Source organism: Rhodanobacter sp. FDAARGOS 1247 (assembly GCF_016889805.1).
In the GTDB taxonomy this organism is placed as follows: Bacteria; Pseudomonadota; Gammaproteobacteria; order Xanthomonadales; family Rhodanobacteraceae; genus Rhodanobacter.
Window position 1 is genome coordinate 2,262,200 of the sequence record NZ_CP069535.1, and the last position, 55,521, is coordinate 2,317,720.

58 protein-coding genes (2 of these 58 only partly in view) are annotated in these 55,521 nt (G+C 67.3%); 22 read left to right on the top strand and 36 right to left on the bottom strand.

All coding sequences use genetic code 11. The features are described from left to right. Positions 1-220: the 5' portion of a PA4780 family RIO1-like protein kinase gene (locus tag I6J77_RS10315; RefSeq protein ID WP_056718193.1), read on the bottom strand. It extends 638 nt beyond the left edge of the window; the window shows 220 of its 858 coding nt (coding positions 1-220); its start codon is at positions 218-220; its stop codon lies off the left edge, out of view. A 61-nt stretch (positions 221-281) separates the two neighbouring features. Further along, positions 282-1,277 carry an LLM class flavin-dependent oxidoreductase gene (locus I6J77_RS10320; protein WP_204108903.1) on the bottom strand — a complete coding sequence of 332 codons (996 nt, stop codon included), beginning with the start codon at positions 1,275-1,277 and terminating at the stop codon, positions 282-284. Between the two features lie 122 nt (positions 1,278-1,399). Here I6J77_RS10320 and I6J77_RS10325 point away from each other — a divergent pair, with 122 nt between their 5' ends. After that, complete coding sequence (locus I6J77_RS10325; RefSeq protein WP_204108904.1) at positions 1,400-2,122, top strand: rRNA pseudouridine synthase; 723 nt, start codon at positions 1,400-1,402, stop codon at positions 2,120-2,122. A gap of 253 nt (positions 2,123-2,375) precedes the next feature. Here I6J77_RS10325 and I6J77_RS10330 read toward each other — a convergent pair whose 3' ends face one another. The 6 genes from I6J77_RS10330 to I6J77_RS10355 all read right to left on the bottom strand — a co-directional run bounded on the left by I6J77_RS10330 (position 2,376) and on the right by I6J77_RS10355 (position 8,379). Next, positions 2,376-3,089, bottom strand: coding sequence for an ion channel (locus tag I6J77_RS10330; RefSeq protein WP_204108905.1), 714 nt, complete (start codon positions 3,087-3,089; stop codon positions 2,376-2,378). Between the two features lie 89 nt (positions 3,090-3,178). Then, entirely contained in the window at positions 3,179-5,899 is a 2,721-nt protein-coding gene (locus I6J77_RS10335) for an Ig-like domain-containing protein (RefSeq protein ID WP_204108906.1), read from the bottom strand. 142 nt (positions 5,900-6,041) lie between these two features. Continuing rightward, positions 6,042-6,512 carry a GNAT family N-acetyltransferase gene (locus I6J77_RS10340; RefSeq protein WP_204108907.1) on the bottom strand — a complete coding sequence of 157 codons (471 nt, stop codon included), beginning with the start codon at positions 6,510-6,512 and terminating at the stop codon, positions 6,042-6,044. 3 nt (positions 6,513-6,515) lie between these two features. Beyond that, entirely contained in the window at positions 6,516-7,274 is a 759-nt protein-coding gene (locus tag I6J77_RS10345) for a dimethylarginine dimethylaminohydrolase family protein (RefSeq protein ID WP_239308916.1), read from the bottom strand. Beyond that, positions 7,271-7,492, bottom strand: a complete 222-nt coding sequence (locus I6J77_RS10350) for an oxidoreductase-like domain-containing protein (protein ID WP_082542748.1) — start codon at positions 7,490-7,492, stop codon at positions 7,271-7,273. Before I6J77_RS10350 ends, I6J77_RS10345 begins: the two co-directional genes overlap by 4 nt. Positions 7,493-7,581: 89 nt before the next feature. Beyond that, positions 7,582-8,379 carry a class I SAM-dependent methyltransferase gene (locus I6J77_RS10355; protein WP_204108909.1) on the bottom strand — a complete coding sequence of 266 codons (798 nt, stop codon included), beginning with the start codon at positions 8,377-8,379 and terminating at the stop codon, positions 7,582-7,584. A gap of 178 nt (positions 8,380-8,557) precedes the next feature. On the opposite strand from I6J77_RS10355, the gene I6J77_RS10360 reads away from it, so the two are divergent. Next, positions 8,558-11,320, top strand: coding sequence for a M14 family zinc carboxypeptidase (locus tag I6J77_RS10360; RefSeq protein WP_204108910.1), 2,763 nt, complete (start codon positions 8,558-8,560; stop codon positions 11,318-11,320). Positions 11,321-11,454: 134 nt separating this feature from the next. Here I6J77_RS10360 and I6J77_RS10365 read toward each other — a convergent pair whose 3' ends face one another. The 5 genes from I6J77_RS10365 to I6J77_RS10385 form a co-directional block, all read right to left on the bottom strand. Next, positions 11,455-12,915, bottom strand: a complete 1,461-nt coding sequence (locus I6J77_RS10365; RefSeq protein WP_239308918.1) for a GGDEF domain-containing protein — start codon at positions 12,913-12,915, stop codon at positions 11,455-11,457. Positions 12,916-13,281: 366 nt separating this feature from the next. Next, positions 13,282-13,632: a hypothetical protein gene (locus I6J77_RS10370; RefSeq protein WP_204108911.1), complete on the bottom strand. Its 351-nt coding sequence runs from the start codon at positions 13,630-13,632 to the stop codon at positions 13,282-13,284. Positions 13,633-13,782: 150 nt separating this feature from the next. Further along, positions 13,783-14,592 carry an SAM-dependent methyltransferase gene (locus I6J77_RS10375; protein ID WP_204108912.1) on the bottom strand — a complete coding sequence of 270 codons (810 nt, stop codon included), beginning with the start codon at positions 14,590-14,592 and terminating at the stop codon, positions 13,783-13,785. Positions 14,593-14,836: 244 nt separating this feature from the next. Then, positions 14,837-15,433 carry an RNA 2',3'-cyclic phosphodiesterase gene (thpR, locus tag I6J77_RS10380; protein WP_204108913.1) on the bottom strand — a complete coding sequence of 199 codons (597 nt, stop codon included), beginning with the start codon at positions 15,431-15,433 and terminating at the stop codon, positions 14,837-14,839. 18 nt (positions 15,434-15,451) lie between these two features. Beyond that, positions 15,452-16,309: a DUF3014 domain-containing protein gene (locus I6J77_RS10385; protein WP_204108914.1), complete on the bottom strand. Its 858-nt coding sequence runs from the start codon at positions 16,307-16,309 to the stop codon at positions 15,452-15,454. Between the two features lie 285 nt (positions 16,310-16,594). Between I6J77_RS10385 and I6J77_RS10390 the strand changes: the two genes are divergently transcribed. Further along, positions 16,595-17,092, top strand: coding sequence for a hypothetical protein (locus I6J77_RS10390; protein ID WP_056718205.1), 498 nt, complete (start codon positions 16,595-16,597; stop codon positions 17,090-17,092). A 4-nt stretch (positions 17,093-17,096) separates the two neighbouring features. On the opposite strand, the gene I6J77_RS10395 is transcribed toward I6J77_RS10390, so the two are convergent. Both I6J77_RS10395 and I6J77_RS10400 read right to left on the bottom strand, forming a co-directional pair. Beyond that, the gene (locus tag I6J77_RS10395) at positions 17,097-17,858 is read right to left on the bottom strand and encodes an ABC transporter permease (RefSeq protein ID WP_204108915.1); all 762 of its coding nucleotides are present in this window, start codon (positions 17,856-17,858) and stop codon (positions 17,097-17,099) included. Beyond that, positions 17,855-18,781 (bottom strand): ABC transporter ATP-binding protein, encoded by a 927-nt coding sequence (locus I6J77_RS10400; protein ID WP_204108916.1) that lies wholly within the window; start codon positions 18,779-18,781, stop codon positions 17,855-17,857. Before I6J77_RS10400 ends, I6J77_RS10395 begins: the two co-directional genes overlap by 4 nt. A 151-nt stretch (positions 18,782-18,932) precedes the next feature. Between I6J77_RS10400 and I6J77_RS10405 the strand changes: the two genes are divergently transcribed. Both I6J77_RS10405 and I6J77_RS10410 read left to right on the top strand, forming a co-directional pair. Beyond that, positions 18,933-20,153: an FAD-binding oxidoreductase gene (locus I6J77_RS10405; RefSeq protein WP_204108917.1), complete on the top strand. Its 1,221-nt coding sequence runs from the start codon at positions 18,933-18,935 to the stop codon at positions 20,151-20,153. Positions 20,154-20,260: 107 nt separating this feature from the next. Continuing rightward, positions 20,261-20,794 (top strand): lipocalin family protein, encoded by a 534-nt coding sequence (locus tag I6J77_RS10410; RefSeq protein ID WP_204108918.1) that lies wholly within the window; start codon positions 20,261-20,263, stop codon positions 20,792-20,794. Between the two features lie 12 nt (positions 20,795-20,806). On the opposite strand, the gene I6J77_RS10415 is transcribed toward I6J77_RS10410, so the two are convergent. Next, the gene (locus I6J77_RS10415; protein WP_204108919.1) at positions 20,807-21,307 is read right to left on the bottom strand and encodes a nuclear transport factor 2 family protein; all 501 of its coding nucleotides are present in this window, start codon (positions 21,305-21,307) and stop codon (positions 20,807-20,809) included. A gap of 147 nt (positions 21,308-21,454) precedes the next feature. Here I6J77_RS10415 and I6J77_RS10420 point away from each other — a divergent pair, with 147 nt between their 5' ends. After that, complete coding sequence (locus I6J77_RS10420) at positions 21,455-21,922, top strand: MarR family winged helix-turn-helix transcriptional regulator (protein WP_056718210.1); 468 nt, start codon at positions 21,455-21,457, stop codon at positions 21,920-21,922. Between the two features lie 82 nt (positions 21,923-22,004). Further along, positions 22,005-22,430 carry an organic hydroperoxide resistance protein gene (locus I6J77_RS10425; protein ID WP_204108920.1) on the top strand — a complete coding sequence of 142 codons (426 nt, stop codon included), beginning with the start codon at positions 22,005-22,007 and terminating at the stop codon, positions 22,428-22,430. A gap of 46 nt (positions 22,431-22,476) precedes the next feature. Here the strand turns inward: I6J77_RS10425 and I6J77_RS10430 are convergent, their stop codons facing one another. Then, complete coding sequence (locus tag I6J77_RS10430; protein WP_204108921.1) at positions 22,477-22,953, bottom strand: PepSY domain-containing protein; 477 nt, start codon at positions 22,951-22,953, stop codon at positions 22,477-22,479. 242 nt (positions 22,954-23,195) lie between these two features. On the opposite strand from I6J77_RS10430, the gene I6J77_RS10435 reads away from it, so the two are divergent. Both I6J77_RS10435 and I6J77_RS10440 read left to right on the top strand, forming a co-directional pair. Continuing rightward, the gene (locus I6J77_RS10435; protein ID WP_239308920.1) at positions 23,196-24,410 is read left to right on the top strand and encodes an HD-GYP domain-containing protein; all 1,215 of its coding nucleotides are present in this window, start codon (positions 23,196-23,198) and stop codon (positions 24,408-24,410) included. 78 nt (positions 24,411-24,488) lie between these two features. Continuing rightward, a complete protein-coding gene (locus tag I6J77_RS10440) occupies positions 24,489-25,733 on the top strand; it encodes a bifunctional diguanylate cyclase/phosphodiesterase (protein ID WP_204108922.1) in 1,245 nt (414 codons plus the stop codon). Between the two features lie 15 nt (positions 25,734-25,748). On the opposite strand, the gene I6J77_RS10445 is transcribed toward I6J77_RS10440, so the two are convergent. Next, positions 25,749-26,093, bottom strand: a complete 345-nt coding sequence (locus tag I6J77_RS10445) for a zinc ribbon domain-containing protein YjdM (RefSeq protein WP_056766253.1) — start codon at positions 26,091-26,093, stop codon at positions 25,749-25,751. A gap of 115 nt (positions 26,094-26,208) precedes the next feature. On the opposite strand from I6J77_RS10445, the gene I6J77_RS10450 reads away from it, so the two are divergent. After that, positions 26,209-26,574, top strand: coding sequence for a VOC family protein (locus tag I6J77_RS10450; protein ID WP_204108923.1), 366 nt, complete (start codon positions 26,209-26,211; stop codon positions 26,572-26,574). 43 nt (positions 26,575-26,617) lie between these two features. Here I6J77_RS10450 and I6J77_RS10455 read toward each other — a convergent pair whose 3' ends face one another. Next, a complete protein-coding gene (locus tag I6J77_RS10455; protein WP_204108924.1) occupies positions 26,618-28,099 on the bottom strand; it encodes a carbohydrate-binding protein in 1,482 nt (493 codons plus the stop codon). A gap of 657 nt (positions 28,100-28,756) precedes the next feature. Between I6J77_RS10455 and I6J77_RS10460 the strand changes: the two genes are divergently transcribed. Next, the gene (locus tag I6J77_RS10460) at positions 28,757-29,635 is read left to right on the top strand and encodes a DMT family transporter (RefSeq protein WP_204111462.1); all 879 of its coding nucleotides are present in this window, start codon (positions 28,757-28,759) and stop codon (positions 29,633-29,635) included. 14 nt (positions 29,636-29,649) lie between these two features. Here the strand turns inward: I6J77_RS10460 and I6J77_RS10465 are convergent, their stop codons facing one another. The 3 genes from I6J77_RS10465 to I6J77_RS10475 form a co-directional block, all read right to left on the bottom strand. Then, complete coding sequence (locus I6J77_RS10465; protein ID WP_239308922.1) at positions 29,650-30,219, bottom strand: 2'-5' RNA ligase family protein; 570 nt, start codon at positions 30,217-30,219, stop codon at positions 29,650-29,652. 269 nt (positions 30,220-30,488) lie between these two features. Continuing rightward, the gene (locus tag I6J77_RS10470; protein WP_204108925.1) at positions 30,489-30,755 is read right to left on the bottom strand and encodes a DksA/TraR family C4-type zinc finger protein; all 267 of its coding nucleotides are present in this window, start codon (positions 30,753-30,755) and stop codon (positions 30,489-30,491) included. Positions 30,756-30,794: 39 nt separating this feature from the next. Further along, positions 30,795-31,559, bottom strand: coding sequence for a hypothetical protein (locus I6J77_RS10475; protein WP_204108926.1), 765 nt, complete (start codon positions 31,557-31,559; stop codon positions 30,795-30,797). Positions 31,560-31,690: 131 nt separating this feature from the next. Between I6J77_RS10475 and I6J77_RS10480 the strand changes: the two genes are divergently transcribed. Both I6J77_RS10480 and I6J77_RS10485 read left to right on the top strand, forming a co-directional pair. Next, entirely contained in the window at positions 31,691-33,451 is a 1,761-nt protein-coding gene (locus tag I6J77_RS10480; RefSeq protein ID WP_204108927.1) for an acyl-CoA dehydrogenase family protein, read from the top strand. A gap of 44 nt (positions 33,452-33,495) precedes the next feature. Beyond that, positions 33,496-33,912 (top strand): OsmC family protein, encoded by a 417-nt coding sequence (locus I6J77_RS10485; protein WP_056718222.1) that lies wholly within the window; start codon positions 33,496-33,498, stop codon positions 33,910-33,912. A gap of 85 nt (positions 33,913-33,997) precedes the next feature. Here I6J77_RS10485 and ubiM read toward each other — a convergent pair whose 3' ends face one another. Beyond that, positions 33,998-35,209: a 5-demethoxyubiquinol-8 5-hydroxylase UbiM gene (gene ubiM / locus I6J77_RS10490; protein ID WP_204108928.1), complete on the bottom strand. Its 1,212-nt coding sequence runs from the start codon at positions 35,207-35,209 to the stop codon at positions 33,998-34,000. Positions 35,210-35,294: 85 nt separating this feature from the next. After that, on the bottom strand, positions 35,295-35,534 hold the full coding sequence (locus tag I6J77_RS10495; RefSeq protein ID WP_204108929.1) for a hypothetical protein: 240 nt from the start codon (positions 35,532-35,534) through the stop codon (positions 35,295-35,297). A gap of 293 nt (positions 35,535-35,827) precedes the next feature. On the opposite strand from I6J77_RS10495, the gene I6J77_RS10500 reads away from it, so the two are divergent. Next, positions 35,828-36,487 (top strand): glutathione S-transferase family protein, encoded by a 660-nt coding sequence (locus I6J77_RS10500; RefSeq protein WP_204108930.1) that lies wholly within the window; start codon positions 35,828-35,830, stop codon positions 36,485-36,487. Positions 36,488-36,558: 71 nt separating this feature from the next. On the opposite strand, the gene I6J77_RS10505 is transcribed toward I6J77_RS10500, so the two are convergent. The 4 genes from I6J77_RS10505 to I6J77_RS10520 all read right to left on the bottom strand — a co-directional run bounded on the left by I6J77_RS10505 (position 36,559) and on the right by I6J77_RS10520 (position 40,889). Then, on the bottom strand, positions 36,559-37,383 hold the full coding sequence (locus I6J77_RS10505; protein WP_239308924.1) for an alpha/beta hydrolase: 825 nt from the start codon (positions 37,381-37,383) through the stop codon (positions 36,559-36,561). 13 nt (positions 37,384-37,396) lie between these two features. Then, positions 37,397-38,776 carry a D-serine/D-alanine/glycine transporter gene (gene cycA / locus I6J77_RS10510; protein ID WP_056718227.1) on the bottom strand — a complete coding sequence of 460 codons (1,380 nt, stop codon included), beginning with the start codon at positions 38,774-38,776 and terminating at the stop codon, positions 37,397-37,399. A gap of 240 nt (positions 38,777-39,016) precedes the next feature. After that, a complete protein-coding gene (locus I6J77_RS10515; protein WP_204108931.1) occupies positions 39,017-39,808 on the bottom strand; it encodes a hypothetical protein in 792 nt (263 codons plus the stop codon). A 265-nt stretch (positions 39,809-40,073) separates the two neighbouring features. Further along, positions 40,074-40,889, bottom strand: coding sequence for a helix-turn-helix domain-containing protein (locus I6J77_RS10520; protein ID WP_204108932.1), 816 nt, complete (start codon positions 40,887-40,889; stop codon positions 40,074-40,076). A gap of 190 nt (positions 40,890-41,079) precedes the next feature. On the opposite strand from I6J77_RS10520, the gene I6J77_RS10525 reads away from it, so the two are divergent. Next, entirely contained in the window at positions 41,080-41,478 is a 399-nt protein-coding gene (locus I6J77_RS10525; protein WP_204108933.1) for a DUF3224 domain-containing protein, read from the top strand. A gap of 21 nt (positions 41,479-41,499) precedes the next feature. Here I6J77_RS10525 and I6J77_RS10530 read toward each other — a convergent pair whose 3' ends face one another. Further along, positions 41,500-41,706 carry a hypothetical protein gene (locus I6J77_RS10530; RefSeq protein WP_204108934.1) on the bottom strand — a complete coding sequence of 69 codons (207 nt, stop codon included), beginning with the start codon at positions 41,704-41,706 and terminating at the stop codon, positions 41,500-41,502. A gap of 46 nt (positions 41,707-41,752) precedes the next feature. Between I6J77_RS10530 and I6J77_RS10535 the strand changes: the two genes are divergently transcribed. Together I6J77_RS10535 and I6J77_RS10540 are read left to right on the top strand one after the other, a co-directional pair. Continuing rightward, entirely contained in the window at positions 41,753-43,210 is a 1,458-nt protein-coding gene (locus I6J77_RS10535) for an FUSC family protein (protein WP_204108935.1), read from the top strand. A 77-nt stretch (positions 43,211-43,287) separates the two neighbouring features. Continuing rightward, positions 43,288-44,142, top strand: a complete 855-nt coding sequence (locus I6J77_RS10540) for an OmpA family protein (protein WP_204108936.1) — start codon at positions 43,288-43,290, stop codon at positions 44,140-44,142. A 51-nt stretch (positions 44,143-44,193) separates the two neighbouring features. Here I6J77_RS10540 and I6J77_RS10545 read toward each other — a convergent pair whose 3' ends face one another. From I6J77_RS10545 to I6J77_RS10565, 5 genes are all read right to left on the bottom strand, one after another. After that, the gene (locus I6J77_RS10545) at positions 44,194-45,270 is read right to left on the bottom strand and encodes a site-2 protease family protein (RefSeq protein WP_204108937.1); all 1,077 of its coding nucleotides are present in this window, start codon (positions 45,268-45,270) and stop codon (positions 44,194-44,196) included. A gap of 213 nt (positions 45,271-45,483) precedes the next feature. Continuing rightward, a complete protein-coding gene (locus I6J77_RS10550) occupies positions 45,484-45,651 on the bottom strand; it encodes a hypothetical protein (protein ID WP_204108938.1) in 168 nt (55 codons plus the stop codon). 9 nt (positions 45,652-45,660) lie between these two features. Beyond that, on the bottom strand, positions 45,661-46,023 hold the full coding sequence (locus tag I6J77_RS10555; RefSeq protein WP_204108939.1) for a YciI family protein: 363 nt from the start codon (positions 46,021-46,023) through the stop codon (positions 45,661-45,663). Between the two features lie 104 nt (positions 46,024-46,127). Then, a complete protein-coding gene (locus tag I6J77_RS10560; RefSeq protein ID WP_204108940.1) occupies positions 46,128-47,126 on the bottom strand; it encodes a VOC family protein in 999 nt (332 codons plus the stop codon). Positions 47,127-47,182: 56 nt separating this feature from the next. After that, complete coding sequence (locus I6J77_RS10565) at positions 47,183-48,160, bottom strand: alpha/beta fold hydrolase (RefSeq protein WP_204108941.1); 978 nt, start codon at positions 48,158-48,160, stop codon at positions 47,183-47,185. A gap of 145 nt (positions 48,161-48,305) precedes the next feature. Between I6J77_RS10565 and I6J77_RS10570 the strand changes: the two genes are divergently transcribed. Both I6J77_RS10570 and I6J77_RS10575 read left to right on the top strand, forming a co-directional pair. Then, complete coding sequence (locus tag I6J77_RS10570; protein ID WP_204108942.1) at positions 48,306-49,172, top strand: helix-turn-helix domain-containing protein; 867 nt, start codon at positions 48,306-48,308, stop codon at positions 49,170-49,172. Positions 49,173-49,328: 156 nt separating this feature from the next. Beyond that, positions 49,329-50,171 carry an MnmC family methyltransferase gene (locus tag I6J77_RS10575; RefSeq protein WP_204108943.1) on the top strand — a complete coding sequence of 281 codons (843 nt, stop codon included), beginning with the start codon at positions 49,329-49,331 and terminating at the stop codon, positions 50,169-50,171. Positions 50,172-50,175: 4 nt separating this feature from the next. Here I6J77_RS10575 and I6J77_RS10580 read toward each other — a convergent pair whose 3' ends face one another. Then, entirely contained in the window at positions 50,176-51,366 is a 1,191-nt protein-coding gene (locus tag I6J77_RS10580) for a serine hydrolase (RefSeq protein ID WP_204108944.1), read from the bottom strand. 228 nt (positions 51,367-51,594) lie between these two features. On the opposite strand from I6J77_RS10580, the gene I6J77_RS10585 reads away from it, so the two are divergent. From I6J77_RS10585 to I6J77_RS10595, 3 genes are all read left to right on the top strand, one after another. After that, positions 51,595-52,323: a class I SAM-dependent methyltransferase gene (locus tag I6J77_RS10585; RefSeq protein ID WP_204108945.1), complete on the top strand. Its 729-nt coding sequence runs from the start codon at positions 51,595-51,597 to the stop codon at positions 52,321-52,323. A 210-nt stretch (positions 52,324-52,533) separates the two neighbouring features. Beyond that, entirely contained in the window at positions 52,534-54,318 is a 1,785-nt protein-coding gene (locus tag I6J77_RS10590) for a GGDEF domain-containing protein (RefSeq protein ID WP_204108946.1), read from the top strand. A gap of 79 nt (positions 54,319-54,397) precedes the next feature. After that, entirely contained in the window at positions 54,398-54,961 is a 564-nt protein-coding gene (locus tag I6J77_RS10595; protein WP_204108947.1) for a peroxiredoxin, read from the top strand. Between the two features lie 62 nt (positions 54,962-55,023). Here I6J77_RS10595 and I6J77_RS10600 read toward each other — a convergent pair whose 3' ends face one another. Beyond that, positions 55,024-55,521, bottom strand: partial view of a M61 family metallopeptidase gene (locus tag I6J77_RS10600; RefSeq protein ID WP_204108948.1) — the end only. It continues 1,449 nt past the right edge of the window; the window shows 498 of its 1,947 coding nt (coding positions 1,450-1,947); the start codon falls outside the window, past its right edge; it ends in the stop codon at positions 55,024-55,026.

Genomic DNA, 55,521 nt, shown 5'->3' on the forward strand with positions numbered 1-55,521 from the left:
CGCGCATCTGCCGGCTGCCGCGCACCTTGCGGCCTTCCTGGTATTGCACGCGCGCCTGGAAACTGCGCTGCGCCATGTCCTTGTAGACCTTGGCGCAACGGATGTCCTCGCCCGAGCGGACGACGTAGACGGAGGCTTCCTTGCCGCTCTTCAGCGGTCGCAGCACCTGATCGATCACGCCTTCGTCGATCAGGTCCTGCAGGCCCTTGGGGGTTTTCATGCGTGGAAGAGCTTCGCGATGGGAGAACAACGCCCATTATGGCCGATTGGCGCCCCGGGACTCATGCGGCCTGCAGCCGATCGCGCGCCGCGGCCGCCAGCTCGAACGAACGCCGCCGCGCCCCATGCTCGAACACGTTGGCGGTGAGCAGCAGTTCGTCCGGCCGGTGCCGCCCGATGAAGGCGGCGATGCCCCGCTCCACCGTGGCCGCGTCGCCGACCACGGCACAGGCCAGCGCGCGCTCCACCATCAGCTTTTCCGGCGGCGTCCAGTACGCCTCGATGTCGTCGATCGGCGGCGGGATCAGCCCCGGCCGGCCACGACGCAGGTTGATGAAGCTCTGCTGCTGGGTGGTGAACAGCCGGCGCGCCTCGGCATCGCTGTCGGCGGCGACCACGTTGAGGCCCAGCATCGCGTACGGCTGCTGCAGGCGGGCGGAGGGCTGGAAATCGCGCCGGTACAGCGCCAGCGCCTCGTCCATCGCGTCCGGCGCGAAGTGCGAGGCAAACGCGAACGGCAGGCCGAGCTGCGCCGACAGCTTCGCGCTGAACAGGCTGGAGCCGAGCAGCCACACCGGCACCTCGACGCCGGCGCCGGGGACGGCGCGCACCTGCTGTCCGGCCACGGCGGGCTCGAAATAGGCGAGCAGTTCCAGCACATCCTGCGGAAAGTTGTCCGCGCCATCGAAGTAGCGGCGCAAGGCACGCGCGGTGGCCTGGTCCGTGCCCGGCGCACGGCCCAGCCCCAGGTCGATCCGGCCCGGGTGCAGCGAAGCCAGCGTGCCGAACGCCTCGGCCACCTGCAGCGGCGAATGGTTGGGCAGCATGATGCCGCCGGCGCCGACGCGGATGGTCGAGGTGCCCGCCGCCACGTGGCCGATCAGCACCGCCGTCGCGGCGCTGGCGATGCCGGGCATGTTGTGGTGCTCGGCCAGCCAGTAACGGCGATAGCCCAGCTGTTCGCCCAGGCGGGCCAGGTCCAGCGTGTTGCGGAACGCCTGGCTGGCATCGCTGCCTTCGGTCACCGGGGCCAGGTCGAGAATGGAAAACGGGATCATGTCGTGACTCGTGCCAAAACGGATGACTTCGATGTGGGGACATCCGGCGCCGATTGCCAGCCGCCGATTTCCCGCGCCGAAGCCGGCCTACAATGGCCCACCCTCACCCGCTGGCATGCCCGATGACCGAATCCCTCCGCCTGGCCAAGCGCGTCGTCGCGCTGGCGCAATGTTCGCGCCGCGAGGCCGAGCAGTACATCGAGGGCGGCTGGGTGCGGGTCGACGGCATCGTGGTGGAAGAGCCGCAGTTCATGGTCGACACGCAGACCGTCGAGATCGACCCGGCCGCCAAACTGGCGCCGCTGGAGGCAGTCACCCTGGTGCTGCACAAGCCGGCCGGCTACGACGCGGGCGACGGCCCGAACCCGGCCCGCGCGCTGGTCACGCCGGCCACGCGATGGGCCGACGACGCTTCCGGCGTGCGGCCGCTGCAGCGGCACATGCACGGCCTCGGCGCGCCGCTGGCCTTGCCCACCGCTGCCAGCGGCCTGCTGGTGTTCACCCAGGACTGGCGGGTCAGCCGCAAGCTCACCGAGGACATCGACCGGATCGAGCAGGAGTTCGTGGTCGAGGTCAGCGGCACGCTGAAGGAGAACGGCCTGGCCCTGCTCAACCACGGCCTGAGCTTCAACAACTACGCGATGCCGCCGATCAAGGTCAGCTGGCAGAGCGAGCAGCGCCTGCGCTTCGCCTTCAAGCGGATGTCGGCGAGCCGGATCGAGCCGATGTGCCACGCGGTCGGCCTCAAGGTGCTGGCGATGAAGTGCCTGCGGGTGGGGCGCATTCCGCTGTCGAAACTGCCGCCGGGGCAATGGCGCTACCTGGCCCCCGACGATCGCATCTGAGCACCCTGCCCGGAACCGGCAGAACGGCTTAGACTTGCCCATGCGTCACTGCCAACCATCCACATCGCGGAGAGCCACATGAGCAAGGGCATGGATTCAAAGAAGGACGAGAAGAAGAAACCGGCCAAGACCATGAAGGAAAAGAAGGCGGCCAAGCAGGAAAAGAAGAAGAACAGCAAGTAAGCGCCCGCTGCCCCGGCGAACCGCGAGTCACTGCGGTTGCGCCGGGACACCTCGCCCGGCGCACCTGTCGCTACTCGCCCTTGCGCAACAGGGTCAGTCCGATCAGTCGCGACACCACCAGCGCCATGTACATCACCCCCACGAACATCTCCAGGCTGGCCACCGCACGGGCGTGCACGGTGACCGGAATGACGTCGCCGATGCCGGTGCTGGACATCAGGGCAAAGCTCAGGAACAGCAGCTCGGTCCAGCTGCGCGGCGCATCCGGATTCACCGCCGCCGCGAAACAGCCCGGCTGCAGGGTCTGGCACAGCACGAACAGATAGGTGAACGCCCAGACCAGCAGGGTGAACGTGGCGCCGGCCGCGAACAGCTCGTCGCTGGTGGCGCGCCGGTCCGCCAGCATGTAGCGGATCAGGCAGATCGCCGCGTAGAAATAGAACAGCGACTCCAGCGCCGCCCACCAGGGTTTCAGCCCCGGCAGGCCGAGTGTCAGGTCGAGCACGTTGAACAGCACCGCCGGCACCGCGATGGCGGCACTGACCCATGCCCGCCCCGGCGTACGCTGCACCATCGCGATCGCCAGGCACAGCACCAGCACGCCGAACGCGCCGAACAGCGCGCGGGCCGGACGGGTGTGTTCGATGAACGGGTACAGCAGCAGCCCGATCAGCTGCACCAGCAACAGCACCGCCGAAGGGTGCCGCAGGATGCGCACCAGCCAGCGCAGGTGCGCGTAGCGGATCAGCTTGCCGGTGGTCCCGGTTGCGTCGATGTCACTCATCCCTCGTTCCCTGCACGGCGTCGACCCGACGCAGTGTAGCCGCAGCCGCGAGCATGGCGGGAAGCTTGTGCTTCCCGCCATGTGCACACTCACTGTGCCTCGACGCCCACGTCATCCAGCACGAACGAAGTTGCCAGGCTGGCGTCTTCCTTGCCGTAGAAATTGATCTGCACGGTCTGCCCCTTGTACGCATCCAGGCTGATCGTGTGTTGCTGGTAGCCGCTGGCGGCGTTGGTGTTGGAGAAGCTGGCCAGGTTGATGTACTTGCCGGTCGAGGTGATCAGCTGCACCTGCAGCGTGTCGTACGCGGTGCTGCCCGACTCGGCGGTGTCCACGTGCAGGAAGAACTTCAGCGTGGCATGGGCAACGGTGACGGGAATGCTGACCTGCTGGCGCACGTAGTCGGTGTGGCTGCTGCCGTAGCCGTCCAGCCACGCCTTCCAGCTGCCGGCATGCGCGGGCTCGCTGCTGTCACTGGTGATCACGCCGCTGGTTTGCGTCCATCCCGTCGTGCCGCTTTCAAAGCCGCCGTTGGCGATCAGTTGCGCGGGCGTGCTGGTGGCATTGGACACGCTGAAGGCCACGGCCGTGCTGCTGCCGATGTTGCCGGCGGCGTCGTACGCTCTGGCGATCAGCGCATGCGCGCCGTCGCCCAGCGTGGTCGAGTCCAGCGTCGCGCTGTACGGCGAGCTGGCGTCGGTGGCCTTGAGCGTGCCATCTACGTAGAACTCGACCCGTGCCACGCCGATGTTGTCACTGGCGGTGGCATTGAACGTGATGCTGCCACTGCTGCCGCTTTCGGAGGCGTTCACCGTGGGGGCCGTGCTGTCGCCACTGCTGCCGTTGGACACGCTGAAGCTGACCGGACTGCTGCTGCCGACGTTGCCGGCCGCGTCATACGCCCTGGCGATCAGCGCGTGCGTGCCGTCGCCCAGCGTGGTCGAGTCCAGCGTGGCGCTGTACGGCGAGCTGGCGTCGGTGGCCTTGAGCGCGCCGTCCACGTAGAACTCCACCCGCGTCACGCCGACGTTGTCGCTGGCGCTGGCAGTGAAGCTGATGCTGCCGCTGCTGCCGTTCTCGCTGGCGGTCGCGGTCGGCGCCGTGGTGTCGCCGCCACCACCGGAACCCTCGATCACCCATACCGGCGCCGACCACAGCCGCAGGCCGTTGGCCTGGGTGATCCTGGCGTAATAGAAATGCTCGCCCGCCGCCGGCGTGAACGTGGTCGTGGCCGTCTCGGACAGGCTGGTGACGCTGCCATTGCTGCCGGGCACGCCCTCGAACAGCTCCACGTGCTGCGCCGTCTGGCCGGAAGTGCTGGCGTAGTTCACGTCGAGCGTCAGCGGACCGCTGTTGGCGAAGCGCTCGCCCATCACGTGGCCGTTCGCGGTCAGCACGATCTGCGCGGTCTTGTCCTCGGTGGCGAACACGCGCCTGGCGCGCAGCGCGTCGAGGAAGCTGTCCAGGCTCAACGCGGTGCCGGTCGGGATCAGCACGCCGGTGCGGTTGCTGAAGCTGGCGCCCCAGTTGGCGCAGTGGTTGTCCTGGTCCGAACTCGGCGCCACGTGGTAACCGCGTTCGAGGATCGTGTTGAAGGCGATCTCGTAATTGGGCCGCACGGTTTCCGATTCGGTGGTGTTCACCGAGAACGCCGAGCTGTTCAGCACCTCGGCCAGCACCATCACCTGGTCACCGTCGGCGGTATAGCCGAAGTCGGTGCCGCCGACCTTGAACTGACCGCTCTGCGCGGGATGGTTGAACTGGCCGATCCAGCCCTTGCCGCGCATCAGCGTGTACAGCGAGCCGTAGTCGCCCTTGGCGATCTCGTAGTCGCCGATCAGCTGGCCGGCGCTGTTCTTCTCCCACTCGATCAGGCCGTCGGCGTTGAAGATGTTCATGTGGCCGCCGTTGCTGATCACGCCCCATTCCTGGCCGTAGATCGCCAGGAAGTTCGGGTGCGCGGCACGGAACGCGGCGGCGGCCTGCAGGCCCGAGGCGAACAGGTTGTGCGCGGTGGCCGGGTTGGCCGACGTGTTGGTGCCGGTGGAGCCGTCGTACATGTGGTTGTGCTCGGACGTCATCAGCATGTCCAGGCCGCGACCCATCGCGTACTGGTAGGCATCGGTCGGGCCGTAGGCACTGCTCTGCGGATTCTGCTCGCCGTGGCAGGTGGCCAGCGCGCCGCCACCGTCGCTGTGGTTGGTCTGGCTGTGCAAATCGCCGTACCAGACCGTGTAGGGCAGCCCGCCGGTGCTGGCCGCGAAGCTCTGCGGAGCAGCATGCTGCGCCAGCGCGGTGAAGTGCGGCATGACCGCCGCTGGCACATGGCCGATCTGGATTTCCTGGCGTTGCTCGGTGATCGCCTCGGGCGCGAGGCGTTCTGCCAGCGTCAGCGCACGACTGGCCAGGCCGCTGCCGATGCGGCGCGCGTTGTCATCGTCCAGCGCGATCGCGCGCAGACGCAGGCTGTAGTAGCCGGCGGGCAGCGGCTGGTGGCGCGCATCGAGGCCGTCCCAGTGGATGCTGGCCTGCGCCTGGCGCGTGTGCAGCACGGAGCCGCCATTCCATTCGCGCAGCGACTGGCCATCGTGATCGAGCAGCGCGACCTGCCACGCCACCGGCGTGCCCGGGTTGGCCCCGGGGTATTCGAAGTGCATCACGATGTCCCGCCCTGCCGTCGCCTGGAACGGCACCTGCAGTGCGGCGTCGAATTCCTGGTGATCCGGCAGCAGCGGAGCGGCCAGCGTCGGCCAACAGGCCACGCATCCCGCGAGCACCAGGCTGCGGACGATTTTGTTGTTCCACGACATTGATAAATCCCTACGCGTTGGCAAGGATTCCCCCGGCGCGTTTTATATGCGACCGGCGCTTGCCGCGGTATGACCAAAATTCGTAGTTGCGGTGACGTTCAACGCAAGAACTCGCGGATCGCCGCGGGTCAGGGTGCCGGCTTCACGGCCGATCCAGATGCATCGGCTGGGTCACCAGGCCGTTGTCGCTGATCTTCAGCGGCCCGCTGCAGACGAAACCCAGATGCCGGTAGACCGGCACCGCCATCGCCGAGGAATTCAGCGTGAAGTGGCGCGTGCCGGCACGGCGGAACGCATCGTCCATCGCGCGTTGCCACAGTCGGCGGGCGATGCCGTGGCCGTGCAGGCGCGTGCTGACGAAGAACTGGAACAGGTGCGATTCGTCGCGCATCGCCGCCACGCCGGCCAGGCGTCCGTCGTCCTGCCACGCCAGCTGGAAGCGCTGGCCGGCCAGGATCTTGCGCCGGATCACCCGGGCGCCCATGCCGTAGAGCAGCGACGCTGCCGCGCTGGCCGGTTGCTCCGGCAGGATCCAGCGCCGGGTCACCCGCCGCGCCAGTACGCCGATCGCGCGGGCGTCCTGCGGGCGGGCCAGGCGGTAACGGATGAGCACGGTTCAGTCCGTGGCGCGAAAGATCAGGCTGCAGCAGGTCACCGCGCCTTCGGCCTTCTGCAATTCGGAGACGTCAACGGCAGTCACGGCGAAACCTGCATCAAGCAGGCGTTGCCGCGTGCGCGGAAAGCTGGCCGGCATCAGCAAGGCATCGCCGATGCGCACCACGTTCGCCGCATGCGGCTCGGCCGGGTCGACTTCGATCACCCGGAAACCGGCGAAGCGTGCGCGGTCCACCCAGGCCGGCTGCAACAGCACGGTGTGGTCGTCGAGCTGGGTCACCGCCGATTTCAGATGCAGGCAGCCGTGCGTGGGCACGGCTTCGACGGCGTAGCCGTGTCCGGCCAGCAGTTCGCGCAGCTGCGCGATGCCTGCGGCATTGCTGCGCGCCGACTCGCCGACGTGCAGCGTGCGGCCCAGTCGCAGCACGTCGCCGCCGTCGATGGTGCCCGGCGCCTCGATCGCCAGCAGCGGTCGCCACTCGGCCAGCGCCGCGGCGATGCTGGCCACCTCGTCGCGTCTGGACGCGGCGCCGGGGCGGGTCAGCACGGCCACCTCGTCCAGCACGATCGCGGTGTCCTCGACGAACACCGAGTCGGGCAAATCGACTTCGGCCGGCAGCGCGATCACCCGGCAGCCCAGCGTTTCCAGCGCGCGCTGGTAGGCGTGATGCTGCGCGCTGGCCTGAGCCACGTCGATCGCGGCGCGTTCGACGAACGACAGCTCGCAATCGCCGAGTGCCGGGCTGACCTCACGCGTCATGGCGATCCACATGGTTCGATGCCCCTTGCTTGTCCCGGATGGCGCGCATGCCATGCCGCCAGCGCGCGCTCGTAACGCTCCAGCGCCTCGTCGTACACGTCGTACACGCAGCGCACGCAACCCTCGCCGCAACAATCGGCGGCATCGGGCTCGGGCGGACGCACCGGTGGCGGATCGTGCGGATCGGCCACCGGTGCGACGGGTTCATCGGAATTCACGGCGCTCCTGCGGGCATCGGCGAATGGGCGTGTCGCCCTGATGGTGCCGCCAGACACCGCCGCAACTCAAGCAGGTCGCGTTGCGCCAATCACTTCGCGGGTTTGCGGAAGCGGAAGATGAACTGGTCGGTGTGGCCGCGTATCGACTTGTCGAACACCTTGATGTCGTGCGGATCGGCGGCGTTGTGCAGCGCCTTGCTTTCGCCGTCGAAGACGAAGCCGGCTGCCTCCACTTCCTGCTTCACCGAGGCCGGGTCGATCCGGTGCAAGGTGTTCGTATCGGCGAGTCCCGAACCGGCCGGAGCGACGTGGTCGATGATCACGAACAGGCCGCCGGGCTTGAGCGCATCGAACACCTGACGATTGAAGGCCGCGATGTCCATCGGCCCCATGAACGGATCATGGAAGTCGTGGTAGTTCTGCGCGGTGAACACCAGGTCCACCGGCGCCGGCGCCTGCAACTTCGCCGCCGGCTGCTGCAGGATGCCCACGTTGGCGTAGTGCGGCGTGGCCGTCAGCTTCTGCCAGTTGGCCAGGCTTTCGGTGTCGAACTTGCCCATCTCGTTCGGCCACACCGTGTAGACGTGACCCTGCGGCCCCACCACGGCGCTGAACACGCGGGTCCAGTAGCCGCTGCCGGGGACCAGTTCCAGCACGCTCTGGCCCGGCCTGACCTGGGCGAACAGCATCACCTGTTCGATCTTGCGGCGGGTGTCGTCGCCCTTGTCGGCGGCGCGGGCGGGGTCGTTCAAGGCCTTCTCTACAGCGGCCTTCTCGACACCGGTCTTCCCGGCCTTTTGCGAGGCCGTGTGCGGGTTTGGCGCGTGGGCCGAAACGGCAAGGGGAACTGCGAGGCAAAACAGGGCTGCAAGCACGGTCGGTCGCATGGCGCTGCTCCATGGCAAGAGGTCTGCCGATTGTGCACCCGAATCGCGCCGCGAACCCGTGCCGACCGGCACGGTGCATGCGGGCCGAATCCCTACCTGACTGATGGCCTATCCGCAGTCCGGCGCGCTCTGGCAAAGTGGGGAAATCGGCCGGCCACGGCCACGGGGGAAGCTGATCATGCGTACGACCATCCGGTTCTCATGCGGCGTGCTGTTCTCGATCGGTGTGTTCGCCGCCCAGGCCGCCAGCACCGTCGTGGCCAACGACTACGCCCGCGCGCCGGGTCAGCCGGTCGACCAGGCCTATACCGATCAGATCCTGAAATTCACCACCGACCCGTCGTTCAACACGCCGCTGACCAGCTACCTGCCCGCCTCCGCCAGCGTCCCCACGCCGGAGAAGGTGCTGGGCCATGTCGCCGGCGCGCCGAACTACCTGCCGTACAGCGCCGACGTCCATCGCTACTTCCGGGCGCTGGCCGCCGCCAGTCCGCGGGTCAAGGTGTTCACCATCGGCAAGAGCGAGGAAGGCCGCGAGATGATCGCGGTGGCGATCGCCGACGAGAGCCTGCTGGCCGGGCTGGACGCGAACCGGGCGCGGCTGGCCCAGCTGGCCGACCCGCGCACGATAGCCATGGACGATGCGAAGGCCGACCAGCTGGTCGCCCAGTCCACCCCGGTCTACTACATCACCGGCGCCATCCACTCCACCGAGACAGGCTCGCCCACCGCGTTGATGGAACTGGCCTACCGCCTGGCGGTGGACGAGGCGCCGTACATCCGCCACATCCGCTCGCACGTGATCACCCTGATCACGCCGGTGGTCGAGGTGGATGGCCGCGACCGCATGGTCGACCTGTACAACTGGCACCTGGCCCACCCCGGCCAGAACTACCCGCGACTGATGTACTGGGGCCACTACGTGGCGCACGACAACAACCGCGATGCGATGGGCATGTCGCTGGCGCTCACCCGCAACGTGGCCGACACCTTCGTGGGCTGGCATGCCCAGGTGCTGCACGACCTGCATGAATCCGTGCCGTTCCTGTACGACAACACGGTGGGCGACGGCCCGTACAACGCGTGGATCGACCCGATCCTCACCGGTGAATGGCAGCAGCTGGGCTGGGACAACGTGCAGCAGATGACCCGGCTGGGCATGCCCGGCGTGTTCACCCACGGCGACTTCGACACCTGGAGCCCGGGCTACCTGATGTTCATCGCGGCCATGCACAACGGCATCAGCCGGCTCTACGAAACCTTCGGCAACGGCGGCGCCGACACCGTGCAGCGTATCCTTGAACCGTCCGAGTACGAGCGCACCTGGTACCGGCCCAACCCGCCGCTGCCCACCGTGCTGTGGTCGCAGCGCAACAACAACAATTACCAGCAGACCGGCCTGCTCACCGCGCTGAACTATTTCGCCGGCAACGGCCAGCAGTTCCTGAAGAACTTCTACCTGAAGGCCAAACGCTCGATCGAGAAGCCGCAGCAGGCCGGGCCCGCCGCCTACGTGTTCAGCGCCAGCGATCCGCGCGCCGGCTCGCGCGCCCAGTTGCTGCGCGTGCTGCAGCGCCAGCATGTGGAGATCAGCCGCACCAGCGCGCCGGTCACCGTGAGCCTGCCCGCCCCGGCCGACAAGCCAAAGAAGCCGGCCACGCAGACATTCCCCGCCGGCAGCTACGTGGTGCGCATGGACCAGCCCTACTCGCGCATCGCCGACACCTTGCTGGATCGCCAGTACTGGTCGCCGAAAGACCCCCAGCAGCATCCCTACGACGACACCGGCTGGTCGATGGGCGATTTGTTCGACGTGCAGGTGGCGCGGATCACCGACCCGGCGATCCTGCAGGCGCCGATGAGCCTGGTCGGCCAGCCGGTCGACGTGCCGACGGGCCTGGCCGCGATCGACCTGCCCAACGGAAAGCTGCCCCGCATCGCGCTGATGCACACCTGGCTGGGCACCCAGACCGAAGGCTGGTGGCGCATCGCGCTGGATAACCTCCAGGTGCCGTACGACTACATCAGCACCCAGGATGTGGCGAGGATCGGCGACCTGCACGCGAAGTACGACGTGATCCTGTTCGCCCCGATCGGCGACGCCAGCGCGCGGGAAATCGTCGACGGCATGCCGATGTGGGGCAACCCGCTGCCGTGGAAGACCACGGCGCTGACGCCGAACCTGGGTCGCATCGATGCCACCGACGACACCCGTCCCGGTCTGGGCAACACGGGTCTGGCCAGCCTCAAGCGCTTCGTGCGCGACGGCGGGCTGCTGGTCGCCGCCGAGGACACTGCGAAGTTCGCCATCGACACCGGCATGGCGCCGGGCGTGTCGATCGTTCCCACCAGCCGGCTGAAGGTCGTCGGCAGCGTGCTGCAGGCGAAGTTCGTCGACCAGCACAGTCCGATCGCCGCCAGCTACACGCGCGACGACCTGGCCCTGTACAGTGCGGCCGGGCAGTCGTTCAGCGTATCCAGCCTGCTTACCGGCGACCGCGGCCTGCCCAGCGCGAAGAACTTCCAGCGCCCGACCGGACGGGGCGGCCCGCACGACACCGACACGCCGGAAGGCCGCGCCGCGACCGCCGCGCCGGCGCTGCCCGACGTCAAACCATGGCAGCCGATGCCGTTGAACGCCGAGCAGATGCGCAACAACCCGTGGGTGATCCCGCCCGACCAGCGACCGCAGGTGATCCTGCGCTACGCCGCGGCGAAGGACCTCTTGATCGCCGGCCTGCTCGATGGTGGCGACGAGATCGCCGAACGCGCCGCCGTGGTCGACGCCCGCTACGGCAAGGGCCACGTGCTGCTGTTCGCCAGCAACCCGATCTGGCGCGGCGAAACCATCGGCAGCTACCCGCTGGTGTTCAACGCCATCCTCCATTTCAACCGGCTGGATGCGCCGAAGGCGAAGGCGCAAGACACGGCGTCACCATGAGCGACCCCGACCAACCCCAGGCGTAGGGCGGGCACTGCCCGCGCTTCTGCACAATGTGACGGAAAGCCGACGGACGGTGTCCGCCCTACGAGGGCGTGCCGAAGCGCATCGCGCACCGGGTGCGCCAGATCGGCTTACGCGTTTTCGACCGCCACGCCGGCGACACGCTCGCGTGGCTGCGCGTCATCGCAGACGCGAACGCGGTTGCGGCCCTCGCGCTTGGCGCGGTACAGGCCGTCGTCCGCATCGATCAGCAGCTTCCTGAGGTCGTAACCCGAACGCTCGATGGTGGCCACGCCGAAGCTGGCCGACACCGCCACCGCCAGCGAATCGTCGCTGCCGGCCGCGTCGGCGATCGCCGCACGGATCTGTTCGGCGCGGCCCAGGGCCTGTTCCAGCGTGCATTCGGGCAACACGATGCCGAACTCCTCGCCACCGAGCCGACCGAAGATGTCGGTGGAGCGCAGGTGTTTCTGGCACGCCGCCACGGCGCGTTTCAGCACGCGATCGCCCACCGCATGCCCGTGCGTGTCGTTGACCACCTTGAAGTGGTCAAGATCGATCAGCACCAGGCAGGCCTGCCGCGACGACTTGCGGCAATACTGCAACTGCAGTTCGGCCGAACTGACGAAATGCTGCCGGTTGAAGATCCCGGTAAGCCCGTCGCGCCGCGCCAGCTTCATGAAGCGCAGTTGCGAGCGCTTGATGCGGTAGGTCCAGAACGCGATGAAGCCGAGCACGGTCAGCAGCAGGATGATGTACAGCCGGTTGGTTTCCGACGCGCTGCGATCGAGCGACTGCTGCAACTGGAGGATCCGGTTCTGCTTGTTCAGCGTGTCGATCTGCAGCTTCTTCGCCGCCACCTGCTGCTGCACGGTCTGGAACGCCAGCGCCTTCGCGCTGAGCTCGTCCAGATAGCCCTTGTCCGCGATCATGTATTTTTCGTGATACGCCAGCGCAGAGGCCACGTCACCTTGCTGCTTGGCGCCCAGATACAGGATCCGATACGCCGTGCTGATGGATTCGGCGTAATGGTTGTGCGTGCCGTGCGTGATCGCCGCCAGCGCCGACTCCCGCGCCAGCTGCAGTTGCCCGGTTTCGTAGTAAGCGGCAGCCAGCAAGGCGTTGAACTGGGCCAGCTGGGGAGCGTAGCCGTCGCGTTCCGCCGCCGGGTAGTTCTTCCGCAGCAGGGCGATCGCCTGCTCCGGATGCCCGCGACTGACATCCAGCTTGGCCGCGAAATAGCGAATGCCATTGGCGTAGAGGCTGTTGCCCTCCTTGATGCAGACCTCGATGCCCTGCGCCATCAACGATTCGATGCCCTCCCACTGGCCACTGCCGAACAGAGCCGCGATGCGGGCATGGTCGTCCACGCACGTATAGCCGTCGCTCGCCAGTCCCCGCTTGAAAATTTCTCCAGCATAATAGGACGCCAGCTCATACTGGCCAGCGTCCGCGTACAGGGATGAGGCCACCACGAAGCCATGTTCCCGCATGCGTGGAGTGATACCCACGCCATCCTGCAGGGAAATGACCAACTGGCTCAGCTGGTAGAAGGCTTCTTCGAAACGGGACTGTTCCGACAGCGAGTTCACCCGGAATATCGAAGCCTTGAGACGAAGATTTTCATCCCGCGACTCGTCCATGATGCCGTCAATCAGTGCATCCGCCTTTTGGTAATCGCCACCAAAAGCAGACTGCCACGCCTGCAGGTAACGCAGATGCTGCCGCTGTTCCGGCGCCAACTGATCAGCTACTTGGCCGAGTCGATACAACAGGGCCACGCACTCCTCGGAAAGCGAGGTCGCACAAACCTGTGTTTCAGCCCGTTCCAACATTGCGGTGCCGTCGCCACTGTTGCCAGCAGATGCGGGTGCACCAGCCACGCTGACAAACGACACAACGCTGCCGATCATGCTGACCAGCACTCCCCGACACCAAGCGCTGCGGCAAGACATCTGCTAGACCCGTTGCGATCCACGCCGATGCACAGGCTTGTCGGCACTGTCGCCAGACTCGAAGACATCCTTGACCTCTTCAGTCTCCTCAGTCTCTTCCGGAGGTGGTGGAGGTGTCGCCGGTTGCATGGGGCTGGGACCAGTACCTGGTGGGCCCGGCGGTGCAAGCAAAAGGCATTCCGGCGCCGCACCCAACAACGTCCCTAGTCGTTGTGCATCCCTGGCAAGCATTGCCAACTGCAGCTCAGGCGCCATATCGCTGGCGGACAAGGACGCAGCAAACTCCTCCGCCGAGGCCTGCGACAACTGCGCATCGCTGCCCACCCTTTCCATGAAATCGATAACGTCCAACATGATCTGCTTCCCCCTGATAATCCAGTAATCTGTGCACGCATGCATCGTTGCCATTGGCAGCAATGCGACGCCTCAAATTATTCTTGAATCCCCAATGTGACATCTTAGCGCGGTAATTGCCCGCGATGCGAGCAGATGGCATCGGCCCTGTCAGGACGGTGTGGCAACCACACGATCCAGTGCATCCAGCCGCGCCAGGATCTCGGGATCGGCCTGCATCGGACGTGCCGGCGGAATCACCACCGTTTCGGCCATGCCGATGGCGGCCCGGGGCAAGGCGCCCAGCGTGGTCCGCTCCATCCGCGGCCGGTCGATCGGCAGGGTCGCCGCGCGGTAGATGATCACTTCATGGGTCAGCGGGTAATCACGCACCAGCACGTCCACCAATACCTGGCGATAGGCGGCGTTGGTCGAGAAGCGCGCCATCGACTGGTCGCCCACCACGCCTACCTGCCACAGGATCAGGTAGGCGGTGGGGTCGATGCGGCGCTGGTAGAACAGCAGCTGGCTGGCTTCGTAGTGCTGGCAGCCATACGCACCCGGGTCGATGCCCAGATCGGCGTACAGGCAGTCCTCGGCGGACACGCCCGGCTCCATGTGCGCGCGGTAACCTTCGTCGCGGGCCAGTTCGATTGCCTTGTGCGGCACCCAGGCGAACACGCCGGGATGGCCGTAGAACACCCCGCAGACCCGCTTGCCCGCGCGCACTTCGACCAGCATGGCCTCGACCATCTGCCAGTAGGTGTTCATGCGCGAGCTGCCTTCCTGGTAGAACGTCTGCAGGCTGCGCACGTCGGCATGCATGCGCCGCAGCCACAACTCCACGATGCCATCGGACAGCGCGAAGAACACCACGTCGGCCTGTTCGATATGGCTGCGCGCCAGCGGCCCCAGGTGCGAACCCAGGGTCATGCCCAGACCGACGCAGACCAGGCTTCCGGTCGAAGGCGTTGCTTGCATCTTGTTGCTCGCTTGAGATGGATCGGTCCGTTGTACCCGAATCCCGCGTCGACGGAAACGCCTCCCCCCCGGCGACCTGATCAGGTCCGACGGCAACGGCGGCCCTGTGGTCGAGAACCCGCCGCGATCGCCGCGCGCGAAGCTGGCCTGCTCACGCCCGCAACAACGACGAGGACAAAACGGCCGTCCATCCGGATACCGCACCCGCTGCGACGACGCCACTACAGCGATATCACCGGGCGCGCTAACGCAGCGACCAGTCCGCCAGCACCTGATAGTCCTGCTGGCCCATGACGCTGTGGATCAGCCCGACCCGGGTGACCGGCCAGACCAACGACTCGACCAGTGCCGTTTCCGGCAGCATGCCCTGGCCATAGGCGAGCGTGACGTGCGGCGTGAAGCTGCGCTCGACGTGCCGCCCCTGCCCGGCCAGGACGAGGGCGTGGCGCAAGTCCTGCCACAACTGCTGCAACGGCTCGGGCACGTGGATGCTGCGCAGGACGCAGGGCGGCTGCCGGCCGCGGAAGCTGGTGGCGTGATCGAGCGCCCATTCGAACGCGGGCACGCCGACGAGCCGGCCTGCCGCCGCCATGGCGGCATCGACCAGGTCCTGCCGCAGCATCGGGTGGTCGCCCAGGAAATGCAGCGTGGCGTGGTAGCGCGCCGGATTCACCCAGCGTGCGCGCAGGCCGGGATGGTCGGCCTTGAGGGATGCCGCGACCTGCGCCAGGCGCGTGCGGGTCGCGGCGTCCGGCAGCAGCGCCAGGAACAGCCGGTGGACTTCGGCAGGACGCGCATCGACAGCACCAAGCAGGTCGAGCTGCGGATGATCAGCGGGCACGGGAGCGACCGGGCATGGTCATGGTTGCCTTCCGCCGACCGCCGCCGGCGTGGCCGGCAAATGCTGCCCGATCAGCCCGGCGCGGATCGCACGCAGTTTCGCCTTGATCCTGGCCTCGTTGGCGGAGCCGACGCGCAGCAGCAGCTTCTGTCCGGTCGAGAGCGACTCCAGTGCGGGATCGGCATGGACGTAGAACGTCTTCGAGCGCACCACCGCGGGCGGTTGGGCCGGTTCCGGCGCCGCCAGCAGGTCGTCGATCACCACGATCAGGCGATCGTTGAAATAGCCCTTCGGATAGCCCAGCTGCCGGTAGGCCTGCTGGAACAGCGGATAGGCATGCACGTACCAGGCCACCAGCGCCTGCGGGTCGGTCGCGTCCACGACCTGCATGTAGGGCGCGTAGCGGGCGCTGTTGCCGGCGCCGATCACCGTCGCGCCGTCGACCTCGTCGACCGCAAACGCGCCTTTGGGCACATGCACCGGCAGCGTGAACGTACCCAGCCCGTCGTGCCGGGGCAGCGCGTCGATGGTGGTCACGATGCGGGTGATCAGTTGCTGGCTCACCAGCAGCGACGACAGGTCGCTGCCGCCGGCCAGTGCAGCCAGTGCCGAAGCCACGCCGGCATCGCTGTCATCCAGTGCGGGCAGCGCGGCGGTCGAGGCGGCTGCCGGACCGGCCTGTGCCTGTTCGATCGGATGCTGGATCGGCGTGCTGGCCGGAGCAGTTCCGGCCGACGCCGAAGCGGCCGGCGTGGTCGGTTCCGGTGCGCCCGGGTGCATGGCCTTGCGCGCCATATAGATGCCTCCCGCCACGATGGCCAGGACCACGACCACCGCCCCGATCCAGCTGCCTGTCGATGCTTGTTGCTTGCCCACGATCTCTCCCGTCGTACCGTCGTATATCCCGGTTGGACTTGCATGCGCGCCATTCGTTCATCGCGCTCGTCCGAACCTGCGAGGGCACACCGTACAGGCATGCGGATGGGGCGACCGTGCTCCCGTTCCCCTTCGGCGCATGAAAGACGCGCCGACGCAGCCCATCGTTTCTGATAACAAGGGGGTCACGCAACGATGACGTTGCGACGACAAAGATGGGCGCGGCAAACCCGCCTTGCCCGTGCCGTCCGCAGGGGCGCCATGCCGGAAGTGGAGGGACACTCCATGAAAACCCGATGCGTATTCAGCACCCCCGACCTGCTGGCAGCGCGTGCCGCGATGGCCGCGGCGCGACAAGCCGGCGTGGACGACCACGACATCTCGCTGGTCGCCCGCGAAGACATCGAGCTGGAAAAGATCCCCGATCACCTGATGCAGGGGCGCAACGACTTCTACCCCGCCGCCGTGCGCGGCGGCGTCTGCGGCGGCGGCACCGGCCTGCTGCTCGGACTCGTCGCGGTCGCCGTGCCGCCGCTGGGCGTGACGCTCGCCGGCGCCGCGGCGATGACGATTGCCGGCGCCGCGTTCGGCACCTGCATCGGCGAGATGGTCGGCTTCGAGGTGCCCGATGCGGTCAGTCGCAAGTTCAAGGACGAGATCGCGGCCGGGCGCATCCTGGTGGTGATCGACGCCAGCAAGGAGCAACTGGGCGCCGCCGAACCGGCCGTGGCCCGTACCGGCGCCACGCTGCTGCCGTTCCATGCGCATACCGCGCTGAGCTGAACCGTCAGGCCTTCAGCCGGTAGCCGCTGCGGAAGATCCACCACACCGCGGCCAGACAGATCGCGAGAAACACCAGGGTCATGCCCACGCTGACACCCACGCTCACGTCGGACACGCCGTAGAAGCTCCAGCGGAAACCGCTGATCAGGTAGACCACCGGATTGAACAGGGTGACCTTCTGCCAGAACGGCGGCAGCATGTGGATCGAGTAGAAGCTGCCGCCGAGGAAGGTCAGCGGCGTCACGATCAGCAGCGGCACCAGTTGCAGCTTCTCGAAATTGTCCGCCCAGATGCCGATGATGAAGCCGAACAGGCTGAAGGTGAGCGCGGTGAGCAGCAGGAACGCCAGCATCCACAGCGGATGTTCGATCTGGAACGGCACGAACAGCCGCGCGGTGACCAGGATGATCAGCCCGAGGATGATTGACTTGCTCGCTGCCGCGCCCACATAACCGGCCACGATCTCGAACGCGGACACCGGCGCCGACAGGATCTCGTAGATCGTGCCCACGAACTTCGGGAAGTAGATGCCGAACGAGGCGTTCGAGATGCTCTGCGTCAGCAGCGACAGCATGATCAGTCCCGGCACAATGAAGGCCCCGTAGCTGACCCCGTCGATCCCGTTCATGTGCGAGCCGATCGCCGCGCCGAACACCACGAAGTACAGCGAGGTGGAGATCACCGGCGAGACGATGCTCTGCAGCAGCGTGCGCCAGGTACGCGCCATTTCGAACAGGTAGATCGCACGGATGGCGTAGATGTTCATGCGCGCTCCCTCACCAGGTTCACGAAAATGTCCTCCAGCGAACTCTGGCTGGTCTTGAGGTCCTTGAAGTCGATGCCCGCCTCGCCGAGCCGCCGCAGCAGCACGTCGATGCCGGTGTGCTCGCCTTGCGCGTCGAAGGTGTAGACCAGCTGGCTGCCGTCGGCCGACAGCTCCAGCGCATAGCCGGACAGCGAGGCCGGCACGCTGTCCAGCGGGCTCTGCAACTGCAGGGTCAGCTGCCTGCGGCCGAGCTTGTTCATCAGCTCGGCCTTGTCCTCGACCAGGATCAGCTCGCCCTTGTTGATCACCCCGATGCGGTCGGCCATCTCCTCGGCCTCATCGATGTAGTGCGTGGTCAGGATGATGGTGACGCCGGTGTCGCGCAGCGCGCGCACCATCGCCCACATGTCGCGGCGCAGCTCCACGTCGACACCGGCGGTGGGTTCGTCCAGGAACAGGATCTGCGGCTCGTGCGACAGCGCCTTGGCGATCATCACGCGGCGCTTCATGCCGCCGGACAGGGTCATCAGCCGGCTGTCCTTCTTGTTCCACAGCGAGAGCTCCTTCAGCACCTTCTCGATGTGCGCCGGGTTCGCGCTCCTGCCGAACAGGCCGCGGCTGAAGCTGACCGTGTTCCATACCGTCTCGAACGCGTCGGTGGTCAGCTCCTGCGGTACCAGGCCGATCTTCGAGCGCGCCGCGCGATAGTCGCGCACCACGTCGTGACCATCGGCCAGCACCGTGCCCTCGCCGGGATTGACGATGCCGCAGATGATGCTGATCAGGGTGGTCTTGCCGGCACCGTTGGGTCCGAGCAGGGCGAAGATCTCGCCCTGACGGATTTCCAGGTTGATGTCGTTCAGTGCCTTGAAACCGGAGGCGTAGGTCTTGCTGAGTTGCTTTACGGCGATGATCGGCGGCACGCACATGTCCTGGCAACGATCGGGGAACGCGCATGGTATGCCGGTGGCGATGGCCAAGGCCAGCCCGCCAGTCCGGCAGTTCCGCTCACGAGCCGAAGACATCGGACACCCGACGCTGCGCCATCGAATCGGCGCGCCAGGGTCAACGGGTATGGATCTCAAAAGCGGCTATCCGTTCTGGGCGATCAGCAACGGCCTGATGCATGCGTTCCCACCGTTGCGGCAGGACACGCGCTGCGACGTGGTAGTGATCGGCGGCGGCATCACCGGCGCCCTGATCGCCCATGAACTGGTCGCGGCGGGACACGACGTTGTCGTGGTGGAACAGCGCGACATTGGCTGGGGCAGTTCCGCGGCAAGCACGGCACTGTTGCAGTACGAAATCGACACGCCGATGAGCGAGCTGGCGCGGCGTTACGGCGAGGCCGATGCGGTACTTGCCTACACCGCCTGCGCCGAGGCGATCCCGCGCCTGGGCACGCTGGCCCGTGAGGTGCGCGACGTCGGCTTCGCGAAGATGCACAGCCTCTACTACGCCAGCCGCCGCCGCGATGTCCCGGCGATGCAGGACGAACTCGCGCTGCGTCGCAAGCACGGCCTGGCCGTGGAATGGTTGTCGACCGACGCGCTCCGTGGCGACTACGGCATCGAGGCGCCAGGCGCGATCCTCAGCCGGCTGGCCGCCCGCATGGACCCGTACCGGATGGCCAACCGGCTGTTCGCCCGGCTCGAACGCCGCGGCACGGCCGTGTTCGATCGCAGCACGATCCATTCCATCGAAGCGGGCAGCCAGGGAGTCACCCTGCGCAGCAGCGACGGCATCCGCCTGCGCGCGAAACACGTGGTGGTCGCCGCCGGCTACGCCAGCCAGCAATGGTTGAAGACACCGGTGGCACGAAACCGCAGCAGCTACGCCTTCGTCACCGATCCGCTCGATCCGGACGCGTTGCATGGCCTCGCCGACACCATGGCCTGGGAAACCGCCCGCCCCTACCTGTATCTGCGCAGCACCGCCGACCACCGCCTGCTGGTCGGCGGCGAAGATGACGCTATCGACGTGCCGGCCCTGCGCGATGCACGGGTCGACCGCAAGGCGCGCAAACTAGTGGGCAAGGTGGCCAGGGCCATTCCCGGCCTCCGGCTGACCCCCACCTTCGCCTGGGGCGGCACCTTCGCCGAAACCGATGACGGCCTGCCGTTCTTCGGGCCGCATGCGCAATACGGGCCGCGCGTGCATTTCGCGATGGCCTATGGCGGCAATGGCATCACTTACAGCATGCTGGGCGCGGAGCTGATCCGCGCACTGATCGAACGGCGCAGGCACCGGTTGGCATCGCTTTTCTCGTTCGCCCGGCTGGAGCGCAAGCCATGACGTACCCGCCAGCCGACGAGGCGACCCTGGCCATTCCTGCCCGATACCCGCATCCAGTGGCACTTCCGACACGCAGCATGCTCTGTCGCACCTTGCCGGCATCCGCCATGCCCTTCCTGCTTCTGTTTCTCGCATCGCTGGCCTTCGCCGCACCCGTCGCGGCGGCCACCTTGCCGAACGAGCCGGTGCGCTCGCTCGACCTCAACCACTACGCCGGCCAATGGCACGAGATCGCCCGGTTGCCGATGTATTTCGAGCGCAAGTGCCTGGACGGCGTGACCGCCAAGTACACGCCGAACGCCGACGGGACCGTGCGCGTGGACAACACCTGTCGCACCCGCAAGGGCCGGATGTCGGTCACCGGCGTGGCCCGGATCAAGGACGGCCAGCCCGGGGCGCTGGAGGTGCGCTTCGCCCCGGGCTGGCTGAGCTGGCTGCCGGTGACCTGGGCCGACTACTGGGTGATCGAGGTGGACCCGGACTACCAATGGGCGGTGATCGGCAGTCCCGGCCGGAAACATCTGTGGATCCTCGCCCGCAAGGCGTCGATGGACCATGCGCTGTTCCGGACGCTGAAGGAACACTCGCGCCAGCGCGGCTACGACGTCGACCAGCTGATGATCACCGCGCCGCTGGAGTGACCTGCCACGCCTTCATTGCGGGTGCACGGCACCCAGCGGGCTCGGCGCGCAACCGACCTTCTGCACCGTGTAGCTGATGCCGGCGATGCGCCAGCCATCGGCGGTTCGCGCCAGGCTGAAACTGTCGATGCCGCAATGGGACAGCTTGCCATCCAGATGGAAGTCGTACGGCGCCCAGACCTGGGCAAGATTCCCCTGCACGGTGACCTGCGCATCCCAGATGCGCTCGAGGAAGGCTTCCTTGCGCTTGGACAGCGTGTCGAGATAACCGGTATCGGCCTCGATCCGCAGCTTGCCGTCGGGCAGCAGCACCACGAAGTTGGCACCGGGCAGGATCAGCCGGCGCGAAGCTTCCACGTCATGCCGGGCCATGGCCACAAACAGCGCATCGACCGCGCCCAGGGCCTCGCGCTGGGCCGCGCTGTACGTTTCCCCGGCGTGGACACTGGCTCCACCCAGCGCCACGGAGGCGGCAACCGCGAGTGTCGCGAACCTGCTGATCCGGAAGTCCATGCGTAGTCCCCTGGGCTGCTGCGTGGATGCCGGAACCTCTGGCGGCACCGGCGGGGCCACAACTCTACTCCAGCCGCGCGATGCGGCTGCAACTTCGCGAACAAGATCGCTTGCAAACGAATAGTACGCTATGTAATATGCGCAGCCATGAAAGCCGCCCGCACCACCACGAAGCCTGCCGCCAACGCCGTACCCCGGCTGGATGCGCAATTGTGCTTTGCGCTCTATTCGGCCGGGCTGGCCATGAACAAGGTGTATCGCAAGCTGCTCAAGGCGCTCGACATCACCTATCCGCAGTACCTGGTGATGATGGTGCTGTGGGAGGACGAAAGCCTCAGCGTGTCGGAAATCGGTGAACGCCTGTTCCTCGACTCCGCCACCCTGACCCCGCTGCTCAAGCGGCTCGAATCCGCCGGCCTGGTGACGCGGCTGCGCTCGCGCGATGACGAACGCCACGTGGTGATCTCGCTGACCGCCCGGGGCAAGGCGCTGCAGGGCAAGGCCGGCAAGGTGCAGGAATCGATCTTCTGCGCCACCCGCTGCGCACCGGAGCAGCTGATCCATCTCAAGCAGGAGTTGCAGGACCTGCGCCGCAAGCTGTCCACCGAGGACTGATCGCCATTCGCTTTTCATCATTCAAATAGCGCGCTATTTGATAGCACACAAACATTACTCCACCCCAACCAAGGAATCCCCCATGTCCATCGAAAAAGTCCTGTATCGCTCCAAGGCCACCGCCACCGGCGGTCGCGACGGCCGCGCCACCTCCTCCGACAACGTGCTCGACGTCAAGCTGACCACCCCGAAGGAACTGGGTGGAGCCGGGGGTGACGGCACCAATCCGGAACAGTTGTTCGCCGCCGGCTACTCGGCCTGCTTCCTGGGCGCGATGAAGTTCGTGGCTGGCCAGCAGAAGCTGCAGCTGCCAGCCGACACCCGGGTCACCGGCCAGGTCGGCATCGGCCCGATTCCCACCGGCTTCGGCATTGAGGTCGAGCTGACCATCACGATCCCCGGCATGCCGCGCGCCGAGGCCGAGGCATTGGTGCAGAAGGCGCATATCGTCTGCCCCTACTCGAACGCCACCCGCAACAACATCGACGTGACGCTGACCATCGCCTGAGTCACCGGCCGCGGCAGGCCGTATTCCAGCCTGCCGCGCCGACGGGTCAGAACAACAGCAGCAACAACGGCACCACGACTCCGGCGCCGAGCACCGCACCGAATACCGCGGGGCGGCGGGTGAAGCGCCACGCCATGTACAGCCCGCTCGACACCGACACCAGCAGGCCCAGGGCGACCAGCGCAAAGAACACCTTCATCGGCCACAGGTTCTTCTTCGCTGGCCGAGCCGCCTCGTCGCGCACCCGCGGTTGCGCGACCGGCGTCGGTTGCGCCGTGTTGCCGGCTGCCGTGGCCGGGGGACGCCGCCGCTGCGGCATTTCCAGGGTCTGCTTCTTGTGCAGTTGCGCCGCACTGGCCAGCCATGCCGGTGGCGCGTAACTGCTGCCGCGCGAGCTCTCGTGCAGGCCGAACACCTGCAGCCCGCCCGTGATGGCGAGAAACAGCAGCATCGGCGCGGTGAACACGCCCAGATGCAGATGGATCGAACGGAAGGTACGCAGGAGTCGGTGAGCAGGCGACATACGGGCACGAGGGTTCTGGACAAGGAGTTGCACTGTAGTGGCGACACTCGGCCAGGCCAATGGTCGATCGACGCACGCATGACCACTCCGCATCCACGCATCCTGCGCGACATGCCTCATTGGCATCCGCACGCAATCCCCTGCTAGGCTGCCGGGTGTTGCAGGAGGCGGAAAGTCTGCCGCCGGGCCATTCGGCCAGACCATCGGCTCGCCCCATTCCAGCCAGCCCATCGGGACCATGCGTGGCCTTTGAGATCGAAGAACAGCGCATGGACGTCCACGCCCTCCGGCTTGGCATGTACGTGTGCCGGCTCGACCGGCCGTGGGAAGAAACCTCTTTTCCCCTGCAGGGAGTGGGGTTGGCCAGCCCCGAGGATCTCGCCGCCGTCCGCGCGGTTTGCGAATACGTCTACATCGACCTTCGCCGCCAGGTGCCGATAGCGCCGCGACCGGCACTGACCCGCACCAGCCTCTCGGGGACCCGCTTCAAGGACACCGTCCAGTACGCCGACAGGACTCCGGTCGAGGAGGAAGCGCCGCGGGCGCACGCCGCGCTGGACAACGCCGGCGAGATGGTCGACCGGATCTACGAAGACATCGCCAGCGGCCGCGAGCTCTCGGTGGAGCGCGTGGAGCAGGCAGTGCGACCGCTGGTGGCCAGCGTGCTGCGCAGCGCCGATGCATTTTTCCTGGTCGAGGGCTTGCGCCGGCATGACAACTATTCGTACAGCCATTCGATCGGTTGCAGCGCGCTTGCCGCCGCGTTCGGACGGCACATGGGCTTCGCCGAGGAAACCATTCTCAGCCTGGCCGCCGGCGGCCTGCTGATGGACGTGGGCAAGACCCGCGTTCCCGAAAGCCTGTTGCGCTACCCCGGCTCGCTCTCGCCCGCCGAAGTGGACGTGGTGCGCTCGCACGTCGCGGCCGGGCTGGCGATCGTCTCCGAGTCGGACATCACCGACCAGGACGTGCTCGACATCCTGCGCAGCCATCACGAGCGCCATGATGGCAGCGGCTATCCCGACGGCCTGGCCGGCAACATGATCCCGATCACCGGACGCATGCTCGGCATCATCGACACCTACGACGCGATGATCAGTCCGCGCCCCTATCGTCCGGCCATTTCCCGCCACCATGCGCTGCGGCAGATCTACGCCACCCGCAACACGCTGTTCCAGGCCGAGATGATCGAGCGCTTCCAGGTCTGCCTCGGCGTCTACCCGACCGGGTCGCTGGTGGAGCTGAGCACCGGCGAGGTCGCCGTGGTGATGGCGCAGAACCAGGTGCGCCGGCTGCGCCCCAAGGTCGTCGTGCTGACCCGGCCGAACAAGCAGCCGCTGGAGGATTTCCATCAGGTCGACCTGATGCAGCAGGGCCATGACGCCGCGGTGGACATCGTGCGCAGCCTGGTCGCCGGCGACTATGGCATCGACGCCGCCGGCCTGTTCCTGAAATGACGCAGCTGCGATGATTCGTCCGTGCCACGGGTTCGCGCTCCACCCGTCCCCAAGTTTCCAGGCCGCGTTGCCATCGACATGCTGAATCGGGATGCCCTGTTTGCCGCGATCGAGGAACAGATCGCCGCCTGCGCCGAAACGGGCGGGCGTTTCGCCGTGCTGATGCTGCGTGCCCGCGGCTTGCGCCAGATCGCGTTGCGCTTCGGTTACGCGCAGGGCGAGCACGCCGGCGAGGTCGCCCATGAACTGATCGTGCGGTCGCTGCGCCCCGCCGACCGGGTCTTCCGCGCCGGCGACGACAGCTACGCCGTGCTGTTGCCCGACATGCTGAGCCGCAACCACGTGCTGCTGGCCAGCGCGCGACTCAGCCAGGCCTTCGAGCAGCCGCTGCACGGCGTGGAATCGCCGTGGCAGTTGCGCGCGGTGATGGGCATCGCGCTCTACCCCGAACACGGGCAGGACGCGGACCTGCTGTGCCGCCGCGCCGCGATGGCGCTGGACGAAGCGCAGCGCCGACGCGAGTCCTGCCAGATCTACCAGCCGCACGACACCCAGGTGGAGATTTTCTACGAGGAACTGCGCGACGCCATCGAGGCAAACCGGCTGCAGGTGTATTTCCAGCCGGTATGCGAACTGCAGGCACGACGCCTAGTGGCCGTCGAATCGCTGGCACGCTGGACCAGCCCCCGCCACGGCGCGGTGTCGCCGGCCAGCTTCGTGCCGTTTTCCGAACAGAGCGACCTGATCTCGATGCTGACCCGCTGGAGCATCAACGCCACCCTGCGCCACGCCGCGCCGCTGTGCGCGAAGGGTGGACTGGACTTTGCCATCAACCTCTCGCCGCAGGCCTTCTCGCGGCCCGGCATGGTCGAGCAGTTCCGGGGCGCACTCGACATCTGGGGCGTGGCGCCCACCTCGGTGATCGCGGAAGTCACCGAGACCGCGCTGGCCGCGGACCTGGAGTCCAGCGTGCAGGTGCTGCGCCGGCTGCGTGACATGGGCGTGCGCATCGCCATCGACGATTTCGGCACCGGCTACGCCTCGATCTCCTACCTGCGCCGCTTCCCCGCCACCGAACTGAAGATCGACCAGTCACTGATCGGCTCCATGCAGGACGATCCGCACACGACCCGACTGGTCAGCGCGATCATCAACATGGCCCACCACCTCGACCTCGCCACGATTGCCGAAGGCATCGAGAACCAGGCCACCGAGGACCTGCTGGCCGGCATGGGCTGCGATTTTGGCCAGGGCTACCATCTCGGCATGCCGGAAGCGGCAGCCGATTTCGTGCAGCGCTTCCAGGCCTCGCCCCCGGACTGACAGCGGGCAGCGACCTCAGGCCTTCTTCAGGAAGCACACCTTCAGCACCAGTCCCTTGATCTTGTCCGAGCTGCCTTCGATGTGCTCGTCGTCGCCATCGACCAGACGGATGTTGCGGATCACCGTGCCCTGCTTCAGCGGGATCGATGAACCCTTCACCTTGAGATCCTTGATCACCGTCACGGTGTCGCCGCTGTTGAGCACGTTGCCGTTGACGTCGCGCACCACCAGCGCATCGCCACCCTCCCCGTTACCCGACGCGATCGGCCACTCGTGGCCGCAATCGGCACAGATGTAGTTGTCGCCGTCGGGATAGGTGTTCTCCATCGCGCAGGACGGACAGGCGGGAATATCGGACACGGAACGCCCCTGAATCAGGTAATCGGGCCGCGATTATAGAGGCATCGGGCGAGCCTTCACGCTGTCGACATGGACAAGGCGCTAAATCTTGCGCCAACACCCGCGGAGAAACATCATGACTTCCCACCAGGTTCTCGCCACTGTTGCCGTGAGCGATTTCGCTGCATCCAGCGCCTGGTATGCCCGCCTGTTCGGACGGGGCCCGGACGACACACCCAATGCATCCTGCGCCGAGTGGCAGATCGCCAGGCGCACGCGCATCCAGCTGCTGTCGAGGAACGAGCTGACCGAAGCGCCCTGCCACGCCGGCGCAACGTCGGTCGGCATCATGGTCGAGGACCTGGACGAAATCCTGCATGACCTGCAGGATCGCCACATCGACGTGCCCGCCCCGCAACTGGCCACGCACTTCGTGCGTTTCGCGCCGGTGTGCGATCCGGACGGCAACATGGTCACCTTCGTCGAATCGGCGACGTCCTGAAAGCTGGCGGACCGGCATCCGGCCGGTCCGCCAGCTCCTGTGGCTACTTGCCCAGGTCCTGCAGGAACCGCTTGCTGTACTGCAGCGGCGTGGTGCCGTTCACCGAATTGCAGATCGGCGATGCCGTGCCACCACCGCCCGCGCACGGCGTGTCGCGATCCAGCGACCAGAAGTGCACGCCGGCCATGCCCTGGTTCACCGCGTAATTGACCACGGTGTCCACGTCGGAAATCCGGAACACTTCGCTGCTGACGTCATTCACGCCGATCATCGGGGTCAGCTCGATGCGACTGGCGGGAATGCCGTAGGTGTGCTGCAGGTTCAGCGCCGCCTGGATCGCCGACTGGCCCATGTCGCACTGCCCGTTCGACACCACGCACACGCCGGGGCTCGCCGAACCGAAGTCCATCACCATCAGGTTGATCGTGTAGTTCGGCAGGTTGGCCGCCTTCACCGCGCGCACCACCATGTCGCCGACGCCGTTCAACCCGCCGTAGCTGCCGTCCGATGCAGCCAGCGTGGCCAGCGTGAACGAGAAGCGCAGGCTCGGATACAAGGTGTGCGCGTACGCGGCGTTGGCGATCAGGTTGTTGATCTGCGCCTGTGACTGGGCGCCTTCGATATCGAAGTCCAGGCCAACCATGTACGGCGAGGCGTAGCGAGAAAGGAACTGCGCCATGCCTGCCGCCGAACCGCAGGTGAAGCTGCCCGCCTGGCCGCCGGTGGAAACCACATAGCTGATGCCCGCGTCGACCAGCGGCTGGATGTTGGCGCTGGCGAAGCTCGCCGCCGGGATGCCGCCCCAGCTTTCGCTGCCGCATTCGCCGGAAGCGAACGCGAGGGTGACCGCACCCAGATTCGGCAACGCGGTGGACACCAGGCTGCCGCTGCCCACCAGCGGAATCGCCGTGCCGGTGACCGCGGTGCGCATCACGTTGGTATTCCAGTTGAGGTTGATGGTGACGTCCTTGTACGGACTGAACAAAAAGCCCTCGGCGGGCGGGTTCGGCGTGCCCGGATCGCCAGGGTCCCCCGGATCACCGGGATCGCCCGGGTCCGTGGTGCCATCGCAACTGCCCTGGGCAGTCCACGGCTGGCCGGTACCGGTCGGTCCGCTGTGCGTGGCCGGGTCATCGCCCTGGGTCCACCAGTTGGCCTTGTAGTTCACCCCGTTCTCGCTGGCCAGGCTGCCGCCGCCATAAGCGGTCGCCGCATTCCATGCCGCGTCGCAACCACCCGACGCGGGCGGGTCGGTGGGCGGCGGATCGGTCGGCGGAGTGCTGCCGCCGCAACTGCCCTGCGAGGTCCATGGCTGACCCGAACCGCCGGGCCCGCTGCTGGTCGCCGGGTCGTTGCCCTGGGTCCACCAGTTGGCCAGGTAGTTGTTGCCGTTCTCGCTGACCACGCTGCCGCCGCCATAGGCGGTCGCCGCATTCCACGCCGCGGCACAGGCGGGCGCGGATTGCGCGTGTGTCGCCCGCAGCGGCACTGCCGCCAGCAGGGCCACCGAAAAGCACGTGCCCATGGCACTGCCCAATGCACTCAAAGCCAAGCCGGACCACACAGCCGATCGTTTCGCAAACATGAGATGTCTCCTGTCGGGACTACATCGCTACGGGTGGGTTGTCAGGACAGGCCTGGCGACGCTCCGGTCAGCCATGGGCGGGGGAACCCGGTGTCCTGCTGCCTCCTTGCTCGCTACCGCTTCTTATGGACGTGCTGTCCCGTCATAGACTCGAATGACAACGTTGTCTATCAGACTTTTTCCAAACTGTGACGGGGAACCGCCCGCAGTGATCCGGCCTTGGCCCCAGCCATCATCAGGCCGTGAGCTTGCCTCACGTCGCGAGGAGGTGATGAAACCTCATGTGGATTGACAACGTTGTCCACCAAGCGCCGAGGAATCATGAAACGCCCTCGCCGACGTCGGGACTGCTTAGCGGCAGCGGCCTCCGGCGCGATCGCACGTCGGCACCACCTCACCGATCGCTGCAAGGCCGAGTCCGGGTGCTGCGCCATGACTGCGGGACATCCGGCAACACGCCATGGCACGGCGACTGCGATGCGAAGCCGGTCGGAACTTGCAGTACCATGCGCGCCACTCTTCGCTTCCTGCGGCACGCTCCTGGAAACGACACCCACCCCGTCATCCCCCGTCACGGCGCTGCCATTGCGCGCCGTCATGCTGATGCTGGGCAGCGCCAGCCTGTTTGCGCTGATGGCGGTCTGCATCCGCCTGGCCTCGGCCCAGCTGCATCCGTTCCAGATCACCTTCTTCCGCAGCGGCTTCGGCGCCCTGTTCGCGCTGCCCCTGCTGCACGGCCACGGCTGGCAGCTGCTGCGCACCCCGCGACTGGGTTTCTACATCGTGCGCTGCGTGCTGGGCATGGGCGGGATGCTGGCCGGGTTCTGGGCGATCGTGAACCTGCCGCTGGCCGAGGCCGTGGCGCTGTCCTATTCGTCACCGCTGTTCGTCACCATCGGCGCCGTGCTGTTTCTGGGCGAAGTGGTGCGCATGCGGCGCTGGAGCGCGGTGGTCGCCGGCTTCATCGGCGTGCTGGTGATCGTGCGGCCGGGCAGCGATGCGTTCACCAGCGGCAGCCTGGTCGCCCTGCTGGCGGCCGCGCTGACCGGCGCGGTGACGATCAGCATCAAGTCGCTGACCGGCAGCGAACCGGCCGACCGCATCGTGCTGCTGACCACCCTGCTGTGGATTCCGCTGTCGCTGCCCGCCGCGCTGTCGGTATGGCAATGGCCGCACGCGGGGATCTGGCCATGGCTGGTGCTGTCCGGCGCGCTGGGCACCGGCGGCCACTTCTGCTGGACGCGTGCGCTGCGCCTGGCCGACGCGTCGCTGCTGGCTCCGTTCAGTTACCTGCAGTTGTTGATCGTGGCGGTGCTGGCCTGGTGGATCTTCGGCGAGGCGGTGGATCGCTACACCGCGGCAGGCGCCGCCATCATCATCGCGGCCAGTCTGTACATTGCCTGGCGCGAACATCGCCTGGCGCGCGAACGGCGCCAGCAGGTGGCACCGGTGACGAGCGCCGAGCCGTCGATCTGACCGGGGCCGCGCGGTCAGTAGGCGTCAGGCAACTCGGGTAGGTCCGGCATGTTGGCCAGCTCGTCCAGCAGATTGATCGACGGCTGTCCCGACGCCTCGGCCAGCGGCCAGCGCCCCACCACCTCGAAGCGTGATTCGCCGAAGAAGCTGCGGATCAGCACGAACTCGCAGGCGCGCCACTGGATCGGCACCACCGATTCCTCGATCGCCTCGATGGCGGCGCCATGCAGCAGGCTGACATGCGGCAGGAAGCTGGACACCCCGCTGACCTGCAGGCCCGCGCGGGCCTGCCCCGCCGCAATCGCCTTGCGCAGGCCCAGCGCCGCCTCGGCGGTGGCGCTGTCCGCGCACAGCACGAACGGAAACTGGCCGTCGCGGGCGGTGAACCGCATCGCCGCGTCTAAGGTGGCCAGGAACCCTTGCTCGTGCACTTCGTCGCCGGCGGCAAGCAGGGCCTGCTCCAGCGGTTGCCGCAGTCGCTCGGGCTTGCCCATCGGGCACAGGGTCAGGTGCAGGCTGTCGACGCCCACCGGCGTGCCGCCCATGCGGTGGGTCTTGCGAAAACGCTCGCCCACGCCAGCCATCGCGGTTCGCGCGCACTCGTCCGGCAGCAGGGCAAAAAAATAGTTGATGCCAGCTGCAAGTCCGCAAGGATTCGACGGATTGGAAATGATGGTGTCCCCCTGGTCACGCCGGCAGCGCTTCGAACGCTGTCGCCAAGCTTACCCAAACTGGCGGCTGCAATCAGGTCGACCCGTCGTCAGTCCGGCAACCTGCGGAGCTTGCCCCGCGCCGGGCAGTCGCACAAGCGTCTTCCGTCGCGATGGCCCGTAGCCCGCCACCACCCAGGCAGCTAGCGCAACTGGCTGTCCTTGCTGCCCCGGCGATTGTACGGGCCGCTGCTGCGCTGTTCCGCGTCCTGCGCCTGCTGGCAGGTCACGCACAGGCGCACGCCGGGCACGGCCTGGCGCCGCGCTTCGGGAATCGGCGCCTCGCACTCCTCGCAGTGACTCAGCCCCGGGCCTCGCCGCAGCTGCTGGCGCGCCCGTTCCACCGCGTCGCTGACGGTGGCGTCGATCTGATCCTGCACGGCGCCGTCGCCGGCCCAACCGGTTGCCATGGCTTGCCTCCGCGAGACTTCAGGGCGGGCACCGGCAGCTCAGTGCGCCTTCGCCCGCAAACCCTGGATATATCCCAGTTCCCCCAATGACTTGGGTTCGCCGGGGACCAGTTTCAAGCAGCCCTGGTAGGCCTTGGTCGCCTCGTCGAGGCGGTGCAGCTCGACCAGGGCATAACCCTGGCCACGCAGCGCCACGCACTTCAGCTCGGTGGTCGCTTCCGGGGTGGTGCCGCTGATCTCCGCAGTCCCCTCGGCTTCCTGATACAGGGCCAGCATCCGGTTCCAGTCCCCGCTGCGCTGATAGGTGAACGCCAGCTCGTTCTTGTACTGGCTGTCCATCGGCGACAGGGCTAGCGCCTTTTCCAGCTCGGCCCGCGCATCCGCGTAGCGGGCCATTTCACTGTACGCATAGCCACGCGCCCAGTAGGCCAGCGCCCAGGCCGAACTGATCACCTCTACGGGTACATCCGCCTTGCCATTGACCGTCTTGCTGCCGAGGGTGGCGTAGATCAGCGCATCGCCCAGGCCGCGGGCGCAGAACACCATGCCCGCCCTGCCCTTGTAGAGCGCCTCGTACTTGTCGATCACCTCGTTCAGGGGGCCATCGATGGCCAGCTGGATGCGGCCAGCCTGGATCATCTCCAGGGCGCCCAGCACCTTCTTCATGTCCGCATCGGCCCCCGGCTTGCCCGCGGCATCGACGTTCAAGGTGATGGTGCTGGCCGGCTTGACCGCGGCGTGCGGCGCGCAGCCGGCCAGCATGGAAGCCGCGACCAGCGCGGCGAAGATGACGAAACGTTGCATGGACTTCCCCTGTTCAGATGCACGGCCAGCATAACCCGTCGGCTTGCGTGATCGGCCTGCGGCGATTGGCGTCATGGTCAGGCGCGCCACAGGTGCCAGAATGCCGCTTCAGCCCCAGCCCGGAGAACGCCGTGAACACGCCCTTGCCCGCCACCCCCGCCTTGCGCAGCGAGCACAGCGTCGCCAAGCAGCTGTTCCTGGGCAACATCCTCGAAGAGAACCTGTTCCCGTATCCGGAAATCCGCGCCCGCGACCGGGAAATGCTGGGCGCGATGACCGACGCGATCGACCAGTTCCTCGCCGACAAGACCGCCGAGCTGAAACAGTACGACCGCGACGCCGAGCAGCCGGCCGAATTCATCCAGGCGCTGCGCGAGATGGGCCTGTTCGGCCTGATCATTCCCGAGGAGTTCGGCGGGCTGGAACTTTCCAACGGCGCCTATGCCCGGGTGCTGGGCCAGACCTCCAGCCACGACAGTTCGGTCTCGCTGACCATCGGCGCGCACAGCTCGATCGGCATGAAGGGTCTGCTGCTGTTCGGCAGCGACGAACAGAAGCAGCGCTACCTGCCGAAGCTGGCCACCGGCGAGATGATCGCCGCGTTCTGCCTCACCGAATCCGGCGCCGGTTCCGACGCCGCCTCGATCCGCACCAGGGCCGTGCGCAACGACGACGGCAGCTGGACGCTCTCGGGCGAGAAGATCTGGATCACCAACGGCGGCATCGCGGACTTCTATACCGTGTTCGCCCGCACCGACACGCCCGAGGGCAGGATCACCGCCTTCATCGTGGAAGCGGCATGGCCCGGCGTCAGCCACGGTCCGCACGAGGACAAGATGGGCATCCGCGCATCAAGCACCACCACGGTGGCGTTCGCCGACGTGCAGGTGCCGGCGCAGAACGTGCTGGGCCCGGTCGGCAAGGGCTTCAAGGTGGCGATGAGCATTCTCAACTCGGGCCGCACCGGCCTGGGCGGCGGCGCGGTGGGCGGCATGCGCTCGCTGATCCGCCTGGCATGCGCCCAGGCCAAGGAACGCAAGCAGTTCGGCCAGCCGATCGCCGAGTTCGGCCTGGTGCGCGAGAAGATCGCCCAGATGACGATGGACTGCTTCGCCGCCGAAAGCGCGGTGTGGATGGTGGCGCACCTGATCGACGCCGGCGGCAGCGACTATTCGGTCGAGGCGGCGATGAGCAAGGTGTTCGCCAGCGAAGCGGTGCAGCGCGCGTCCTACGAAGCGCTGCAGATCGCCGCCGGCAACGGCTTCATGCGCGAGTTCCCGTACGAGCAGATCACCCGCGACACGCGCATCCTGTCGATCTTCGAAGGCACCAACGAGATCCTGCACCTGTACATCGCACTGTCCGGGCTGAAGGACGTGGGCACCGGGCTGAGCGAGCTGAAATCCGCCGTGGGCGAGATCTTCAACGACCCGATCAAGGGCTTCGGCGTGCTCGGCAGCTACACCGGCCGGCGCATGCGTGAAGCCACCGGCTACGGCATCGATCGCATCGCCCACGAACTGTCGCCGCGGTTGCGCAAGGTCGCGGCGACCTACGAGAAGTACACGGTCGAGCTGTCCAAATCGTCGGACCAGTTGCTGCGTCGCCATGGCAAGAAGGCCACCGACATGCAGCACGCGCAGAAACGCCTGGCCGACATCGCGATCGACCTGTTCGTGGGCCTGTGCGTGCTGTCGCGTGCCGACAGCCTGGAAAAGAAATCGCACCCCGCCGCGGCGCAGGCCGTCAGCATCGCCGAGATGTTCGCCAGGCAGGCGCGCCGGCGGATGGCGCGCAACGTGCGCGGGCTGGAGCGCAACGAGGACGCCGCCGTAGAGCAACTGGCCGGCGCCGTGCTGGCCAACGATGGCTACATGTGGGACGTGATCTGAGTGCGCCCGCCAAGCTTGCCTTCCCTGCCGCAGGAACCATGCCGATGACCATCTACTCCGTCCACGCCGTCACCGGACAAACGCCGTACACGGTGAGTTTCACCGACGACCAGGGCAATGCCTGGCTGGCCGACGAACCGGTCGAGGATGGCGGTGCCAATGCCGGGCCGGCGCCGCACCGCCTGCTGCTGTCGGCGCTGGGCGCCTGCACCGCGATCACCCTGCAGATGTATGCCGCGCGCAAGCAATGGCCGCTGCGCCGGGTCGGCGTGGACCTGCAGTTCAATCCCGAAGGCACGCCGGCCAGCGGCAACGACATCACCCGCGTGATCACCCTGCAGGGCGACCTCACCGACGAGCAGCGCGAACGCCTGCTGCAGATCGCCAACGCCTGTCCGATCCACAAGGTGCTGACCGGCGAAGTGCGCATCGCCAGCAGCCTGGCCAGCTACCCCGCCTGAGCAGGCCGGCTCCGGCCATGGCCGGTGAAGAAAACCACTGCCTGTGGTTTTCTTCTGTCGCTTCGAGGTTGAAAAGTCACCACTCTCAGGTCGAGCGCCGGCGCAACAAGACGGGGACGCCGGCCGACTCGGCGGTGAGCCCCGACATCACCAGGCGCTTGAACGGCCCCAGTCGCGCGCCCGCGCCCAATGCCAGCTTGCGCAACACCCGCGCTGGGCGGCGGTCGTCGGTGTACAGGCCGGCCAGCATCCGGGTGGCCAGATACAGCGGCCGGGTGGCCAGGCGATGCCGGCGCTCATAGCGCTGCAGTACCGATGCCTCCCAGAACGGCCGGCCCGCGGCCATCGCGGCGCGCATTTCGCCCGCCAGCGTGTCCTGTCCCAGCAGGCCGAAATTGAAGCCGTGCGCGGTGAGCGGATGCATGCCCACCGCGGCGTCGCCGATCAGCGCGAAGCGCTCGGCCATGAAGCGCTGCGCATACACCCCGACCAGCGGATAGGCGCAGCGCGGGCCGGCCACGCGCATCGCGCCCAGGCGCTGCTCGAAACGTTCGGCCATGGCCTGTTCCAGCGCCGCGTCGTCCAGCGCCAGCATCTCGCGCATCGCCGGCGGCGACAGGGTCAGCACCACCGACGAGGTGTGCGGATCGTGCAGCGGCAGCAGGGCCAGGGTCTGGCCATGGCCGAACCATTCCCACGCCACCTGTTCGTGCGGCATCTCGTGGCGCATGCGCAGCACCAGCATGGTCTTGCCGAAATCATGCAGGTCGGCGCCGATGCCCATGGCCCGGCGCGTGTCGGAGAAGCGGCTGTCCGCCGCCACCACCAGCTGCGCGCGCAGCGTCTGGCCATCGGCCAGCTCGACCTCGGCGCCGTCGCGACCGGTGCGCACCGTGCTCACCTGGACGCCGGTGATCCGTTCCACCTCCGGCAACTCCATCACCTCGGCGTACGCGGCGCGCCGGATCGCGTGGTTGGACAGCAACCAGCCCAGCTGCGGCTTGCCCGCCTCGTCGTGGCGGAACATCAGCCCCTCGCGGTCGTCGCCGTCGAGCACCATCGCGTCGCGCAGCGTGCCGATCTCCTCCTCGCGCAGGCGCGCCCACAGGCCCAGCTCGCGCAGCAGGCGTTGCGAGTGGTGGGTGATCGCGATTTCGCGACCGTCATCCGGCGGCGCGATCAGGCCGGCTTCGGGCTGGCGCTCCACCAGCGCGATGCGCAGGCCGCTGCCTTTCAGCGAGCGGGCGAAACACAAGCCGGCGGGGCCGGCGCCGATGATCACGATATCGCAAGACATGGCAGGTACTCCGGAGAAAAGGCCCGCGCGTCGACGCGCGAGCGAACGGCGCGCGATCAGCAAAAGGCGTTTGTGTCGATGCGGTTCAGCCGCTGCAGCCGCCGCAGCAGATCGTCGGCTGTTGCGCGACCTGTGCGGGCGCCACCGTCCAGCCGACCTGCCCCAGCACCTCGACCAGGTCGGTGACCGTGGCCGAGGACGATATGCGCATCACCAGTCCGCTCATGTCCAGGTCGACCACGGCCGTGGGATCGACCTCGAACAGCGCGTCCTGCACCACGCCGGGCTCGGGGGACGCGTCGACCAGCGCAATATGAAATTCCATCGAAGTTCCTCGCTACACCGACACCTGGCCGGTGTCGCCGGTGTCGATCGTGGTCGCCCCGCCGCGGCGTTTCCTTGATCGCGGTCAAGCCCGGTCGAGACAGACGGCGATCCGTTCCACCGGCGGCGCCACTGCTGCCTGCGCGAATCCGGCACGCCTCGCAGCCGCTGATGCAGCGCGACCTTTCCTGGGGCAATCCGGGACGTACCGATGCCAGCAGGGTCGAGCATGGCCTGTCGATTCCGCCCACCTTCGTTCGTCGCCTTCGCGTATCCCCAGCCAGGTGCTCCACCATGACCCTCAAGCTCTACGCCCACCCGTTCTCGTCCTACTGCCAGAAGGTGCTGATCGCGCTGTACGAGAACGACCTCGCCTTCGAGTTGCGCCTGCTCACCCCGGACGGTGCCGAAACCGACCACGAATTCACCGCCTGGTGGCCGCTGCGGCGCATGCCGTTGCTGCGCGACGGCGAACGCAACGTGGTCGAATCCAGCATCATCATCGAGTACCTTGGCCAGCAGCATCCCGGTCCGCAGCGGCTGATTCCCGAGGATGCCGAAGCCGCGCTGGAAGCGCGTTTTCTCGACCGGTTCTTCGACAACTACGTGCATACGCCGCTGCAGAAGATGGTGTTCGACCAGTTGCGCCCGGCCACCGAGCGCGATGCCCGCGGCGTGGAGGAAGCCCGCCGCATGCTCGACACCGCCTATGCCTGGCTCGATCACAAGCTTGCCGACAGGCACTGGGCCACCGGCGGCGGTTTCAGCCTCGCCGACTGCGCCGCCGCGCCCGCCCTGTTCTACGCCGACTGGGCGCACCCGATCCCCGCCGCCTTCGCAAACCTCGTCGCGTATCGGCAGCGCCTGCTGGCGCGTCCCTCGTTCGCCCGCGCAGTGGACGAGGCGCGCCCCTACCGCTCGTACTTCCCGCTCGGCGCACCTGACCGCGATTGAGCCCACGCGCGCATGCACGAGCGAAGTCGATGCGCAGGGCGGGCCGTGCCCGCCCTGCGGAGCGAGAACCGCTACTTCGGCGCGAACAGCTGGCGGAATATCGCGGGTGACGCGCCGCGATAGATGGTGGCGTGTTTCAGTTCCGGCCACGGCTGGTAGTACCAGCGCAGCCCGCGCGGCGCGTGCTTGCGCAGGGCTTCCCGCAGCAGGCCGCCGCCGCTCTCGTCCAGACCATCGTCGCCGGCGCTGGCCACGTACAGGGTCGACGCCAGTGATGGCTGCGCCTGCAGTCGCGCCGCGGCACCGCGGGCCAGCGCGATGTCGTTCCACCACAGGCTGGGGCTGAGTGCGATCCAGGTGTCGAACAGCTTCGGCTGCGCGAAGAACGTCTCGACCACGAACAGGCCGGCCAGCGATTCGCCGACGATCGCGCGATGGCCGTCCGTGCGATAGCGACGCTGCACTTCGGGCATCAGCTCGTCCGCCATGAAGGCGCGAAACGCGGCCGATCCGCCCACGCGCGGCGCGATCTCGCGGTCGCTGGCCAGCGTGGTCGGGCCGGTCATGTCGCGCCGGCGTTCGGTGTTCTCGATGCCGACCACGATCATCGGTCGCATCGCGCCGGCCCGGATCGCCGCGTCGACGTCGGCGGCCACGTGCGGGAAATCCTCCTGCAGCCCGCCGTCGGGCATGTACAGCACCGGGTAACGGGCGTCCTTCGCCGTGGGGTACGCCGGCGGCGTGTACACGTTGATGTGCCGCGCCTCGTGCAGCACTGCCGAATCGATGTTGAACGACGCATGCGCCGGCATCGCGACGTCTTCGGCAGCGGCGTGGCCCGCGACGACCAGGCCCAGCAGCAACAACAGGACTCCCCGCGTGGGACGCCGCTTCATGCCAGGACCGGACTCAGGCGCCGCGCGCCTTGCGCCCCTTCCACGCATATCCGATGCCCAGCAGCACGAACCACACCGGGCTGGCGATCAGCGCCTCGCGGGTATCCGGCTGCAGGCTCAGCAGCACCAGCACGAACACGAAGAACGCCAGGCAGGCCCAGCACATGAACACGCCACCGGGCATCTTGTAGGTCGACGCTTCATGCAACTGCGGGCGCTTGCGCCGGTACGCGATGTAGGCGAACAGGATCAGCGACCACACGAACATGAACAGCACCGCGGACAAGGTGGTGATCAGAGTGAACGCGGTGATCAGGTCGGGGATCAGGTAGATCAGCGCCGCGCCCAGCAACAGGCACACGCAGGAGAACAGCAGGCCCAGCGACGGCACCGCGGCGCGCGACAGCCGCGCGAACGTCTTCGGCGCGTGCTGCTCCTCGGCCAGGCCGTACAGCATGCGACTGGTCGAGAAGATGCCGCTGTTGGCCGAGGACGTGGCCGAGGTCAGCACCACGAAGTTGATCAGGGTGGCCGCGGCCGGAATGCCGGCCAGCACGAACAGTTCCACGAACGGGCTCTTGCCCGGCTCCACCATGCGCCACGGCGTGACCATCATGATCGCCACCAGGGCCAGCACGTAGAAGATGATGATGCGCACCGGGATCGAGTTGATCGCCTTGGGCAGGTTGCGCTGCGGGTCGGCTGTCTCGGCCGCCGTGGTGCCGACCAGCTCGATGCCGACGAAGGCGAACACCGCGATCTGGAAACCGGCGAAGAAGCCGCTGAGTCCCTTCGGGAAGAAGCCGCCGTCATTCCACAGGTTCGCCACCGACGCCTGGTGTCCGGTCGGCGAGGTGAAGCCCCAGGCCACCAGGGCGAAGCCGGCGGCGATCAGTGCGCAGATCGCGATGATCTTGATCAGCGCGAACCAGAATTCCATCTCGCCGAACAGCTTCACCGTGACCAGGTTCAGGCTCAGCAGCAGCAACACGCACAGCACCGCGGGAATCCACGGCGCCAGGTCGGGAAACCAGAACTGCGTATAGGCGGCGATCGCGATCACGTCGGCGATCGCGGTGATGATCCAGCAGAACCAGTACGTCCAGCCGCAGAAGAAACCGGCCCACGGCCCCAGCAGGTCGGTGGAGAAGTCGATGAACGACTTGTACTCCAGGTTGGACAGCAGCAGCTCGCCCATCGCCCGCATCACGAAGAACAGCATCACGCCGATGATCAGGTAGACCAGCAGGATCGACGGCCCGGCCAGACTGATCGTCTTGCCCGAGCCCATGAACAGGCCGGTGCCGATCGCGCCGCCGATGGCGATCAGCTGCAGGTGCCGGTTGGAAAGGCTGCGCCGAAGATGGTCCGGGTGTTCCAGCGATGCGGTCATGCGGCGCGCCTTGGCGTTGGGAAGCCGCCAACATACAGAAAAGCGGGCGCGGCGGCCATGTGGCGTGCCTAGACATTGCCTTGCGCCTTCACCATCCGGGGCAATTACTTGATTTCGTCGCCACACCGTTGAGACGTTTCCGCACCTGACTTGAGCATGGAACATGCCCAAGACGCGTAGCCAGGATGTCCACTAAAGCGCCGGGGTGATTCCGCGCCAGCGGCGGCTGGCATAAATGAATTACTCGGTTTGCTGCCATGGGTCCAACAGCTCACTGTGCGTAAGCTGAATTTCTAGACCTGATGCTCTCGATGCGCCAGCAGGCTGCCTATCCGGGATATACATGCCTACGAAAGATTTTGGGAAGTTCGTGACAGGCGGCGCAATCTCGTGAAAGGTGTAAATGTCGAAGCACGCGATGCAGAAATCTTGTCCGTTGTCGGCCCGCTCCCACGTGCACGCGTATTTAAACTTGCCGTTATAGGCGCGCACGACATCTGCGGTCTTTGAGAGTAAAGCCTTTCGAATGACGTCAGAGAACACAAAAGTTTGCTCCAAGGGCACCATCAACCTCAGCGTGTCTATTTCGGCCTCTGGAAGTGGAATATGGAACTTGCTCTTGGTACGTACGGGGAGAAAGTCCTTGTAGAGAAGCGCGTGCATCCCGCGAACAATACGTGCAGCCATTGGCGCAAGCGGAAGATTGGAGACAGAGGCTGCGTGGCCGATTCCAAAGCTAACGAACTCGGGCTTTAGGCGGTCTGTGTACGCAAAGCTCTGGCTCTTTTTCCTCGTGTGTAGCGCGTCCGTAATGATTCCGATCATTTCGTCAGCTTCTTTCCAGGCATCGTTGCAACCCACATGAGTAGGAAGAATGATGGGGTAGTTCTCGCGGTCACCAAGCGCGAACAGCCCCTTTGGCGGGCAGTGATCGCGATTGATAGGGCTTGGCCCGGCTAGTGTTTCTCCGCACAAATAGCAGAACGCAGGGGTTCCATGGCTTCTGAGCTGCTTTTGCGAAGAAATTTCCAAGCTAACCTCACGACTAGTAGATCCATATCAGGCGTCGGCAATCGATGGTCAACTTCCAACAGCGCCCGGTCAAGCGGACAAATCCTGCAAACCAACAAGGGGTTGCTGGATGCTGGCGGTGTACGGAACGGCGGAACAGACGAATATGGACTTTGCATCTCTCACGGACGTGAAGAAATAAACTGCATGGCGGATGGCATGTGGCGGACGCGCGACGACTGCGTCGAAAATCAGGACCACACCTTTGCATCGCGCCGACGCGACCTCAACCCGACTGCCCGCGCCGCGCATACCCCACCGGCGAACACCCCACCAGCGCCTTGAAGTCGCGGATGAAGTGGGCCTGGTCGAAGTAACCCAGGTCCAGCGCCAGTTGCGTCCAGTCCATCGGCTTGCCCGCGTCGACGCGTTCGAGTGCTTCGTGCATGCGGTAGCGGTTGATCACCCACTTCGGGCCGATGCCCACGTACTGGTTGAACAGGCGTTGCAGGGTGCGCGGCGTGATGCTCCAGCGGGTCGCCAGGTCGTCGAGGGTGCGCAGGCTGCGGTCGATGGCGACGGCGTCCACCATCTCGCCCACGCGCAGCGCCTGCGCATCGGGTGGCGGCAGACGGGTGACCAGGAAGTCGCTGGCCAGCGACACCATGTGTTCGTCGTCCGGCGACGCCTGCGTGATCGTCGCCAGTTCGGCGGCGACGGTGCCGAACACCTGTTCCGGCGCGATCGAGCGATTGCGCAGCACGGATACCGGTTGCCGCAGGAAGCCGTGGAAACCGCCGGGGCGGAACTTCACCCCGAACACGCCGCCGCAGCCTTCCAGCACAGTGCTGAAGCGGCCGGTGTGGATGCCGTGGATGCGGTTGCCGGCAGCCTCACATACCAGGTGCACGTTCGGGTGCGGCAGCGTTTCGCGCAGCTGCGGCGGGCCGCCCTGCAGATCCCAGCGCACGATCCAGTAATGCTGCACCACGCCGCCCAGCGCCGGCGGCGGCGCGATGCGGGCGTGGTGGAACAGGCCCGTCGACGGCGCGCCTGGCGCCGGACGCAACACGCCACGGGCCTTGCCGACGCCGCCGTTCATCCGCGTCTTCCGCAAGGGGTGGCACGCGCCTGTCGCGTTTTTACAATCATCGCGTCCCCAACCGTGCTTTCATTGTCGGCGTGACATCACCCGGGAGTCTCCCATGAAAAGCGCCGCACGACTCCTGCTTGCCCTCGCCGTTTCGCTGCCTGCGGCAGCGCTCGCACAAACCCCCACGGAGCCCGTCACCATGCACGCCACCGGCCATTTCGACGTCAAGGTTTCCCCGCAGACGCCCGACAATCCCCAGGCCAAAGCCTCGGGCCTGGCGCGACTGTCGCTGGACAAGCAGTTCCACGGCGATCTGGACGCCACCAGCCAGGGCGAGATGCTGGCCGCCGGTGACGGCAGCACGTCCGGCGCCTACGTGGCGCTGGAGACAGTCAGCGGCAAGCTGCACGGCCGCAGCGGCAGTTTCGCGCTGGTGCACCGCGCCCTGATGGTCGCTGGCACGCCGCGGGAATGGACCGTGGTGGTGGTGCCCGGCTCCGGCACCGGCGAACTGGTTGGCCTCGACGGCGCCATGACGATCACCATCGCCGACGGTCGGCACGACTACGACTTCAGCTACACCCTGCCCGCGCACTGAGCCACGCCGCCGCGACGACAATCAGGGCGTCGCGCTCAACGCGCGCATGCAGACCACGGCGATGACGGCCAGCACGGCGGCGATCGCTGCCGCCCACCCGCTCCATGCCTGCAGCCGGCGCCGGAACCGGGCCTGACGCTGCGCATCGCCGCGGAACATCTTCTGTTCGATAGACCGCCCCAGCAGCAACACGGACAGCATCACCACGATCACCACCACAACGTGCATCGACTCTCTCCCGCGTCACCCGCCGGCTCGACTACTCTATGCCCCGATGACACCCACCGACTACACGCCGACCACGGCCCGCAACGCCTTCGACGCCACCACCTCCGCGCTCGGTCGTGCCGGACGGGAGGCGGTCGTGACCATGCTGGCGATGCTGGCCACCCTGGGCTGCGCCATGGCGATCGATGCCGAACCCGGCCCCGCCGTGCTGGCCGTGGTGTTGTGCCTGTCGTTCGCGCGCAGCCATCTGGATCGCGACCTGCGCGGCCGGCTGGAAGCGGCGGTGGCACTGCCGATCGTCGGCCTGCTGGCGACCGCGGTGGGCATGTTGCTGCTGCACGCGCCGTGGCTGGGCGCCCTCGTCTTCGTGGCCGGCATGTTCGTGTCGATCTGGCTGCGCCGGTTTGGCCCGATGACGCGCCGCGTCGGCTCGCTGATCGCGCTGCCGTTCGTGGTGATCCTGACCACGCCGCATGTACCGAGCCAGCGACTGGGACCGCTGATGGCGGCGCTGGTGCCGATCGTCGTGGCGCTGCTGGCGCTGGTCTGGGTGGCGGCCTTCCATGCGCTGGCGCGGCGGCTGCGCGTGCTGCCGCCCGCGCAGGCAGCGACCACCACGATCGCGATTGCGCCCGCGCATGAGAGCTCGCTGCGGCCGATCGCGAGCACGCGCATGGCCATCCAGATGGCCGTGGCGCTGGCGCTGTCGTTCGTCGTCGGCTACACCTTCTTCGCGCAGCGCTGGGCGTGGATCGTGCTGACCGCCTTCATCGTCAACAGCGGCAACCGCGGACGGCTGGATGTGGCGTACAAGAGCGTGCTGCGCGTGCTCGGCGCCGCGTTCGGCACCGTGCTGGCGCTGGGCTTCAGCGTGCACCTGGGCAGCCACGATGGCGCCACCGTCGCGCTGATCCTCGCCGCGGTGTTCTTCGGCATCTGGCTGCGTCCGCTCGGCTACGCCTGGTGGGCGCTGTTCGTCACCCTGGCGCTGGCCTTGCTGCAGGGTTTCGAAGGCCGCTCGGCCACCCATGACCTGGGGCTGCGCCTGCAGGAAATCGTGATCGGCGCGGTGATCGGCGTGGCGGCCGCCTGGCTGGTCTACCCGGTGCGTTCGCGCAACGTGCTGCGCCGGCGCATCGCCGATGCGCTGGCCGTGCTCGGCGACGCATTCGACCCGGCCACGCCGCCGCGAACGCGAGACGAGGCGCTGGCGGCGTGGGCGCAGGTCGCACAGATCGCCCCGGCATTCAGGGCCAGCCGATGGGCCGTGCGCCGAGGCGAGGCAGCGCAACCCGCGGACTGGATCGACGCCCTGCACGCCTGCATCGACCCGGCCATCGCCCTGCTGGAACAAGCCGCGGCGCCGGTGGAGGTGCGCCGAAGCATCGGCGCGGCGCGCAAGGCCCTGCGCGAACCCGAGCAGCTGCTGCCTGCGTTGCGGCAATTGCGCGACTGTCTGGATCAGGCCGCGCACGGCCGACCGGAGCACGCCGGCACGGCCTGACACCGCCCTCCGCCCGGCTTCCCCTGGCCAGCCGATCGGGCGCATCATGCCGCCACCTGCCACTGCCGGTGCCCGCCATGAATCGGATCGTCCGTGTCTTCATGTTCGCGCTCAGCCTTGCCCTGCCCCTGCTTGCAGTCGCTGGCGACGATATCGCCGGTTCGAAGGATCACCCCCTGCTCACCCGCTATCCCGGCTCGTACATCAGCGAATACAGCAAGGCCTACAACGCCACCGAGTTCAAGGTCGGCAAGGGCGACAACGCCACCACGCAAACCGTGGAAGGCGACACCACCAGCCTGCGCTATTTCTACGGCAGTCCCGAGACCCAGGCCAGCCCGCTGCAGATCATCCGCAACTACCAGAACGCGATCAGGCAGATCGGCGGCGAGGTGGTCTACGAACGCCTGCCCAGCGAGGGCGATGGCGGCGAGACCACGCTGAAGGTGCACACCGGCGGCAAAGACGTGTGGGTCAAGCTGGTGCCGGACATCTACGGCGCGCCCACCCAGGATTACCTGCTGGTGGTCGCCGAAGTGGCGGCGATGGCGCAGGCGGTGACCGCCAACCAGCTGCGCGACGAACTCGACAAGAACGGCTTCATCACCCTGCACGTGAACTTCGACACCGGCAAGTCGGTGCTGAAACCCGACGACCTGGCCACCATGCAGCAGGTCGCGATGATGATGAAGGCTTCGCCCGCGCTGAAGCTCCGTGTGGAAGGCCATACCGACAACGTGGGCGACGCCGCCTCCAACAAGGCGCTGTCCGAAGCCCGCGCGAACAGCGTGATGGACGCCATCGTGCAGGCCGGCGTGCCAGCCGAGCGACTCGGCGCCGCCGGCTTCGGCCAGGAACGCCCCGTCGCCGACAACCGCAGCGAGGAAGGACGGGCGAAAAACCGCCGCGTGGAACTGGTCAAGGCGGACTGATCAGGGCGACCAGGAGGACGTGCCCCGGCACCTGCCGGCCCGCATGTCTCATCACGCCACCCGGACGGCGTGTGTTCCCGACTCCGCCGCCAGGGCCAGCATCCGCCGCTGGATCAGTGCTTCGCTCAGTGGAAGCGCGCGATCGAGCGACTGCTCGGCCACGCACTGCGCCTCGCCGAGCAGGCGCCGGCCTTCAGCCAGATGACCTTCCAGCAGGGCGCGCAGCGCGAGGCAGCGAGGCCACAGGGCCGGTGCACTCCAGCGTGTTTTTTCCGGCAGCAAGTTGTCCATCAGGCCGGCAGCATCACGGTCCCGCATGGCCAGTGAAAACGCCAGTTCGGTGCGAATACAGGCAAGAAATTCGGCAAGGCCGCTGCGCAATGCCGGTGTCAACCCGGCCTGCAGGTGTTCGAACCTTGTCTGCTGGGCAGCGGCCGCTTCCCACTCGCCACGGTTCTGCCGGGCCTTCAGGCGATACCACAGCGCGACCATCGGCATCGGTGCAGGCTGGGCATCCAGCATGGCCAGTTGATCCTCGGGCAAGCGGTCAGCGGTCACGCCTGCCACGGTCAGCGCAAGCAGTCTGGCGTGGGCGAACAGGGGACCGAACTCGAGCTGTCGGTTACGCCACAGCAGCAGTTGCAGGCCATCACTGGCCAGCCCGCGTGAACCGGGAACCAGGTTGGCCAACCCGGTCAACGCATTCAACAGCGCAAAGGCCAGCGCCAGCCATGCAGCCGCATGCGGCAGGCACCACCAGGCCACTGGACCAAGGATGATCGCGACCAGCAGATTCGCGCCCGGCCCTCCCGCGATCATGCGAAGGCTCTGCCCACGCAGCGGACGCGACGGATCATGGACGGCAGTGACGTAACCGGCGGCGTGGATCTTTTGCGGCAGCGCCCAGCGAACACGCCACCCACGCTGTTGCGGCTGCAGCTCGACGCGACCGACGCGCACGCGCAGCACGGTCATCCCGGCGTGGCGCGCCGCCACGTAATGTCCGCCCTCATGAACAAGCAAGGTCACCAGCCAGAGCGACAACGTCAGCATGAATGGCAAAAAAAGCACGCCGCCGGCATCACCCAGGGCCAGCGTGCACAGCACGATGCCGGCAAGCCACGCCATGCATGTCATCGCACCCTGCACGAACACGCCCAGCCGGTTGGCCCAACGCGCCAGGCCGACACTCATGCGACGGCCTCCGCCACGGGAATGTCGCCCATGCCGGCGAAACCGCCGGACCGCCGCATCCCCGGGCTGCCGCATTGGAGCGATGTGTGGCATGCCGGCCACGACGGACAGACCCGTGCCTTGTGCTGCATGACTTCCCCCTGAAGTTCAGGCGTCCATCTTGCCAGCGAAACGGCGATCCGCCAAAGCGCCGCCGGCGCAGCGAAATCGGCCCGCCCAACGCTGCCACCACGGTGTGGCGAAGAACGGCGGGGCGTCGCAGGCGAGCACGAAGGTGGTGGCGACCATGCTGCTGCTCGCGTGCAGTTCGTCCACCGCGCGAGCTCACCGCTGCGGTGAGCAGTCCTCGTCGACCTGGCGCACTTCGCACTCGATTTCCCAGTCGCTGCCGTGCACGTCGAGGAAGCGTCGGGTCAGCGCCAGCGCCTGCTCCATCGAATCGGCCTGCAGCAGCGCGTAGCCGCCGATCACTTCCTTGGTTTCGGCGAACGGGCCGTCCGTGGTTGTCTGCCGACCCTGCGACAGGCGCACGCGCGCGCCTTCCGCCGTGGGCCGCAGGCCTGCCGTGTCCAGCAGGCTGCCGGCCGCGGTCATTTCCGCCATCAGCTTGCCCATGTCGGCCATCAGCTGCTCGCTGGGCCGCTGCCCGCTGTTCTCGTTGATCCGGATCATCGAAAGGAATCGCATCGTCATCTCCTGTGGGAAGCTGCGGTCGCGCGGCGGACCGCGCTCCTGCCATGGCGACGAACGAAGCGCGACCGGATCGACAGACGGCCATGCTCCCCGCGGGATCAGCCGCCGCAGGGCGACGTTGCGGCGACGCCGGACCCTGCGTGGAATTCGACCAGCAGCCCGAGATCCTCCCGCGTCGGCGCCAGGAAGGACGGCCCCAGCAGGCCCTGATAGCTGGCCAGCGGCTTTTCGTATCCGCGTTCGACCTGCCGCCTTGCGCTCGCGATGTCCGCCACGGCCACGCTGATCCCGAGCACTTGCGGGCCACCGCTGCGCAGCGCATCGGCAGCAATCCCCGCGCCATCCGGCTGCAACACCAGAACGCGTTTGCGATGGATCGGCACGCAATACCCGCGCGCCCCCACCTGAACCACGCTCACCGGCGTGGCGCCGGCAAAACCCATCGCGGCCAGTTGCTGCCGGTCCGCCTCGGCGTTCGACGAAAGCAGCCAGATCGCGGACAGCTCGCGCGCGCCATCGGGATGCACGCGCGCGCTCCGCGCGTCGGCGACGCGGGTTGGCGTGGGTCTGCCTGCGGCGTAGTCGATGAAGAACAGGTTGCTCGAAAGCGGTTGGCGCTCGAACGCGAACAGCCGCCAGCGCGGTGGCGCCGCAGGGCCGTCGCCGTCGGGATCATTCGGCGCTGCCGAGAAAATCTCCGTCGGGGCGAAGCCGCGCTGGCGCAGCGACAGGCGCTCCCGATCGAGCGTCGACGAACGCAGGCCGAAGGTACGGGCGCCCGGGCCACCACGCAGCGCGACCTGATCCGCGCGCATGCCCGGGTCCATCCGCGCGTCCGGCCGGGTGATGCCCTCCAGCTCGACATAGCTTCCGTCGGACATCCGCACATAGCGATTGGCCACGCCGTCGGGATTGCGCCCCGGCCGGACCTGGAAACCCAGCTTGACGGTCATCACCGCGCTGACCTGGTCGATGCTGCGCCCCCACAGCAGCACGTGGTCGATCCTGCTGGCGTCATCGGGTGACGGCGCGGCAGCGGCAGGCTGGCCCAGGCACAGGCCGGACATCAAGGCGGACAACAGGATGATCGATCGCACGGTACGCAGACTCCATCGGCTTGGTCGGGACGGGCAGGAAACGGGAGGGCTTTCCATCAGCCGATACCCCACAGGCGTCGCGCCTCTTCGGCGACGAGGTCGGGGAACTCTTCGGGAAAGAACAGCTTTGCGCCCGGCACGCGGCGAACGCCGCGCGACTGCGGGAAGGTGTGGTCCAGATACTCGGCATCCGCCAGCGCGAAGACCTGGTCGGCGGCGCCCCAGACGATGCGCACCGGTACCGCGCTGCGCCTGAGCGCGGCCTCGATGCCGGCCAGCGGATTGGGCGCCAGCGCGATGTGGAACGCCTCGTACTGCGCCCGGCGCAGCGGCGAACTCACCAGCGGCGTGACGTAATACTCGATGGTCTCGTCGGCAAGGCGGGCCGGATCACGATAGACGGCCGCGCCGAACGTCGAGCGCGCCAGCGCCTTGTCAGTGAGCCATCGGGCCGTGGCCTCGGCCAGCGTGCCCGCGCGCGCCATCCCGATCGCCGGCATCACCCCGGCCGGCGGACTGTCCGTTTCGACATCGCAGTTCGTCAGCAGCAGGCTGCGCACGCGCTCGGGATGGCGAACCAGGAACAACTGGGCCACCGCGCCGCCGCTGTCGCTGGCCACGATGTCGACCTTGCCGACCGCCAGCGCATCAAGCAGCGCGGCGAGCATGCTGGCCTGGGCATCGGCCGCCAGCGACTGCCCCGCGGGAACCTGCGTATAGCCCAGCCCCATGAAGTCCGGCGCGATGCAGCGCCGATGGGCGGACAGCCGATCGAGCGCGCCGCGCCATTGAAAGCCGTTCAACGGCGCGCCGTGCAGGAACAGCGCCGCCTCGCCCGCGCCACGCTCGACGTAGGCGATCCGGCCACAGGGCAGTTCGGCGAAACGCCGCGCCTTGCCGAATGTGGCCGCGTCGGTCGGCGGCATCGCCACGGCCGTGGCGAGCCGGGCGATGTCCGTGCGCGCCATGCACACACCGGCGACACCGCCGGCCAACGCCGCCCCGGTCAACTGCAGGAATTGCCTGCGCTTCATTCCGATCTCCTTGCCATGTGCTGCTGCACCGGGGACATGCTGACGCCTCGCCGCGGATCGGGCGCGCACAAACGGCCGCTGGCGGACACGGAAGGATGATTTTCGGCACTTGTGCAGAACCCCGCGCCGTCGCGAGGATGCGCCGATGAGCGATCGCCCCGCCTGCTATCCCGCCCCACCGGCACCGCTGCTGTCGGGCAACAGCCCGAACCGCATGCCGCTGCTCGACGTGCTCACCTCGCCGGTGCCGTCGGGCCGGTTCGATTCGCCGCTGGACGATCGCCACGTGCTCTGCCTGCATCTGGGCGACCCGGTGCCGGTCAGTTACCGCATGGGGCGGCACGAACGGCGCGGCACGCGCATCCATGGCCAGTTCTGCGTCGTCCCCGCCGGTTCGAGCACGCGCTGGACGCTGACGCGGCCCGCGCGCTCGCTGCTGCTGCGGCTGACCCCGGCACTGCTGGGGGATACCGCCGACGCGATGGGGCTGGCATCGCAGGACGCCGGGCTGGCACCGTCGATCCACATCCGCGATCCCCAGGTCGAACGGATCGGCTGGATGATGCAGGCCGAGGATCACGACGCCTATCCGGGTGGCCGCCTGTTCGCCGACAGCCTCGCCGCGGCGCTGGCCGCGCGTCTGCTCGCCCTGCAATCGCGCAGGCCGGCGCCATCCCCGGGTCGCGCGCTGCCGGCGTGGCGGCTGCGCCACGTGCTCGAGTACATCGAGGCGAATCTCGACCAGGACCTCACGCTCGCCGAACTGGCGGGCGTGGCCGGCTTCAGCCTGTCGCACTTCAAGCCGCTGTTCCGCCAGGCCGTGGGCATGCCGGCCCATCGCTTCGTGCTGGAGCGGCGCGTGGAGCGCGCGCGGACGCGGCTGCTCGAAGGCGGCGCCAGCCTGACCGACATCGCGCTGGAAGCCGGCTTCGCCCATCCCGGCCACATGGCCCGCTGCATGCGCCGCCTGCTGGGCGTGAGTCCCTCGCAGATCGCTGCTTCGTCGCGCTGAGAGGTGACTGTTTCGTGAGCGAGTGCGGGCGTGCTGCCGGCCGGTGATACACCGCAGCCTGCGCGGTTCGCGCGGGCGCTGCGTTCGCCGCCGGGTTACGATGCCGCCCCTTCGCCCCGTTCCGCGCGCTGCCGTCGCCCAAGGAGATCGCCCACCGTGTCGCACTATTCCGGTCCCCTGCTCACGCGCTCCACCGCCGCAGCCCTGCTGGCGGCGCGCGATGCCGGCGCCGGTGAATGGGTGGGCTCGCTGGACCTTGGCCTCAGCAGCGAGGCGGTCGCGCTGGAGCCCGGGGCCTGGCAACGCGGCGGCCTGCGTTATCCGTATCCGGAACGGCTGAAAGACCGCACGATTTATCACTGGGACGGCGACGACTTCGCCCCGGTGGCGCGCTACGCCAGCTCGCTGATCAAGCTGGTGCCCACCGAATGGGGTGCACCGACCTTCGAGATCGACGGCATCAAGATGCTGCCGACGTCGAAGGAATCACCGTTCGACGACGCCCGCCGCAAGGTGGCCCTGGTCGAACCGCGTGGCAAGGTGGTGCTGGATACCTGCGGCGGGCTGGGCTATTTCGCGGCGTGCTGCCTGGAAGCGGGCGTGGCGCGCATCCACTCATTCGAGAAGAACGCCGACGTGCTGTGGCTGCGCACGCTGAACACGTGGTCGCCCGATCCGCAATCGCCCGCCAGTGGCGGCCGTCTGCAACTGACCCATGCCGACGTGGCGCAGGCGATCACGCAGATCGCCGACGCCTCGGTGGATGCGCTGCTGCACGATCCGCCGCGCTTCGGCATCGCCGGCGAGCTGTATTCGCAGGCGTTCTACGACCAACTGGCACGCGTGCTGCGCCGTGGCGGTCGACTGTTCCATTACACCGGCAGCCCGAACAAGCTGACCAGCGGCCGCGACGTGCCCCGCGAAGTGCAGAAGCGGCTGGAGAAGGCGGGCTTCAGGGCCGAACTCGCGCTGGACGGGGTGCTGGCCACCCGACGCTGAAACGTCAGTGGCGGGTTCCGCCGTCGACGGCGCGCTTCACCGCATCGACGAAGTCGCGACGCGCGGCGACCAGTTCCTTCGAGGTCGCCTGCGGCCACGCGCCGACCTGCACGATGACCAGCTGGCGTGCCGGATCGACGTAGACCATCTGGCCGTAGATGCCGATCGCCGCATAGCTGCCGTCGGTGTCGGTCCACCACAGGTAGCCGTAGCCATGGCCGGGGCTGTCCACGTCCTGCTGCTTGCGCATGGCGCCGTGCATCCATGCCTCGGCGATCACCGGCTGGCCGCCGATCTTGCCGCCATCGAGCATGAACTGGCCGATCCGGGCGTAGTCGGCCAGCGTGGCGGACAAGCCGCTGCCGCCGGTGTCGCTGCCGTCGCATTCGTCCTTCAGCCAGTACGCGTCGGACGCCATGCCGTAGGGCTTCCAGATCGCCTGCGACAGATACGCCGCCAGCGACTGCTTGGTGGCGCGCTGGACAAGGATGCCGAGCAGGTCGGTCTCGGCGGTGTTGTAGTTCCAGTGCGTGCCGGCCGGATACGCGCGCGGCAACTTGGCCAGGTACGAGATCACGTGCGCCTGGCCGTTCTCGCAGGCGGCGCGATACATCTGCGCCACGTCGGAATGCGGGTCGGCGTAATCCTCGTTCCAGCGCACGCCGGAGGTCATCGTCAGCAGCTGCTCCACGGTGACCTTGGCATAGGCGCTGTCGCGCAGTTGGGGGATGTAGGTGTCCAGCGTGTCGTCCATGCCGTGGATGTCGCCCCGGCGCAAGGCGATGCCCAGCAGGGTCGAGGTGACCGACTTGGCCACCGAGAATGAGGTCCAGCGCGTGCCGTCATCGAAACCCGGCGCATGGCGCTGCAGGCGGATGCGGCCATGCTGCAGCACCATCACGCCGGCCAGATGGTGCGTGGCCATGTAGCCGGCCAGTGTGGACGAGCCGTCTTGCCACTGCGGCGTCAGTGCGGCGCCCTGCGGCAAGGCATGCACGTGCGCGCCGTGATCCACGCGGTCGGCGGGGAAGATCTCGTACATGCGCGAAAAGCGCGCCGTGTGTTCGGCCTGGCTCCAGAACAGCACGTCTTCGCGCTGCTGGCCGACCGAAGGCGTTTCGCTGGCCAGCAAGGGCCACGCCAGCGCCAAGCACGACACGAGACACAGCAGACGCAGGCAGATAGTCGAACGCATGACACTCCTGATGACCCGGCGAGCGGCGCCCGCACCGGACCGAAAGATGGCGGAGAAACCGCATCGCGACGAGTCGCGACGGGCGAAAACCCGGCCATTCTAGAACCTCCGCGAATGGCAGCGGCACGCCGACTGCCTTGCGTGCAGGCGACGGGCATGACACGCGTCACTGGTTTCCCCGCGGCGGCGACGCAAGACTCCGTCCATTCGAGACTGACAGGAGCGAACTTGAACACTTCTCGTCGTGGTCGTTACGGGATCGACGCGCCCTACGCCCCCGCGCTGATGGCCGCGGGCCTGCTGGTCTGCCTGGGCGTGATCGCCTTCACGTCCCTGCGGGGCTGGTGGTTCAGCGCAGGCCTGGTGGCGCTTCTTCTGGCCATCTACATGCATACCACCTTGCGCGGGAAATTCGCGGTGTGGCGTGATCTGCTCGACGCGCGCCAATGGCGCGGCGACGAACAGGTGCTGGACATCGGCTGTGGTCGCGGCGCCGTCCTGCTGATGGTGGCGGATCATGTCCCGCGCGGGCTGGCCACCGGCATCGATATCTGGAGCAGCAAGGACCAGTCGGGCAACGGCATCGATGTCGCCGCCCGCAATGCCGAAGCCGAAGGCGTGGCCGACCGCATCGAGCTGAAAACCGCCGACATGCGCGCCCTGCCATTCGCCGACGCCAGTTTCGACCTGGTGGTTTCCAGCGTGGCGATCCACAACATCGGCGACGCCGCGGGGCGCAACCAGGCGATCGACGAGGCGTGGCGGGTGCTGCGTCCCGGCGGGCAGTTGCTGATCGCCGACATCTCGAAAGGCGGCCAGTACCGCAGGCGTCTCCAAGCCATGGGCATCCGCGCGGAACGGCGTCCGCTGGGCTGGCGCATGTGGTGGGGTGGCCCGTGGATGCCGACCACGCTGGTCTCGGCCAGCAAGCCGCTCGATCACACCGAGGCAGGCTGAGCAAGCGGCAAGGACCTCGCGCGCGCCAGGAAGAGCCGGCCGGTCATCGTGCCGGCGTTGCACAACGGCGGACAGCATCGCGCAACTGACCTATGATTCCCGGGCTGCCTGCAAAGGGGGGGACAGCCCATGAACATGATCGACGACACCCGCGCGGCGCGACCGTGCTGAGCGGAACGCGCGGACGCCATCCGGCCGGGTCAACGGCGCATGCGTGAGTCCCTTCGCGGACTTCGTCGGCTGGCCGCCCTGGCCGCTGCGGCGAGCTGCCTGCTCGGCCATCCCGTGCATGCGGCCATCCCGGACACATCGCGCATCGACCAGGTCGAAGCGCTGCGCACGAAAGACCACCCGCGTTTCGTGCAGATGCTGCAGCAACTCCACCGGCAGGCCGACAGCCTGGGCGCCACGGAGCGGTGGCAGCTGCGCTACCTCGACGCCTGGCAGGCCGCCTACGACGGCAACTACGCCACGGCCGATGCCTCGTTGCAGGACATCATCGACCACGCCGGCAATCCGGCGCTGGTGGCCAAGGCCTCCGCGCGGCTGATGGATGACTTCAGCATCAACCGCCGATACCAGGCCGCGTTCATGCTGGCCCACCGGCTGGTGCTGGACTTGCCGCGCATCAGGGACAAACTGGCGCGTTTCATCGTCCTGGCCAATCTCTCCCAGGTGTTCGGTGCGGCCGGCCAGTACGAACTGGCGCTGGACTATGCCCGCCAGATGGAGGACTCGCCGCCCGCCGGCGAAAGCCTGTGTGCCTCGCGCTCGATGCAGGTGACGGCGCTCTTCAACAGCCAGAAGCTCACCTCGACCAGCCCGCTGCTGCCCCAGGTGGCGGATACCTGCACCGCTGCCGGGCAGCCGGTATTCGCCGAGACGATGTGGCTGGTGCTGGCCAACCTGCACCTGGACGAAGGCCAGCCCGGCAAGGCCGCAGCCCTGCTGCAGCGGATCGCTCCGGGCATCACCGCCAATCAGTATCACCCGCACATGGAATCGGCCGGCGTCATGCTGGGGCGGGCCTATTGGCAGCTGGGCGATGCCCGCAAGGCCCATGACTACGCGGCCGCCGCCGTGGCCACGGCCAGCCCGGACGAGGTCAACGAGACGCTGCGTGATGGCTACGAAGTGCTCTACCGCGTGGCGAAGCAGCGCGGCGATGCGGCCACGGCGCTGGCCTACTACGAGCACTACGCCGCCCAGGACAAGGGCCATCTCGACGAGGTCAGCGCCCGCGCGCTGGCCTACCAGATGGTGCAGCAACGGGTGCTGGCGGAGAAGCTCAGGACCGCCGAACTGGCCCGCCAGAACGATGCCTTGCGCATGCAGCAGGCGCTGGACACCCGGGCGGTGGAAACCGGCCGGCTGTACATTGCCCTGCTGCTGTTGACGCTCGCCTTCATCGTGCTGTGGCTGTTCCGGCTCAAGCGCTCGCAACTGTGCTTCAAGTGGATGGCACGCCGCGACAGCCTCACCGGCATCCTCAACCACCAGCACTTCATCAGCGACGCCGAACGGCTGCTTTCCACGCTGCAGAGGAAACCCGGCGACGCCTGCCTGGTGTCCATCGACCTCGACCACTTCAAGCAGGTCAACGACACCCACGGGCACGCGATGGGCGATGCCGTGCTGAAACACGCCGTGGCGATCTGCCAGCAACACCTTCGCCCCGGCGACCTGTTTGGGCGCCTGGGCGGCGAGGAGTTCGGCATCCTGCTGCACGACTGTCCGCATGATCAGGGCGTGGCCATCGCCAACCGCATTCGCATCGCCATTGCCACTGCGCCACTGGATAACGGCGATGCGACCGTGGCCGTCTCGGCCAGCGTCGGGCTGGCCTCCACCGACAACTCCGGCTACCAGTTGCTGCGCCTGTGCATGGAAGCGGACGCCGCGCTGTACCGCGCCAAACGCGCCGGTCGCAACCGGGTCCATGCCGACCACGAGGACGCCGGCGACGCCGACATCCGGGGCGCGAAGCAGGGCTGAATCCGCCGACCGGACATCCATCTGCCCCGTTCCGGCGTATACAGGTACATTGGCGTCCCGCCCCCACCCCGGAGTCCCCATGAAGCCACTGATGAAATTCGCCACGCTTGCCCTGCTCGGCGGCGCCACCGTCGCGATGCCGGCCTTCGCCGCCCTGAAAGCCGGCACCCAGGCACCGGAATTCAGCGCACCCGCCTACCTGGCCGGCCAGCCGTTCACCTTCGATCTGGCCGATGCGCTGAAGAAAGGCCCGGTGGTGGTGTACTTCTTCCCCGCGCCGCACACCTCCGGCTGCAACGTCGAGGCGCACCTGTTTTCCGAGGCGATCGACAAGTTCAAGGCCGAGCACGCCACGGTGATCGGCGTCACCGCCGGCAACCTCGACCAGCTGGCCGCGTTCTCGAAGGAAACCGAACACTGCGGCGGCAAGTTCCCGGTCGCCGCCGATGCGGGCGCGAAGATCGCCAGGCAGTACGACGCCACCTTGCTGATGCGCCCGGGCTGGTCCGACCGCACCTCGTACGTGATCGCGCCGTCCGGCAAGATCACCTACGTCTACTCCGACCTCAGCCCCAACAAGCACGTCGAAGAGACGCTCAAGGCGGTGAAGGCGATCGAGGATGCCGGCAACAGCGGCATGTGATTCCGGACTGATGACTGGCCGGTGCGGAACGAAGCCGGAACTTCGTTCCGCCCCAAGCTTGCCTACTTCCGTGCCGCGATGATCCGGCTCAGATAATCCGGCGTGCCCTCGATGCGCTGCAGGTGCGGGTACTGCAGGCCGTCGTGGTAGTCCACCGGCACGGTGCGATAGCCGCCCTGGTATTTCAGCAGCAGCTGGATCGGCGCCTTGCTGCCTTTCGCCGCGGCGATCGCTTCCTTCAGCACCTCTTTCGAATACGCCTGGCCGTTCACCGCTTCCAGCGTGGCGCCGGTGCTGACGCCGGCCTTGAACGCAGGGCCATTCCAGCGCACGTCGTTGACCTCGCCCTTGTCGTTCACGGTCAGGCCGATCGACCAGGCGAAGTTGTACAGGTGGCGCGCGGGCTCGGGCCGCGAGTTGTACTGCTTTTCGAATGCCGTGGGCTGGTCGGTGTAGACCAGCTTCCAGCCGGTGGCTTCGAGGCCGCCAGCCAGCGGCGGGTTCAGCGTGTCGACGCGCGCGTGCAGGAAGCTGGCCCAATCGTCCTTCGCCACGCCGTT

Bases quoted from the DNA above. Each gene is read 5' to 3' on its own strand.
- I6J77_RS10320 (WP_204108903.1), bottom strand. From the start codon at position 1,277: ATGATCCCGTTTTCCATTCTCGACCTGGCCCCGGTGACCGAAGGCAGC.
- I6J77_RS10325 (WP_204108904.1), top strand. From the start codon at position 1,400: ATGACCGAATCCCTCCGCCTGGCCAAGCGCGTCGTCGCGCTGGCGCAA.
- I6J77_RS10330 (WP_204108905.1), bottom strand. From the start codon at position 3,089: ATGAGTGACATCGACGCAACCGGGACCACCGGCAAGCTGATCCGCTAC.
- I6J77_RS10335 (WP_204108906.1), bottom strand. From the start codon at position 5,899: ATGTCGTGGAACAACAAAATCGTCCGCAGCCTGGTGCTCGCGGGATGC.
- I6J77_RS10345 (WP_239308916.1), bottom strand. From the start codon at position 7,274: ATGACGCGTGAGGTCAGCCCGGCACTCGGCGATTGCGAGCTGTCGTTC.
- I6J77_RS10355 (WP_204108909.1), bottom strand. From the start codon at position 8,379: ATGCGACCGACCGTGCTTGCAGCCCTGTTTTGCCTCGCAGTTCCCCTT.
- I6J77_RS10360 (WP_204108910.1), top strand. From the start codon at position 8,558: ATGCGTACGACCATCCGGTTCTCATGCGGCGTGCTGTTCTCGATCGGT.
- I6J77_RS10370 (WP_204108911.1), bottom strand. From the start codon at position 13,632: ATGTTGGACGTTATCGATTTCATGGAAAGGGTGGGCAGCGATGCGCAG.
- I6J77_RS10375 (WP_204108912.1), bottom strand. From the start codon at position 14,592: ATGCAAGCAACGCCTTCGACCGGAAGCCTGGTCTGCGTCGGTCTGGGC.
- I6J77_RS10390 (WP_056718205.1), top strand. From the start codon at position 16,595: ATGAAAACCCGATGCGTATTCAGCACCCCCGACCTGCTGGCAGCGCGT.
- I6J77_RS10395 (WP_204108915.1), bottom strand. From the start codon at position 17,858: ATGAACATCTACGCCATCCGTGCGATCTACCTGTTCGAAATGGCGCGT.
- I6J77_RS10405 (WP_204108917.1), top strand. From the start codon at position 18,933: ATGGATCTCAAAAGCGGCTATCCGTTCTGGGCGATCAGCAACGGCCTG.
- I6J77_RS10410 (WP_204108918.1), top strand. From the start codon at position 20,261: ATGCCCTTCCTGCTTCTGTTTCTCGCATCGCTGGCCTTCGCCGCACCC.
- I6J77_RS10415 (WP_204108919.1), bottom strand. From the start codon at position 21,307: ATGGACTTCCGGATCAGCAGGTTCGCGACACTCGCGGTTGCCGCCTCC.
- I6J77_RS10420 (WP_056718210.1), top strand. From the start codon at position 21,455: ATGAAAGCCGCCCGCACCACCACGAAGCCTGCCGCCAACGCCGTACCC.
- I6J77_RS10425 (WP_204108920.1), top strand. From the start codon at position 22,005: ATGTCCATCGAAAAAGTCCTGTATCGCTCCAAGGCCACCGCCACCGGC.
- I6J77_RS10430 (WP_204108921.1), bottom strand. From the start codon at position 22,953: ATGTCGCCTGCTCACCGACTCCTGCGTACCTTCCGTTCGATCCATCTG.
- I6J77_RS10440 (WP_204108922.1), top strand. From the start codon at position 24,489: ATGCTGAATCGGGATGCCCTGTTTGCCGCGATCGAGGAACAGATCGCC.
- I6J77_RS10450 (WP_204108923.1), top strand. From the start codon at position 26,209: ATGACTTCCCACCAGGTTCTCGCCACTGTTGCCGTGAGCGATTTCGCT.
- I6J77_RS10455 (WP_204108924.1), bottom strand. From the start codon at position 28,099: ATGGGCACGTGCTTTTCGGTGGCCCTGCTGGCGGCAGTGCCGCTGCGG.
- I6J77_RS10460 (WP_204111462.1), top strand. From the start codon at position 28,757: ATGCTGATGCTGGGCAGCGCCAGCCTGTTTGCGCTGATGGCGGTCTGC.
- I6J77_RS10465 (WP_239308922.1), bottom strand. From the start codon at position 30,219: ATGGCTGGCGTGGGCGAGCGTTTTCGCAAGACCCACCGCATGGGCGGC.
- I6J77_RS10470 (WP_204108925.1), bottom strand. From the start codon at position 30,755: ATGGCAACCGGTTGGGCCGGCGACGGCGCCGTGCAGGATCAGATCGAC.
- I6J77_RS10475 (WP_204108926.1), bottom strand. From the start codon at position 31,559: ATGCAACGTTTCGTCATCTTCGCCGCGCTGGTCGCGGCTTCCATGCTG.
- I6J77_RS10485 (WP_056718222.1), top strand. From the start codon at position 33,496: ATGACCATCTACTCCGTCCACGCCGTCACCGGACAAACGCCGTACACG.
- ubiM (WP_204108928.1), bottom strand. From the start codon at position 35,209: ATGTCTTGCGATATCGTGATCATCGGCGCCGGCCCCGCCGGCTTGTGT.
- I6J77_RS10495 (WP_204108929.1), bottom strand. From the start codon at position 35,534: ATGGAATTTCATATTGCGCTGGTCGACGCGTCCCCCGAGCCCGGCGTG.
- I6J77_RS10500 (WP_204108930.1), top strand. From the start codon at position 35,828: ATGACCCTCAAGCTCTACGCCCACCCGTTCTCGTCCTACTGCCAGAAG.
- I6J77_RS10505 (WP_239308924.1), bottom strand. From the start codon at position 37,383: ATGAAGCGGCGTCCCACGCGGGGAGTCCTGTTGTTGCTGCTGGGCCTG.
- cycA (WP_056718227.1), bottom strand. From the start codon at position 38,776: ATGACCGCATCGCTGGAACACCCGGACCATCTTCGGCGCAGCCTTTCC.
- I6J77_RS10520 (WP_204108932.1), bottom strand. From the start codon at position 40,889: ATGAACGGCGGCGTCGGCAAGGCCCGTGGCGTGTTGCGTCCGGCGCCA.
- I6J77_RS10525 (WP_204108933.1), top strand. From the start codon at position 41,080: ATGCACGCCACCGGCCATTTCGACGTCAAGGTTTCCCCGCAGACGCCC.
- I6J77_RS10530 (WP_204108934.1), bottom strand. From the start codon at position 41,706: ATGCACGTTGTGGTGGTGATCGTGGTGATGCTGTCCGTGTTGCTGCTG.
- I6J77_RS10535 (WP_204108935.1), top strand. From the start codon at position 41,753: ATGACACCCACCGACTACACGCCGACCACGGCCCGCAACGCCTTCGAC.
- I6J77_RS10540 (WP_204108936.1), top strand. From the start codon at position 43,288: ATGAATCGGATCGTCCGTGTCTTCATGTTCGCGCTCAGCCTTGCCCTG.
- I6J77_RS10545 (WP_204108937.1), bottom strand. From the start codon at position 45,270: ATGGCGTGGCTTGCCGGCATCGTGCTGTGCACGCTGGCCCTGGGTGAT.
- I6J77_RS10555 (WP_204108939.1), bottom strand. From the start codon at position 46,023: ATGCGATTCCTTTCGATGATCCGGATCAACGAGAACAGCGGGCAGCGG.
- I6J77_RS10565 (WP_204108941.1), bottom strand. From the start codon at position 48,160: ATGAAGCGCAGGCAATTCCTGCAGTTGACCGGGGCGGCGTTGGCCGGC.
- I6J77_RS10570 (WP_204108942.1), top strand. From the start codon at position 48,306: ATGAGCGATCGCCCCGCCTGCTATCCCGCCCCACCGGCACCGCTGCTG.
- I6J77_RS10580 (WP_204108944.1), bottom strand. From the start codon at position 51,366: ATGCGTTCGACTATCTGCCTGCGTCTGCTGTGTCTCGTGTCGTGCTTG.
- I6J77_RS10590 (WP_204108946.1), top strand. From the start codon at position 52,534: ATGCGTGAGTCCCTTCGCGGACTTCGTCGGCTGGCCGCCCTGGCCGCT.
- I6J77_RS10595 (WP_204108947.1), top strand. From the start codon at position 54,398: ATGAAGCCACTGATGAAATTCGCCACGCTTGCCCTGCTCGGCGGCGCC.